This is a genomic window from Nocardia sp. IBHARD005 (genome assembly GCF_052814245.1).
Genome location: NZ_CP199935.1, coordinates 5,377,301 through 5,434,392, shown reverse-complemented (window position 1 = coordinate 5,434,392; position 57,092 = coordinate 5,377,301). Strand labels below are relative to the sequence as shown.

The window sequence follows — 57,092 nt, the reverse complement described above, 5'->3', positions numbered from 1 at the left end:
CGATCGCACTGCTGGTCGGCTCGACCATCTTCCAGCTGAGTACCGGGCTGCTCAACACCGTCCAGTACTACCCGTGGAAGTTCTTCTTCCCTACCGTGCACTACGCCATGGCCTACGTCGCCCTCGGCGCGCTGACCGTCCACCTGGCAGTCAAGATCCCGGTGGTCCGCTCCGCTCTGAGCCGCCGCGTCGATGACGGCCAGCACACCCAACCCACGGATACCGCCGTACACCACGACATTTCGCGCCGAGCGGTACTCGCTGCCGCCGGCCTGTCGGCCACGGTGGCGGTGGTCGCCGTCGCGGGGCAGACAGTGCCGTTTCTGCGCCGGATATCGGTCCTGGCTCCGCGCAGCGGGCACGGGCCCCAGGGGCTACCGGTCAACCGCTCCGCCGCGGCGGCCGGAGTTGCCTCCCGCGCCACCGATGTCGACTATCGATTGACAGTCGTCCTCGGGGAGCGGCGGCGCGGCTTCACCCGAGCCGAACTGCTCGCCCTGCCGCAGACCAACGCTCGACTGCCGATCGCCTGCGTCGAAGGCTGGAGCGCCACCGCCGACTGGACCGGCGTCCGGCTGCGCGATCTGCTCGCCGCAGTCGGTGAATACCGGGGCGGCGAGGTCCGGTTCATCTCACTCGAGCAGGGCGGTCTCTACAGCAGTTCGATTCTGCCGCAACCTCACGTGATCGATGCCGACACACTGGTCGCGCTGGCGGTCAACGGCGAAACCCTCGACCTGGACCACGGCTATCCCTGTCGCCTGATCGCACCGAGCCGGCCCGGCGTGCTGCAAACGAAATGGCTGTCCACGATCGAGGTGCTGGGATGAGCGCCGTCCGGGTGTTGCTCGCGCTGCTCGGCATAGGGTTGACGGGCTATGGGATCGCTCTGCTGTCGGAGCTGAGCAGAACCGATCTGGTCTCGGTCGGGGTGTGGTTCGCCGCCGGAATCGTTCTGCACGACGCACTTTTCGCACCGCTGTGCGTGGTTGTCGGGGTCGGGGCTCGCCGGATCCTGCCAGGTACCTGGTGGGCGGCGGCGGCCTGCGGCGCGGTCGCCACGGTCGCTGTCGTGGTGCTCGCGGTGCCGGTAGTCGGTCGCGGCGATGCCCTCCCGGACAACCCCACCGTGCTCGACCGTGACTACCCGGCGGGTGTGCTCGCCGCGGTGGTGACCGTGTGGGTATTCGTCGTCCTCGGCGCCGTCACCCGCCGCGGCGTCAGGGCGGCACGCCTCGTGCATCGTCGAGCCGGGTTCGATCGGTGATAGGTGGGCGTCTTCTTGCTCGGCGACTGGCTTGGGTGCCGGGGTTGTTCGGGGTTGCCGGATCGCCACGCCAGCCAGGTGGTCAGGGAGCCGTGGGAGATGCCCAGGTAGGTGGCGATCCCGGCTATGGTCGCGCGACCGCGTCGCGGCGGAACACTCGGTGATGCGCGGCCGACGTGCCAGCTCTAGGAAGCCCCAAGAGCTGCTGCCGAATTCGCGTCGACGCAGATCATAGGCGCCGGCCGAGCCTGCCGGAGCCCTGAGTGGTCACCGGCCCGAGTCCGGGCGAACAGCGCTCGATGATATCAACGGATCGAGACCCACACTCCGGCATCGTTTTCGGGCTCTGTGGTCGACTACGGGGTTCCCATCCATACCTGGGGTTCGCTACGAATCCAGCGTGGATTGATACGGCTGTGACTGCATCGACGCTCGTAGTGCAAGCCACGTCGTTCGCGGTGGTCCAGCAGCAACGATCTGGCCGAGTCGTGATCCTGGGGAAGCGGCACCACACCTGGCCGCCCATCGGCGCCGCTGTGTGCAGCATGTTTGAGGAGATCTCGTTGATGTCCCAGCTCTGGCACCAGATGAACAATCCCTTGCTGTATGCCATTCCGGTGTTTCTGGTGTTCGTCATCATCGAAGCGGTGGTGCTGCGGGTCCACGATTACGGCGAGGTGACCGGGTACGAGGCCACCGATGTGCGTGTCAGCATCAGCATGGGTGCTGTGTCGCTGGTGTCGTTGTTCCTGCTCGAGCTCGTCTCGCTGGTGGCCTTCGTTTTCCTGTGGACTTACCTGGCGCCCTGGCATATTCGGGCCGATACGTGGTGGAGTTGGTTGCTGCTGATCGTGGCAGTAGATTTCGCCTGGTATTGCAACCACCGGTTTTCCCACCGGGTGCGCATCGGTTGGGCCGGTCACCAAGCTCACCATTCCAGCGAGCACTTCAACCTCAGTACCGCCCTGCGGCAGAAATGGAACCCGTGGTCGGAGGGCCTGTTCTGGATCCCGCTGCCGCTGTTGGGCTTCGAGCCGTGGATGATCTATCCGGCGTTCTCGATCAACCTGATCTACCAGTTCTTCACACATACCGAGGTCGTCGGCAGGTTGCCCCGGCCAGTGGAATTCGTGTTCAACACCCCGTCTCATCATCGCGTCCATCACGCCAGCGACCAGCAGTACCTCGACACGAACTACGGCGGCATACTGATCTTGTGGGACCGCATCTTCGGCACCTTCCAAACCGAGCTGCACCGACCCACTTACGGGCTCACCAAGCCGGTGAACACCCACAACCTGCTCGAACTCGAGTATCACGAGTACGGAAACATCATGGATGACGTCCGCAGCGCACGAGGTCTGCGCAACAAGCTGGGTTATATCTTCGGCCCACCCGGCTGGCGGCCCGAAGAGTTCCGTGAGAGAAGACAACGGGTATGCCGGACCACGGAATAGGTAGCCCTCAGCCGCAGCGTTTCGTCGAGCGCGTCACGAATGTGGTCGATCGATAGTTCGATTTGCGGGGAAATCGGAACGGCCCGGGCCGTGCGGGGGTCGAGTCCATCGCCGATGAGACAGTACCGGACGGACGTCCAGTTCGCCGCGCGCAATGTCTCCGCGGCGGGCCTGTGCCGGCGCCATGATGAGGTCCCCTGTTCGTGGACCAAGGTCGGCGAATCGCTTCGCCATTCGCCGGTAGCGGTTGTCCATCGCGGCGGACGCCACCATCGATCGCATCTCCAGTAGACGTGCGCGTAATCGGCGACAGTCAGAACATGCCGCCGAGTTGGTCTCGATCTGGCACTGCGAGAGTTCCAGTTGGAACGGAAGGCCGAGCCCTCCGCAGCCGTCGCAACCTGCGCATCAGCGGCTGCCCGGTCGTTGGGTCGATCAGGAGGAACTCCTCCGCTTCGCCCATCGACGGAATTGTGGTGTGAACTCTTTGCCTATGGCTCTAGTACCAATGCTTCCGGCCACCGACCACGCGCCCTGTTGAACCGAGCAGCAAGAGGATCAATCCGATAACAAGGACGACGATTCCGATCGTCCAGAGGATCGAGATCCCGGTCAGGAAGCCGATTAACAACAAAATCAACCCGAGCACGATCATGGCCGCACCTCATTTCATTGAACTAGAGCGAGAACGCTGCCGGGTAACTCCATTAAACACGCACACCCCACCATTCGGAAGATGACGCCCTACGACGCGGCGCGATGGCGACCGGCCTGGCCTCGAGCTGGCGTTGGGCGGCGAATAAACTCCGAGGCCGTCCCGCGCATGGACGGCAAGGAACCCGCTCTGGTGGCAGTGAACGTCGGGGTCCCGAGGCCGTGGAATCAATGCTTGCGGGATTATTGCGAGACCGAGGAAGGGTGATGGGGCGGGTCGCCTTTCGCGCCTGGACCAAATGGTCATAGTCCCAGTTTGTCAGCGGTATTGGCGCGCCATGCCGGTGGACCGAAGGTGGGTTTGCTGAACGTGTGCTGTCTGTATCCTTTGCGCGTCCTGGTCGAAAGAGGCGAGCGGGTATTTGTTCGCCTTATGAGTGTCGGAGGTTTGTGCGCACATGGTTCTGCATCGCTCGGTTTCGCGTCCAACGGTACTTACGCCCGGCGCTGCGACATCGCATTTCCGTCCGGTGCTGCTCGATGCATCGAGCCCGGAAGGACTGCGTGACCTGGAAGCGCTGGCAGTGTCGAGTTCTGTGAGTGCAGTGCACGACACGATCGAGGATCAGCTCGACGAACTGATTCGCTGCGAGGACCCTGCTGTCGCGCATTCACCGGGCTTGCTGGCAGCGTCGCGTCGTCGGATCTGTGGCGAGACTCCGTTATGGCGGTGGGGAACGTGGGTGTTCTATCCGTGGAACGGCCGGTTGGTGCATGTGCTGGCGCGCGAGGGTTTCCAGCGGGTGCGGACAGATCGGAATCGCAACAAGATCGACCGGGCGCAGCAGCGAGACCTGCGCGATCGGCGGATCGGTGTGATCGGGCTGTCGGTAGGCAACAGCGCGGCTGTAACGCTGGCGATGGAAGGGGTCGGCGGCTCGTTCCGATTGGCCGACTTCGACACCGTCGGGCTGTCGAATCTGAACCGGCTGCGGGCAGGGGTGGGTGATCTCGGGGTTTCCAAGGCTGTGCTGGCGGCGCGTCAGATGTTCGAGATCGATCCCTATCTCGACGTCGAGGTGTTCATGGACGGGTTGACCGAGGAGTCGATCGGGCCGTTCTTCGATGGAGTGGGCGGCACCCGGCCGCTGGATCTGGTGGTGGAGGAATGCGACACGGTATGGGCGAAAGTCGCTGCCCGTGAGTGCGCGCGGCGCCGAGGGATCCCGGTACTGATGGACGCCAACGATCGCGGCTTGCTGGATGTGGAGCGTTTCGATCGCGAACCCCATCGCCCGCTGTTCCACGGCCGCACCGGCGAGTCGACCTCGTCCGATGTCGCGCGGATGAACCGGGGCGAGCTGTTGTCGTTTCTGCTGGCAGTGGTCGATGAACCGCGGCTGAGTCCGGCGATGCGCGACGCTGTCGGTGAGGTCGGCCGGAGCCTGTCCAGCTGGCCTCAACTCGCCTCCGGGGTGATGCTCGGCGGCGCCTTGGTGGCGGACACGGCTCGCCGGATCCTGCTCGGCGAGCTGATCGGGTCGGGGCGAACCTATATCGACCTCGACGAGCTCATACCCGCGATAGATCCCCGGATTGCTCCGGCATTCGTGCGGGCGATGGAGGAAGTCCGTTGACTATCGACCTGCGCAACGTGGAACTGGTCGGTACGCGGCTGCGGTTACGTGATCTCCGTGCCGGTGATCTGGGCGTGTATCAGCGGATCTTCACCGACCCGCACTTGACCCGGTACATGGGCACCGACAGCATGGGTGTCCGGGCGGCCGCGGTGTCGTTCGACGCCGCCCTGCGCTCCCGCGGCGAGAGTCCCCGGCGCAAGTACACGCTGGCGATCACGGCACCGGGTGCGGACACCATGGTCGGCACCATCGGCCTGCTGGTAGAGGATTTCGGCAGCAACGCGATGATCGGCGGTCTGGTCGTGGTTCCGGAAGGGGCGCTGCGTGCGGGTGGTATCGAGGCGGGGCGGCTGATGGCGGCCTTCGCCTTCGGGCCGCTCGGGATTCACCGGGTTTGGGCGGGGCACCGGCACGATCATCCGGTGATGGACACGGTGATGTCGGGAGCGGGCTTGACGCCGGAGGCGCGGCTGCGGCAGCTGTACCGAACCGAGGGTCGGTGGCGCGACGTGTGCACCTATGCGGCGCTGCGGCCGGAATGGGCTGCGAGGGCGACACCTGCCGAACGTCGAATCCTGGCGTTACGGCCCACCGCGGCAAGGGAACACGCCACCGCAGGTCGGTGAAGTCGGTGCGCAACCCTGCCGAATCGGGCTCCGGGCGCGCCACGGCGCGATAGCATCGCCGACTACAGGCCCATGCAACCACCGTGGCCCGAATTGCACCATCCGAAACGCGTAGCGGCCGGCGACGGGAGCGACGCCACCGCGGCGAGAATCCGAAGCAGAGATCACAATGGCAGTGCTGATCGACTCCGACTACTTCACGCCGGCGGACCGGCGGGAGGCCGTCACCGCAATTCTGCAGGAAGCCGATATCGGGGCGAACCTGCAGATGTGGGATTCGCCTGCCGAAGTGGTCAGCCGGCACCAGGCCTGGATGCTGGGTCCGATCGCGCTCACCCGCTCGGAGGTATCCGGTCACCAGGTCTGCCGAACCAGTCGGCATGAGCGGTCAACCCCCAGCGACACTCTGACGGTGACCGTGCAGAACGGACAGGTCCGCAGGCACGAACAGTTCGGTGCGCAAACGCTGATCGAACCCGGCGCCTGCGAAGTGATCGACCTGGCCACCGCGTTCGCCTCCGGCTGGCACGGTCTCGGCGGAACGCTGTGCCTGCAGCTGTCCAGGGAGCGCCTCGGCATTTCCGCGGAAACGGTCGTCGCGGCTCACGGGCGACTGGCGGCATCGCCGCTGTACCCGATGGTCACGGCGCAGATCCAGCATCTCGTCGCGATCGCCGACCAGCTCGAAACTGATCCGGCCGCAGCCTCTGTGGGCGAGGCGTGCCTGGAAATGGTTCGGGCGCTATTGATCTCGGCGGCCGGGCGCGGGCCGGGTGACGGCGCCGCCATCCCGGAGCAACTGCTGATCGAGCAGATCCTCGGGTATGTGCGGACGCACCTGTCCGATTCGACCTTGAAGACCCCCGATATCGCTGCCGCCAACAACATCTCCGTTCGGCACCTGTACAAGGTATGCGCGCAGTCGGGTATCAGCCTCGAGCAGTGGATCATCGAACAACGCCTGGTCCGGGCCCGCGACATGCTGATCGACAGAGGCTACGAGCACCGGTCCATCGCGTCTGTGGCCGGTGCCGTGGGTTTCCGCGACGCCGCCCACTTCGCCCGGCGATTCCGCGAAGCATTCGGCACGACGCCACGTGACTGGCGCCGCAGTGGCACCGATGCGGACAACCCACCGAAGTAGCCGGGAGGTCCGCGCCCCGGCGGCGCGGAAGTTTGTGCGTGCACAGTCAGTTGCCGTGCAGTCACAGCCTCCTTCGAAGGTCGATTCACCGATATCTTTCGAATGTGGCTGTGCGAGACCGCATCAGGAGTACGAGTGTTCGCCGACGAGCACCCGCGCCGATGCAGTCCGTGCCGAGGGCATCGACAGAGAGGGGAGACCATGTCCACGAGGATCGGCAAAGCGATTCGGGCGGCGAGGATGGCCTCCGGATTCACCCAGGCGGAGTTGGCCGACTGGATCGGAATTGCGGACGGAAACCAGATCAGCCGTTGGGAACGCGATGTGGTGACACCCAGTGCCGACAGTGTCGGCGAGTTGTCGCGAGTCCTGGGGGTGCGTCTCGACAACTCGGTCGGCGATGCTGTGTCGTGTTGATCCGACGCAACGGCGAGTGTTCGCCGAGCCCTGACCTGGCTTGAACACGCTACCGAGTGTCCGCTAGTGCGCCGCCCTTCAGGGCGGTGGTGAAAGCGGACGCGGGAGGGCCGCCAAGGCCCCGAGCGTGCTCTAAACGGGACGGTTCTGCTGCTCGATGTGCTGCCGAACGATCGACAACGGTGCCCCACCTACCGATCCGGCGAAGTACGACGCCGACCACAAGCGGTTAGCGCGCCAATAGTGGCGCACCAGGTCCGGGAACTCCTGGCGCAGCCGACGCGAGGAGACACCCTTGAGCGAGTTGACCAGCCTGGACAGGGCAACTTTGGGCGGGAAGTTCACCAATAGGTGTACATGGTTGGCTTCGCCGTTGAACTCGACGAGCTCGCACTCGAAGTCCTCACAGACTGCCCGCATGATCTCTTCCATCCGGGTCAGGTGCGCGTCAGCGAAGACCCGGTGCCGATACTTGGTGACGAAGACCAAGTGTGCGTGAAGGAGGAAAGTGCAGTGTCTGCCTGTGCGGATTTCGCTGTAGTCACCCATAGGCCAAGATGGTAGGCTGCGAATTGTGCAGCTGCGGTACAACTTCCGCGTCTACCCGACACCGGGCCAACAGATCGCGTTGGCGCGGGCGTTCGGGTGCGCGCGGGTGGTGTACAACGACGGTTTGGCCGCACGGAAAGCCGCGTTCGAGCAGGGATTGCCGCGTATCTCGGATGCGGAGTTGTCGAAACGGTTGACCGTGGCGAAGAAGACTCCCGACCGCGCCTGGCTGGGGGAAGTCTCGGTGGTGGTATTGCAGCAGGCGTTGGCCGACCTGAATGCCGCCTACCGCAACTTCTTCGCTTCGGCTACCGGCAAACGCAAGGGCGCGCGGGTCGCGCTGCCGAGGTTTCGGTCCCGTAAGGACAATCGGCAGGCGGTCCGGTTCACGAAGAACGCGCGCTTCGGGGTCACCGCCGCTGGCAGGTTACGGTTACCGAAGGTCGGGGACGTGGCGGTGCGTTGGTCGCGGGAGTTGCCGTCGGCGCCGTCGAGTGTGACGGTTATCAAGGACGTGGCGGGACGATACTTCGCGTCGTTCGTCGTGGAGACCACCACCGAGGCGTTGCCCGGTGTCGATGCCGAAGTGGGTATCGACCTCGGTCTGGCGAGTTTCGCGGTGATGTCGGACGGTAAGACGATCGCCTCGCCACGATTTTTGCGTCGAGCCGAACGCCGATTGCGGAAGGCGCAGAAATCATTGTCCCGCAAGGAGAAAGGCTCAGTCAACCGGGCCAAGGCTCGAGTGAGGGTGGCTCGCGTGCATGCGCGGGTGGCTGATACGCGCAGGGATTGGGCACACAAGAACTCGACGGCGATCATCCGCGACAACCAAGCGGTGTATGTCGAGGATCTGTGTGTGAAAGGTTTGGCGCGGACCCGGTTGGCGAAATCGGTGCACGATGCGGGGTGGGGCATGTTCGCCCGGATGTTGGAGGAGAAAGCAGCCCGATACGGTCGCACTTTCGCGAAGGTGGATCGTTGGTTCCCGTCGACTCGTTTGTGTTCGGTGTGCGGGTTGGTCGGTGGTAAGAAGCCGTTGCATGTGCGGGAGTGGACCTGCGCGTGTGGTGTCACGCATGACCGCGATCTGAACGCGGCCAAGAACATTCTCGCGGCCGGGCAGGCCGAGAGGTTAAACGCCTGCGGAGGGCTGGTAAGCCCTGCCGCTTAGCGGCAGGCATGTCCCGGTGAAACAGGAACCCGCTGAGAGCGGCCGTAGGTCGCTGGTAGGAATCCTTGACCTTCAGGTCGAGGAGGATGTCAAGAAACGGCCTGGGAGCTCAGGTAGCCCAGGAGGATCTGGACGTCGTCGCCGTAGTCGATGTGGGCGTTCGAGGAGTAGAAGTTGGCTATGTCCACGCCTTGGCGGGCCAGTTGGACGAGCTCATCGACCGTGGCGGGATCGGCGATGCTGAGCACGGTGCGGGTGGTTGCAGGGAGGTCGGCTCGGATGCCGGCGGCGACGGGGCCGAGCACGGCGCCGGTGAGGTCGGCGCCGGTGGCGGCGAAGGTCGCCAGGTCGGCGGCGGCGGCAATGGGATCGTTGCGATCGAGGGATTCGACCGCACGCCAAAGGATTTCCTGAATTCGGCCGACCCTGTCGGCGATGCTCAGAAGATCGATGTCCATGAGGGCGTCGGCGATGACGCTCACGGCTGCGGTCCGGCCAGAGGGGTCGGCGGCGGCGGCAGCGCGGATGACCTGGGCGACCAGAACCCGGTCTACACCCGCGGCGGCCTGGACCAACGGGTCCAGGGCAACATTCAGGGCACGCGCGGCCCCGTGCGCACCGCGAATGTCACCCGCCGCGATGAAGTCCGGGAGGCGGGTGAGGTTGTCGAGAATGGTAGGCAGGTTCGCCGCGGTGGCGGTCCAGCCTGCGCCCATGGTGACGGCTTGAGCGATCAGGCTGCTGGGATCGACCGTGGCGGGGATGACGTGCGCGATCGGTTCGGGATCACCGCTCAGGACCCGGCCCAACACGGCGAGAAAGGGGGAGGCGGCGGCATCGAGGGAGCAGTACAGGTCCCCGTCGGCACACAGGGTGCGAACCCGCTCGGTCAGCGCACCGAAATCCCGGCTTCGCGTTCCGGCGATGCCGTGGCCGGGCTGCGTATTTCCCAGGGAGAGTGTGGTATTCGGATCGCGATGCGGATCGGACAGTAGTCCGACACCGACCACTCGATCGGCGTCGATGGGACCATCGCCGTTGCCGATCTCGGTGGCGAGATCGCCGATGCCGTCCGCCCCCTGGCTGTAGCCGGCGAGGACGACCCGCGTCGAACTACACAGGCCACGCATCATGTGGTGCAAGCGGGATTCCAGGGTGCTCAAGGACTCCGCGTAGCTCAGACCCAGGTCGAAAGCGCTTGCGGCATAGGGGACATAGAGCACCGTGATGTCACGGCCGAATTGCCGTTGCAGTCCATCGCCGACGGGCCGGAGCATCCCGACGGGCACCCCGGGATCGGCTCCCAGCGTGGTCTCCCAGGTCCCCGGCGCGAAAATCGCCGTGTACGGGGTGCAGGGCTGCGCGCCGGGCGTTTCCGCCCGCGCGACGCCGACCGCCGCAGTCCCGACCGCGACGACGGCGGCGACCAACATCGTCGCGATGGATCTCGACAACCTGTTCATCGTCCAATTCCTCTGTTGCCGAAGGGGATTCGTGACGGTGCGGCAGGTGCTGAATCGTGCCGAACCGTCGGAGCCAATTCTCGCCACTCGCAGTCGGTTCCGCCCACACTTTCAGACACAGTTTTATTTCAGATTTGGTGCCGGGGACGCGGGGCCGCGCGGTGTCGCGGTCGAGCCCGGCTTCATCCCGAATGTGCCTGGTCGGCCGCCGTCCCTGCGTGACCGGCCCTAGGCTGGGGCGCATGAGTCTTCCCTCTCCCGCCGGCGACCGCACCGCGATCGTCACCGGCGCGTCCTCCGGCATCGGCGCCGCCCTGGCCCGTGAGCTGGCCGGGCGCGGCCAGCAGGTCACGCTGGTCGCGCGCAACGCCGACAAGCTGGCCGAACTGGCCGCCGAGATCACCGCGACCGGTGTACGCGCCGATATCCTCGCCGCCGACCTCGGCGACCGCGAGGCCCGCGCCGCGCTGCTCGGTCGTGTCGAAGCGCTCGGTCTCGCGCCCTCGATCCTGGTGAACTGTGCCGGAATCTCCACGCTCGGCCCCGTGCACAAGGCCACCCCGGATGCCGAGATCGCCATGGTCGAACTCGATGTCGTCGCGGTCGTCGATCTGTGCACCCGGTTCCTGCCCGCGATGGTGGCCCGTGGCACGGGAGCGGTGCTCAATGTCGCCTCCACCGGTGCGTTTCAGCCGCTACCCGGCCAGGCCGGGTACGGCGCGAGCAAGGCGTTCGTGCTGTCCTACACCCAGAGCCTGTCCGGCGAACTGCGCGGCACCGGCGTCACCGCGACCGTGCTGTGCCCCGGACCGGTCGACACCGGTTTCGGCGAGCGCGCCGGCTTCACTTCCGAGGAGGCGCACGGCGCACTGCCGGCCGTAATGTGGGAATCGCCGGAGGTGGTGGCCCGCGTCGGGATCAGCGGCCTGGCCAAGGGCACCATGGTCGCTATCCCGGGCCTGGCCAACCGCGCGGCCGCCGCGCTGGTGCCCTTCCTGCCGAAACGTCTTCTGGTGCCTATCCTTTCGCGCCAGCACCCCGGGCTGCGCTGAGCCACTCGCCGGTCGACAGCATGCCGCCCGAACGCGCGGCGGGTATGCGTACGCGCTCGTCTCCCCGGTGTCATAGGTCCTCCGATCGAATGAGGGCTATCTCACACGCGGTCGACACCGTCACGGCTGAGGCGCTGAGATCGCCTGGTCAGCAACGGTCGACTGGACCGATGCGGACCGCGTTCACCGGTTCGAAACCAGCTGGGAAGACAGAAGACAGTGGAACGGCAGGTCGGAGCCCTAACAGCGATGGCCTGCCGTGCGTGCAGTCTCGACCAGGGATGCGGGGTCTGATGGACTGCGCAGGTCCGGTTCGGATGCTGCACCGGACCTTGTTCAGCGCGAGCTGACGCAGACCACGTAGCGGCGCTCGTCGTAGACGACACCGCGGTCGCCCGCCGTGCAGACGTTGACGTCCGTGGTGTCGTGTCGGATCTCGAGCACGCGGAGCCGGCCGGGAACGTCGGCAGTGCATTCCACGTGCCTGACCGCACCGCCGGACAGATCGATGCAGCCGCCGACTGTCCAATCGATGTCCAAGCAGACGGTCTCGTCCACGCCGCCCGGAAGTGCCCGAGGTTGTGCGCGGTCGACGTCGCCCGGGCAGCGGCCGCTCGCCGACGCCAATTCCGTCACCTTGTAGTGAGAATTGGTGCTACCACACGCGGCCTGTCGAATATCGGCCGAGCTCACGCCCAAATCCACGCAATCGCCGACGCTGAGATTCACCCGGGGAATCCGGGTTACGGACTTACTCAGTGTGGACGCGACCCCGCCGGATAGCTCGACAATGGTTCCCAGCGGCTGGGTTGCCGAAACCTCGCTCGGCGAATTTTTTGCGGCAGAATCATTTTCAGGGAGGCCGGGTACCCGCGCGCCGAACCCCGTGACGACGGTAAGTGCGACGTAGAAGCTCCCGGCCAGGGCAAACACCGCCACAACCGATACGCCGGCCACGGCTAAGTTCCTCCGACGCGCCATTTGTGTTGTCCCTACTCATCCGCTGGACGTCCCGACCGGCGCCCCACTTGCCTGACAGTTCTTACACGGCCGCACACGAGCGTGTCGAATTGTGAATCTGCATCTTTTTACAGCGAATACTTGGTCTAGCGCCCAATTCGGAACGGATGACAATACCGGTGAAGAATGATGCTAGGGTCTGCCCGATCTCACTGGCGGACACCAAGTTTCGTGCCCTGTATCGGCACGTTGGTCGGCCGCGCAGTCTTCGTCATGCGTAAAGGAAATCCCTGATGAAACTCGGTCACTTCCCTGCCACCGCGCTCCTGGTCGGCACCGCCGTCTGGATCACCGCGGGGGCTGCCGCCGCGCAGCCGGTCGCACCCGCCCCCCAGCCCACCGCGTCCGGGGTCGACCAGTCGGTGCACTACGAGGCCGTTCTCACCGAATTCTCCCGAGTACTGACCACCACCGTCACCGGCGGCACATTCACCACCACCGACGACAACACCGCGGTCACCCTCACCTCCGACGCGGGCGCGGTCGTCACCCGCATCCCGCTCACCTACCAGATCTCCGGCGCGACAATGCGAGTGGCGCAGACGATCTCCGACAACGGTCACCACCTCGTCCTCACCCCGCAGGCGAGCGCCACCGAGATCGGCGAGATCCAGACCATCAGCCCCATGTCCCAGCTGACGAACGAGATCAACCGCAACGTCGTCGGCGTGGTCGCCGGCGGCATCCTGGGCGGCCTCATCGGCACCGTCCTCGGCTTCGGCTTTCTCAGCATCGTCACCGGCCCCGTAGGACTGGTCCTCGGCGCGATCGCCGGCGGCTACGCGATGGGCGGACAGCCCTTCCTCGACGCCGTCACCGCCGTCGTCAGCGGTCAGCCCTGACCCAATTCCCTTGGTCCTCGGCGACCCTCGTTCGCGAGTTCGGGATTTCCGCCAGTTGGCTGTTCGGGAAGTCCGCGGCGAGTTGTGCAGGGCGCGGTCCGCGAGATGCTCTGTACCGGGCACTCGGGAGATCCGGCACAGGTAGTTGAACTGTGGTGGCGGAAAGTTCTCGTAGGCATCGCACGGTGTCAGGATCAGCCGGCCGAACCGGTGGGGCCGGCGAGTGATAACCAGCTGCGAGAGCATTCCGCCGCCGTCATCGCCGATCAAGGTCGAGTCATGCAGGTCGAGCTGGTCGATGACGTCGGCGATGGTGTCGGCAATGCCGGTGGGTGTCAGGTCCGCGTCCGGTGCCATCGGCATGTGGTGTCCGCGCCTGCTCGCGGCGGGTACTCGCGTGGTCGTCCTCGATGGAGTACCGACCAGAAACGCCTGAGCGGTGTCGAGGGCGCGTAGGCACGGCCTCGATCGGCGGGTGCACGAGAATGGTCAGATGCTCATCCGAATCGTGGGGACGCAACTGCCCGGGTTGTCCTGCCGTCCGGCGGGGATCGAGACGGCGTACTCGAACGTCCACGTAGGCGTCCAGCGGAAGAATCGTCCGCAGGAGCTGCTCGATCCGCAGCGTGGCGACGCGGACGCTGTCCGGTGGACTGTGGAGTGCACCGTCGACGGCACCGATATCCGCGGGCCCTACATTCAGGGCAGGCCGGGGGAGCGGTTCCTCTATCTCAGCTGGGGCGCCGTCGACGACGCCGCAACCTTCACCATGTTCCGGCGGGCCAAACTGATGCTCGCCGACGTGCCCGCCGAGGTTGTGGCCGCCGCGACGGAATCGGGAGTGCTCGAGGCCCGGCTCGGCCTCACCGATGCGACCGGGAACCCGTTGTGCGCGAGGGTGGCACCAGCCCTGATCCGCTGGACTGCCGCGACCTGACCGCGTCGTCGGCCCCGACCTGGCAGACCGGGGACAAGGTCGGTCCTCGGTGGCAGGATGCGGGAGAGGGTGATTTCTTCGGCTGTGACCGAGCTCAGCGCACCGAGCGCGATGCCCGCGCTGAGCCCGGTGAGCGCCCAGGTCATGCCCCCGGGTAGGGCAGGGCTGCGGTTGGCGGGCGTCGCGGTGAGCGGCGGGTCAGGTGCGACGCCGATCTCACCAGCAGGGAGTGGTCCTCGGTGAATTTGTGGACCTCACTAGCATCAATACGGCGCAAATATCGATGAACCCAGAGGACGTGTGTTGACTACCGAACAACTTGATCGCTGGAACGCTCAGGAAGCTGCTGCTGAGGCGATGATTCCGATCATCGGGACGCTGTATCGCAGCAAGGGTGTGACGATTCTGCTGCACAGTCGGTCGCTGGTGAACAAGTCGGTGATCAGCATTCTGCGGACGCATCGATTCGCGCGGCAGATCGGCGGCGAAGAGCTGTCGGTGGACGAGACGTTGCCGTTTCTGCAGGTGATCAGCCGGTTGGATCTGGGACCCTGCAAGATCGATCTGGGTCAGCTCGTGATGGCCTATCACGCGGATGCGCGTGGGCTGTCGATCGAGGAGTTCACCACGGCGGTGCTGGCGCCGGTGAGTGACGACAACAAGGCCGTGTCGCAGGGGCCGCGCGATGTGGTGCTCTACGGGTTCGGGCGGATCGGGCGCCTGGTCACCCGGCTGCTGATCGAGAAGGCCGGGTCGGGCAACGGGCTGAGCCTGCGTGCGGTGGTGGTGCGCAAGGGTGGCGACGACGACCTGGCCAAGCGGGCGTCGCTGCTGCGCCGGGATTCGGTGCACGGGCACTTCAACGGCACGATCAAGGTCGATACCGGCAACGACACGATCACCGCGAACGGCAACGTCATCAAGTTCATCTACAGCGATGACCCGACGACGATCGACTACACCGCCTACGGCATCGACAACGCGATCCTCATCGACAACACCGGTCGCTGGCGTGACCGCGACGGCCTGGAGCAGCACTTGCGCCCCGGCATCGCGAAGGTGCTGCTCACCGCGCCGGGCAAGGGGGACGTGCCCAACATCGTGCACGGCGTCAACCACCGCGATCTGGACCTGTCGCAGCAGATCTTCTCCTGCGCCTCGTGCACGACCAACGCGATCGTGCCGCCGCTCAAGGCCATGGACGACGAATTCGGGATCGTCCGCGGACACGTCGAGACGGTGCACTCGTTCACCAACGACCAGAACCTGCTCGACAACTACCACAAGGCCGATCGTCGCGGCCGCTCCGCGCCGTTCAACCTGGTGCTCACCGAGACCGGTGCCGCCTCCGCCGTCGCGAAGGCGATGCCGGACTTCAAGGCCAAGATCACCGGCAACTCGATCCGCGTTCCCACCCCGGACGTCTCGGTCGCGATCTTGAACCTGCAGCTGAAGCAGGACACGACCAAGGAAGACGTGCTGGCCTACCTGCGTCAGGTCTCCCTGGCGGGACCACTGAGCCGCAACCTCGACTACACGGCCGCCACCGACGCGGTCTCGAGCGACTTCATCGGCTCGCGCGCGGCCTCGATCATCGACGCCAACGCCACCATCGTCGAGGGTGACACCGCGATCCTCTACGTCTGGTACGACAACGAGTTCGGTTACTCGTGCCAGGTGGTGCGGACCGTGCAGTACATCTCGGGCATCGAATACCCGACCTACCCGCAGTTGGGCGCGCAGTCCGACGCGCGCGAGCTGACCGACGCGCGGTAGCGAGACGCTGGTGAGGCGGGCCCAGGTCGCTGACCTGGGCCCGCCTACCTCGTCGACCCAGTTGCCGACCGGGTGATCGAACATCACCGCTTGTCGGCTCGCGCGTTGTTGTGCATACTGGCGACATGACATCCAGTCGAAAGGGCGTCCTGCGCCCGGGCCGTTGAGCCCCACGCCGGTCATCGAACCGGCTTCTCTCCTGCGTGAACGCGGGGAATTCACCGAAAACCCGCAGCTCTCCCGTACGTCCTCTGACGATGCACGCCTTGACCTTTGGCTGCGTGTGCGCGAACTCGCTGTGCCGCCGCGCATGATCGAGGTTGCCACCGCACGGCGGCTCGCCGGCGACTGGTCGGGGGCTTGTGCCGCGGCACACGTCGATCTCGAGGTGGATCTGGGGGCGTTGGCGCGCACGCACGGGCGAGGACTTGCCACCCGAGTACGGGCCGACCTGCGGCACCTGGCGCCTGATCTGTTGCGCTGGCATCTACCCAGAATCGCGCCGGACGGTCTGTTGCGACCCGGGCTGACCATGGTGCTGGCCCGCTACGACACCGGGGGCATCGCTGGTCTCGACAACGCGGCCGGTGACGTAATGCAGTGTGGCGGTGTGGATTCGGTGTACCTGGTGGTCCGCACGCCACCGGCATGGGCGGGCGCCGGACAGCGGATCAGCCTCGCGCTGTGGGACCTGGCGAGCCCCGCGACCAGCGCGCGCATGCACCCACACCCCCGACCCAACAGTCGCTACCGGCTCGACCTGCACCGGCACCTGTGGGATTCACGTCGAGTGGGCGAACTGCGAATCCGCTCCGGCGCAGGACAATTCGTCGTCCCGAAGCCGACACGGGACGACGAATCCGGCGCCGGGAATTCCGTGCCACGGCCCCTGGGTGACGGACCGGACTTCAGGCTGCCCGATTCGGTCGAACACGCCGGTCGACCCGACTTCGGACTGACCGGATCGGTACCGCAGGGTGTCGAACGCACCGGTCGGCCCGACTTCGGACTGACCGGATCGGTACCGCAGGGTTGTGCTCTCGATCGGTGGGCGGACGAAGCGGGGATTCTGCTGCGGGCCGAGGGGCGTCGGTCCGGGTTGGTGCTGGTGCGGTGTGGTGCGCGCAAACGTGTCGTGTTGGACGTGTGCGCGGAAGACCCACCCGCAGTGCGAGTTTCGCGCGAACGCCCGCGCGGCGGAATCTCCGCCCTTCCGGTCCTGCCCGATGCGGCGACCTGGGTGCTCCCAGACCTGGAGTTGCTGCGCGCCGGTGTGATCACCGCCGATCGCCTGCACCCGCTGGTCGCTTCGGCGCTCGGCTGTGACGGCGCGCCGACCGAGGCATCCGGGATCACCGCCGGTCATCGGATCGTGGAGTGCCGGGGCGAACGCCACCGGATCGGCTTGGTGAACGGGGTGCTCGTCGCCCTTGATCACGACCCCACCGAAATCCGGCACGAGGAACTCCTGGCAGCCCTGACCGGAACCCCGATCCCCTGCCTGCAAGCCATCGACCGCTCACTGCGCCAACCGGATTGGCTCGCCGGCGTCTGCGACCGCCTGGACCACGGCGATATCGACGGCGCCCTCACCATCGTCGAAGCCGAGCTCGGCGCCGACGCGGTGCTGCGCGACGGACCGCTTCGCGACGCACTCGAAGCCGCTGTACGACAACGGATTACCTATGGTCTGTTCCGGGCGGGCCTACCCGCACCCGGTCGCGGTCACACCCCTCCCGACCGGTACGACCGCAAGGGTCGTCGCGCACGTCCGAGACACCCGGCCTTGCACTGAGTTGCCGTCCGGGCCATCAGGGTCACGCCTTGTCGCGCTGACAGGCGGAGTCGTGTGGGTCCGCGATGACCAGCTGATCCGTGGGTCACCGGGGCCTCGCCTCGACGGCCGGACTCCCGATTCGGCTCGCGCGGCCTTTCGCGTGGCAGACCTTCGCGCTTGTCGGCCGCCCCTGGGGCCCAGCTCGCTCCACTTGCTCTCATCCATCGAATTCTTCTGAACCCAAAGGTGATTCACACATGACTGTTCCCACGCTCTGCCCGCCGCTCCCGATTCGCGCCACCGACTCCCAGCTCGACGTCGCGGGCGAACTCCTCGCCCTGCTGGGTGAGGTGAAGACGGAGCCGCGACCGAACACACAACTGGAAGCGCTGACCTTGGCCGTGGCCGCCGACCTGCCGGTGTTGCTGTGGGGTGAGCCGGGCATCGGCAAGACCGCTGCCCTGACCCAGCTCGCCGAGTCCCTCGGCCTGCCGCTGACCACGGTGATCGCGAGTGTGCATGAGCCGTCGGACTTTTCGGGCCTGCCGATCATCGGCGAGGACCCCGCGACCCATGGCGTGCCGATGGCACCGCCGGACTGGGCGGTTCGGCTCGTGCGAGCCGGTCGCGGCGTGCTGTTCCTCGACGAACTGTCCACCGCACCGCCCGCCGTGCAGGCCGCGCTGCTGCGCGTGGTTCTCGAAAGGCGGGTCGGCGCACTGGAACTGCCGCCGGGCGTGCGTATCGTCGCGGCCGCCAACCCGCGCTCCTCGGCCGCCGACGGCTGGGAGTTGAGCCCGCCGCTGGCGAACCGCTTCGTGCACCTGCAGTGGACCCACGAGCACGATGTCGTCGTCCGAGGCCTCGGCGGAACATGGCCGCGCGCGACCTTGCCTCGGCTCGCACCCGAAAGTTTCTCGGAGGCAGTCACATTCGCACGTCGTGCGGTATGCACCTTGCTCGCGGCGCGGCCCAAGCTCGTGCATCAGATGCCAACCACCGAAACCCGGCGGGGTGGTGCTTGGGCGTCACCGCGGAGCTGGGAGATGACCGTGCGACTGATCGCCTTCGCCACCGCGGCCGACGCGAGTCGTGATGTGCTGTCGCAGTTGATCCGTGGCACGGTCGGTGACGGCCCCGGTTTCGAACTGCTGACCAGCATCGATCGGATGGATCTGCCCGACCCGGAGGCGCTGCTGGCCGATCCCGTCGCGGCCGAACTGCCGACGCGGGGCGACCTGCGCCAGGCCGTTCTCGATGGTGTGGTGGCCGCGGTCCGCAAACGACCGGAGCGCGCTCGGTGGGACGCGGCGTGGTCGCTGCTGGTCAAAGCAGTGGAAACCGGAGCGCCCGACTTGGTGGTTGTTCCCGCGACCACCCTGGCCACTCTGCGCCGCGACAACTGGGAGGTGCCCGCGGCAATCGAAAAGCTCGCCGGGGTGGTGTCGGTGTCGCAGAGTGCCGATCGCGCCGCCGCCCGCGTTGCCGTCAAGGCGGGCCGATGACAGCGGAGACCACCGGGCTGGATTTCGGCAAGCTGTATGCCGCACGGCTGCACGCGGTTTCGGCCCGTCCCTATCTGGCGACCGCTCTGTACGCGCTGCACATTGTCGAGTCTCGAGGGGTGCCGACGATGAGCGTGGACAAATACTGGCGGTGCTACGTGTCGCCACGGTTCGTCGACTGCACACCGGTGGAAGAGCTGGCTTCGATACTGGTGCACGAGGTTTCGCACTTGCTGCGAGACCATCACGCCCGCAGCGACCGCTACGCGCACGCCCACGACCTGACCGGTCCTGGGGAGCGGCTGCGCATGAATATCGCCGCCGATGCCGAGATCAACGACGACACGTTCGGTGACGGGTTGGTCTGGCCCGAGGGCGCGGTGTTGCCCAGCACCTTGGGGCTGAGCGCGGGGCAGCTCATGGAGGATTACCTGGGTCAGTTCCGCCTCGGGCACCTCACCGAAGCCATGGCGTGGCTCGACTGCGGTAGTGGCGCGGACGGATCGGAGCGCGAGTGGGAGCTGGGACCTGACGGCGCGGACGGTCTCAGCGAACAGCAACGCGACGGCGTCCGATTCCTCGTGGCACAGGGCATCGTCGGCCGTCCAGGAGACGCGCCCCAGGGTTGGCGACGCTGGGCGAAGGAGGCCCTGCACCCCTCACAACCATGGCGGGACCTGCTCGGCGCGGCCCTGCGCGCGGCCGCCTCGGCCCCCGGCGTCGGCGAGGACTACACCTACCGGCGCCCCGCCCGCCGCTCGAGCGCACTGCCCGGCATCGTGCTGCCGAGCCTGCGTCGCACCCCACCCAAGGTCAGCGTGGTCATCGATACCTCGGGTTCGGTCAGCGACGACGAACTGGGCAGCGCCCTGCTCGAAGTCGCCGCCATCATCCGCGCCGTCGGTGGCCGCCGCGACCTGGTCACCGTGTTCTCCTGCGACGTGGCGGCCAGAATCGCCCACCCGCTGTGCCAGGCCGAGGGCATGACATTGATCGGCGGTGGCGGCACCGACCTGCGAACCGGTTTCACCCAGGCCCTGCGCACCCGCCCGGACGTGCTCGTAGCCCTGACCGACGGCCAAACCCCCTGGCCCTCCCACCAACCGGCCTGCCGAACCGTAGTCGGCCTCTTCCGCCGAGAACGCGCATGGCGGCACGACGACCCGGACTATGTCCCGGACAGCCCACCCGTATGGGCGCGGGTAGTCGACATCGGCTGAGCACGAGATCACGTTGTCATCGGACGGACCGTCAGGCGCGCACCCAGGGGTTGAGGACTGGAACCCCCATCGGCTCGAAGTCCTTGATATTACGAGTCACCACGGTCATACCGTGCTCGCTCGCGGTAGCCGCGATCATCGCGTCGCGCTCGGGGCGTGGGTCCGGAAGGTGCAACCGTGCGGCGCGTCGGCCGACGGCGAGGTCGAGTGCCAGAATCCGGTTCGCGAAGACGTCCAACAGGTCGCCTTCGAGCCACGTGCGCAATCGATTGCCCTGCGCGGCGTCGCGTCGTTCGATGCGGCAGATACCGACTTCGACCTCCATGATCGTGATGACGCTCAGAAACAGGTCGGATGGTCGTCGTTGCGCCACCCATGAGCGCACATGTGGGTTTGCCGACTGCTGCGACTTGCGCAACTCGCTGATGACATTGGTGTCGAGGAGGAAAGTCACAGGTCCGCGACCCGCAGGTCCACCTGCAGCGGCGCCGGCTCGAACTCGATGTCGTCGTCCATGCTCAGCCGGGAAACGAGATCCTGACTGTCAGCCTTCAGTCGCCGGTACTCGTCGATGGACAAGAGCACGAAAGCGTCCTCACCGCGATCCGTGATCACGACCGGCCCCTCGGTCGCGGCCCGTTTCGCAGCGCTGACGTCCTGGTTGAACTCCCGAGCGCTCATCGAAGTCATCGCAACCCTCCCGGTGTAGGTATGTACCTACAATACCGCACCGGGGTGGTGATCGCGCTGCTGCTGGCCGAGAACATGCTGTGTGACTGAGGTCACAAATCGACGGCGATTTCGTCCCATTCTTCCCGGAACATTTTCTAATGCTTGGGAAGTTCTTTACTCTTGATCCGACTCTGTGTCTGGAGTCCGCTCTCTTTCGAGCAGTGCTGCAGATCCGCCGTTCGCTCGCAGCTCAGCATCAATTGCCAGTGCATGTTCGACCGATGAACCGGGAGCCCATCCGCCCCGGCGAAGGAGAATGATGACCGACAATGATCCGGGCACCACCACGGCGACGGCGCGCACGCCGTCGCATGCGTCACTGAAATCGGTTCTCCAGCAAGATCTTCCAGCGTCACTCGTGGTGTTTCTCGTCGCGTTGCCGCTGTCGCTCGGGGTCGCCCTTGCTTCCGGCGCGCCGGTCGTCGCCGGGCTTATCGCGGCCGCCGTCGGCGGGGTGGTCGCCGGGTTGCTCGGCGGCTCGAAGGTTCAGGTCAGTGGGCCGACCGCGAGTCTCGCCGTAGTGGTGGCGGGCGCGGTCCAGCAATTCGGTTGGGCCGCCATGTGTTTCATCACCGTCGGGGCCGGTGTGCTGCAGATCCTGTTCGGGCTCAGCCGCGTCGCGCGAGCCGTGCTCGGTATCGCGCCGGTCGTGGTGCACGCGATGCTCGCCGGCATCGGCGTGGTCATCGCCCTGCAGCAGGTGCACGTGCTCCTCGGCGGAACGACGATCAGTTCGCCGTGGGCAGGCATCGCCGCGCTCCCGCGTCAGGTGATGTCGGTGCAGAAGGGTGACTTGTTCGTCGGGTTGCTGGTGATCGCCGTGCTGATCGGATGGCAGTATCTGCCGCGCCGGCTACGGGTGGTGCCCGGCCCGCTGGTCGCGGTGGTGGTGGCGACGGTGGTCTCGTTGGTGCTGCCGCTGACAGTGGAACGGGTGCGCCTCGACGGCTCGCTGCTCGACGGGATCGGGCTGCCCGCGTTGCCGCACGGCGGGTGGCTGCCGCTGGTGCTCACCATGCTCACCGTCGCGCTCATCGCCAGTGTGGAGACGCTGCTCTCGGCCGTCGCGGTCGACAAATTGCGCCCCGACCAGCGCACCGACTTCGACCGCGAACTCCGCGGTCAGGGCGTGGCGAACATGGTCTCGGGCGTGCTGGGCGGTCTGCCGATCGCGGCGGTCATCGTGCGCAGCATCACCAACGCCAACGCGGGCGCCCACAGCAGGGCGGCCACTGTGCTGCACGGTGGCTGGATCCTGGTGTTCGCGGTCGCGCTGGTCGGCCTGGTCCGTCAGATCCCGACGGCGGCGCTGGCGGGGCTGCTGGTGCTGATCGGGGTGCAGTTGGTGAAGCTGGCGCATATCAAACGTGCCCGCCGCACCGGCGACATCTACGTCTACCTGGTTACCGTGATCGCGGTCGTCGCACTGAATCTGTTGCAGGGCATGGTGATCGGGCTGCTCGCCTCGTTCGCCTTGCTGCTGTGGCGGGTCGTGCGGTTCACCATCGCCGCGGCGCCGCGCACCGACGGGACCTGGCTGGTGCGCATCGCGGGCACCTGTACGTTCCTGGCCGCGCCCCGGCTCACGACCGAACTGGCGAAGGTACCTGCGGGTGTGGACGTGACGGTCGAAATGAGTGTGGACTTTCTCGACCACGCGGCGTGCGAGTTGCTCTCGGAATGGGCCGACGCCCGTGAATCCAGCGGCGGCACAGTCGACTTCGTGGAACTCGGCACCGCAAGGATGGCCCGCACCCACGACGGGCCGCCCGAACACGGGCACGCGCGCAAGGCGGTCGACGAGGCGATTCGGCCATGGCGGCGCAGCGGCGGCGTCGACCCGATCGCCGCCGGCATAGCGGCCTATCATCGCAAGCACGCGCACCTGATGCGGCCGCACCTGGCCGGGTTGCGGCACCGGCCCGATGCCGACACCTTCTTCCTGACGTGCGCCGACGCCCGCATCGTGCCCAATGTCATCACCAACAGCGGCCCCGGCGACCTGTTCACCGTCCGCAATGTCGGTAATCTGGTGCCGGTCGGTGGCAGCGACGTCTCGGTCGAGGCCGCGCTGATCTACGCGCTGGACAAGCTCGACGTGCGCTCGGTGGTGGTGTGCGGGCACAGCGCCTGCGGTGCGATGGAGGCGCTGTACCGGCAGGTTCAGGCCGGGCCGGGTCTGGACGACTGGCTCGCGCACGCCCAGCCGACCCTGGCCGCGTTCCACGGTGGCCATCCGGTCGCGGTGGCGGCCGAGCTCGCGGGCTTCGGCCCGGTCGACCAGCTCGGCATGGTCAATGTCGCCCGGCAGGTGCAGACCCTCATCGACTATCCGGCGATCCGCAGCGGGATGGCCGAGCGCGGAGTCGCGGTGACCGGGTTGTTCTTCGACCTCGCGACCGCGCGGGTGATCGAGATCCACGCCGACGGGATCTCGGGGTTCGACGAGGCCCGCAGGATCGCGGCCGAGCCCGTGTAAAGGGGGGTAGGTGTGGGTCACGCCACAGACTGCCTGCCGTTATGGCGAGACCCACTGTTTCTGCGGCACACTGGCTTTGCCAATTCTTTACCAATAGGTTGGTTCTATCAGTTCCCGGTTCGCCGATGGACCGGAATCTTCGCTCCAACCCCTTTGCTTCACCACCGCCCTCGTGATGATCGGCCCCGGCCCAGCGCCGGGAGTCGGCGAAGGAGAGTCATGTCTGTCGAGAACGACCATGCCCCACCCCGTGTGGACGACCCGTCGAACGAGTCATCCCGCCCCGCCTGGCAACAGACGCTGTTGCGTCACGATCTACCCGCTTCCATCGTTGTTTTCCTTGTCGCGCTGCCGCTCTCGCTCGGCATCGCGGTCGCCTCCGGTGCGCCGATCGCCGCCGGCCTCGCCGCCGCCGTGATCGGTGGTGTGGTCGCGGGCCTGCTCGGCGGCTCGGTCCTGCAGGTCAGCGGCCCCGCCGCGGGTCTGACCGTGGTCGTGGCCGAATCCATCGCGCAATTCGGTTGGCGCGTCACCTGTTTCATCGTGGTCGCCGCGGGTGTGCTGCAGATCTTGTTCGGACTCAGCCGGATCGCGCGCGCCGCGCTCGCGGTCGCCCCCGTGGTGGTCCACGCCATGCTCGCCGGTATCGGCATCACCATCGCCCTGCAGCAGGTCCATGTGCTGCTCGGCGGTTCCTCGCACAGCACCGCGCTGCGCAATGTGATCGAACTGCCCGGTCAGCTGCTGTCGCTGCACGGAGGTGACGCGCTCGTCGGCGCCGTGGTGATCGCGGTGATGCTCGGCTGGAAGTACGTCCCACCGAAGCTGCGCGCGGTGCCCGGTCCGCTGGTGGCGGTGCTCGTGGGCACCCTGCTCTCGCTCGGCCTGCCCGAGGTCGAGCGCATCGCGCTGAGCGGGTCGGTCTTCGACGCGCTCGGCCTGCCGGAACTGCCGTCGGGCAACTGGTCGGCGATCGCCATGATGGTGCTCACCATCGCGTTGATCGCCAGCGTGGAGAGCCTGCTCTCGGCCGTCGCGGTCGACAAGATGCACACCGGTCCACGCACCGGATTCGATCGGGAACTGATCGGCCAGGGCACGGCGAATGTCGTCTCGGGCCTGGCCGGTGGCCTGCCGATCACCGGCGTGATCGTGCGCAGCGCCACCAATGTGCAGGCAGGCGCGCGCACCAGGGCTTCCACTGTGCTGCACGGACTCTGGATTCTGCTGTTCTCGGTGGCGCTGGTCGGCCTGGTGGAACAGATTCCCAAGGCCGCGCTGGCGGGCCTGCTCATCGTCATCGGCATGCAGCTGGTGAAACTGGCCCACATCCGGTTGGCCCGGCGCACCGGTGATCTGCTGGTCTATGTGGTGACCGTGCTCGGCGTGGTGTTCACCAACCTGCTCGAAGGCGTCGTGATCGGGCTCGCGCTGGCGTTCGGGCTGCTGCTGTGGCGGGTCGTGCGCGTACAGGTGACGGCGGCGCCGCTGCCCGATGGACGCTGGCAGGTCCACATCGACGGCTCGTGCACCTTCCTCGCGCTGCCGAAACTGTCGGGTGAACTGGCGAAGGTGCCCGCGGGCGTCGATGTGACGGTCGAGATGACCGTCGACTTCCTCGACCACGCCGCGTTCGAGGCGATCGAGGATTGGCAGCGTCAGCAGGAAAGCGGTGGTGGCCGTGTCGATTTCGTCGAAATTGGCAGTGCGCGGATGGCCGATACCCCGGCCGCGCCACCGATCCGCGGATTCGGTCGCGCCGCCATCGACGACATGCTCCGGCCGTGGCGGCACCAGAAGTCCGGCGGCGACGCGGTGACCGCGGGTGTCGCGGCCTTCCATCGCGGTCACGCCCATGTGGTGCGTCCGCATCTGGACGGGCTGCACCACAGTCAGGACCCGGACTCGTTCTTCCTGACCTGCTCGGATTCGCGGATCGTGCCCAACGTGATCACCAACAGCGGCCCCGGCGATCTGTTCACCGTGCGCAATGTGGGCAATCTCGTGCCGGTCAGCGGTGACGATTCCGTCGAAGCGGCACTGAGTTTCGCGTTGGACAGCCTCGCGGTGCGTTCGGTGGTGGTGTGCGGGCACTCCTCGTGCGGCGCGATGAAGGCGGTCTACTCCGCCGCCGACACCGCGGGGGGCCTGAGCTCGTGGTTGCGTCACGCCGAGCCGACCTTGCACCGGTTCCTCGCGGGCCATCCCGTGGCCGCCGCGGCCAAGGCGGCCGGATACGACGAGGTGGATCAGCTGAGCATGGTCAATGTCGCGGTGCAGCTCGAGACGCTGGGACGCAATCCCGCGGTGCGACGCGCAGTCGCCGCGCGTGGGTTGGCGGTGTCGGGGCTGTTCTTCGATATCGCGACATCGCGGGTGCTCGAGGTGACTCTCGACGGGGTCAGCGCGATCGACGATCACGCCGCACTCGCCGTCACCAGTTGATGCGCACCCTCCGCCGAGAACGCGGTCGTGCGCGCGGGCGGAGGTAAGGGTGTCGCCGGTGCGCGAAGGCGCGCGACGCGACTCGGCGGCGGTCGGACTCGTAGGCTGGAATTCATGACCAGCGATCCGACCGCCGCCGAGCGCGTCACCGACGGCCCCGACTCCCCGGACGACGAGTCCGTCACAGGGCGGGGCCGGTGGGACACCTTCAAGGACCGCTGGCGCGCCTTCCGGGAACACGTCGCGCAGCGCCCTACCCTCAACGTCGGCTACCGCATCGCCGTCGGCGTGGTCGGTGGGTTGGTGCTGATCATCGGGATCATCACGATCCCGTACCCCGGACCCGGCTGGGCGCTGGTGTTCGCGGGATTCGGCATCCTGGCCACCGAGTTCGTCTGGGCCCATCACACCCTGAACTGGGTGCGCGGCAAATACCGGATCGTCATGGACTGGTACACCTCGCGCGGCTGGTTCATCAAGGTGCTCGGTGCGGTGGGCACCTTCGCCCTCGTCCTGGTGACGTTGTGGCTGCTCGGTACATATTCGATGGTCGCAGGGTGGATCGGAGTCGATTGGCCATGGTTACGCAGTCCCCTGATGTCGTGAGCACGGTTCCGGGCCACCTACTCACCGACCCCGATTGGGTCGCGGCCCGGATCGACGCGATGAGCCATACCTGGGGCACCGATGTGCCCCGGGTCGCGGGCACCCTGTGGTGGTGCATGGTCGCCTCGACGCTGGTCGAGCAGATCGCCGTCGCCTACGCGGCGGGCACGCCCGCTCCGGTCGCCGCGCTCGGCGAATTCGACTGTGCGATCCGCCCGGACGGTGGTGTCGAGCACGCGGAATTTCGCCGGGTGCCGGTCGATGCCACCGGGCGCTCGGTGCGCTCGGACGTGGGTGGCGAGACCGGTGCGGCGGCGGCCGAGGAGGTCGCGACCGCCTTACGTGACACCTTGACCGCGGTGATTTCCCAGGTCGCGGCTGTTTCCGGGGCGGGTGCTCCCTCGCTGTGGGCTGTTGTGGCCGATGCCATCGGTAACCGGGCGCTCGACGCGGGCACCAAGGAAGCCGCGACCCGGCTGGCGGCGGACGTGGGCTCGCGCCTGCCCGCGCCACGGTTCGTCACCGTCGAGGGCCGCACCTTCGTGCGGCGCGCCTCGTGCTGCCTGGTCTACGAGGTGCCCGGCAGGCAGATGTGCACGAGCTGCCCGAAACGTGCGCCCGCCGATCGAGCGCAGCAGCTGGCGGCCGCAGCGCGCACTCGGTCCTGAATCGGGCCGGATCGGCTACATGTCCGGCACCTTCGGTGCCTCTCCTCGCCGTCGTCGGCGAACACGCGGTCCTAGGTCCATCGACACGCCCCCTCAGCGGTCCCGATAGCATGGGCGGCGCAGGATCCCCTGCGTGACCGACGCTGTGCGACCTGCCGGATGACCCGGCACCGACGTCAAGGAGAACATTCCCGTGACCACCTCTGCACCCATCAGTCCCGTCGCTCTCGTTCGGGTGCCGGCCGGGACGACCGCGGGCGCAGCGGTGCGGGAAGCGGGCTTGCCCACGAAGGGCCCGGACACGGTCGTCGTCGTGCGTGATGTCGAGGGCGCACTCAAGGATCTGTCCTGGATTCCGGCCGAAGACGCCGACGTCGAGCCCGTTCCCGCGAACAGCGAGGACGGGCGCAGCGTGATCCGGCACTCGGCCGCGCACGTGCTCGCCCAGGCGGTGCAGCAGGAGTTCCCCGACGCGAAACTCGGGATCGGCCCGCCGATCAAGGACGGCTTCTACTACGACTTCCAGGTCGGCAAGCCGTTCACCCCCGAGGATCTGGCCAAGCTGGAATCGCGGATGAAGAAGATCATCAAAGGCGCGCAACGCTTTTCGCGTCGCGTCGTCGAGGTCGACGATGCCCGCGTCGAACTGGCAGGCGAGCCGTTCAAGCTCGAGCTGATCAGCGACAAGTCCGGTATCGACGATCCCGAGATCATGGAGGTCGGCGGCAACGAGCTGACCATCTACGACAACCTCGATCCGCGCACCGGCGAGAAACTGTGGGGCGACCTGTGCCGCGGCCCGCACATTCCCACCACCAAGTTCATCCCCGCGTTCAAGCTGACCCGCTCCTCGGCCGCCTACTGGCGTGGTGACCAGGACCGTGAGGACCTGCAGCGTGTGTACGGCACCGCGTGGGAATCCACCGAGGCGATGGACGCCCACCTGGAGCTGCTGGCCGAGGCCGAGCGCCGCGACCACCGCAAGCTCGGCCTCGAGCTCGACCTGTTCTCCTTCCCCGACGCGCTCGGTTCGGGTCTGCCGGTGTTCCACCCCAAGGGCGGCATCATCCGCAAGGAGATGGAAGAGTACTCGCGTCAGCGCCACATCGACGCGGGCTACGAGTTCGTCAACACTCCCCACCTCACCAAGGGGCATCTGTACGAGATCTCGGGCCATCTCGACTGGTACAAGGACGGCATGTTCCCGGCCATGCACCTCGACGCCGAACTCAACGAGGACGGCACGGTCCGCAAGCCCGGCCAGGACTACTACGTCAAGCCGATGAACTGCCCGATGCACAACCTGATCTTCGGCGCGCGCGGCCGTTCCTACCGGGAACTGCCGCTGCGGATGTTCGAGTTCGGCTCGGTGTACCGGTACGAGAAGTCCGGCGTGATCCACGGCCTCACCCGGGTGCGCGGCATGACCCAGGACGACGCGCACATCTACTGCACCAAAGAGCAGATGCACGCCGAGCTCACCAGCACGTTGCAGTTCGTCCTCGGCCTGCTGAAGGACTACGGCCTCGACGACTTCTACCTCGAGCTGTCCACCAAGGATCCGAAGAAGTACGTGGGCTCGGACGAACTCTGGGCCGAGGCCACCGAAACCCTCGAGAAGGTCGCCGAGGCGTCCGGCCTGGACCTGGTGCCCGACCCCGGCGGCGCCGCGTTCTACGGCCCGAAGATCTCCGTGCAGGTCAAGGACGCGCTGGGCCGCACCTGGCAGATGTCGACCGTGCAGCTCGACTTCAACCTGCCCGAGCGTTTCGACCTCGAATACACCGCCTCCGACGGGACCAAGCAGCGTCCGGTGATGATCCACCGCGCCCTGTTCGGCTCGATCGAACGCTTCTTCGGTGTGCTCACCGAGCACTACGCCGGTGCGTTCCCCGCCTGGCTCGCGCCGGTGCAGGTCGTCGGCATCCCGGTGGCGGAAAACTTTGTCCCGCACCTGGATTCGGTGATCGAGCAGTTGCGCGACGCCGGCGTGCGGGCCCAGGTGGACCGCAGCGACGACCGGATGCAGAAGAAGATCTTCAACCAGACCGCGCAGAAAGTGCCGTTCATGCTGCTGGCGGGCGCACGCGATGTGGAAGCGGGCGCGGTGAGCTTCCGGTTCCGCGACGGCACCCAGGTCAACGGTGTGCCCGTCGCCGATGCGGTCGCCACGATCACCAACTGGGTCGCCCACCGCGAGAACGCCTCACCGACCGCCGAAGGGTTCGAGGTCGTCTCCGCGGCGGTTCCGGCATGAGCGGTCAGCGCCCGGAGGCGGTAGCTTGCGTAACCACGCAGGGCGCCCGCGCATGCCGAGAGGATGCAGCTTCATGAGCGAGAACCTCGCCCCCGACGCCGGCTCGATCGTCGACGCCGGGGCGGGCCAGCCCGACCGCCTCCAGCGGTTGTGGACGCCGTACCGGATGTCCTACATCACCGGTGAGATCAAGCCCAAGGACGCGACCGGGCATCCGTTCACCGATATCCCGAAGATGTCGGACGAAGACGGCCTGATCATCGCGCGCGGCGAGCATGTCTACGCCGTGCTCAACTTGTACCCGTACAACCCAGGGCACATGATGGTGGTGCCTTATCGCCGGGTCGCCGACCTGGAGGACCTCACGCCCGCCGAGAGCGCGGAACTGATGGCCTTCACCCAGCGGGCCATTCGCGTGATGAAGCAGGTCTCGCGGCCTGCCGGATTCAACGTGGGTCTCAATCTCGGTGGTGTGGCCGGTGGTTCGCTCGCCGACCACCTGCACCAGCACATCGTTCCGCGCTGGGGCGGGGATGCGAACTTCATCACCGTGGTCGGCGGGGTGAAGGTCATGCCTCAGTTGTTGCGCGAAACGCGGCAGCTGCTGGCGGAGGCGTGGGAGGAATAAAGACCGTGCTCAGCTTCTTCGGCCGCCAGACGTTTGCGAAAGCGACTGCGCCGCTGGGCAAAGCGCTCGTCGGGACGGGGCTCACCCCGGACGCGATGACACTGATCGGCACCACGGCGACGATCGCCGCCGCGGTGACCCTGTTCCCCTCCGGACACCTGTTCTGGGGAACGATGGTGATCTGGCTGTTCGTCATGTTCGACATGCTCGACGGGGCGATGGCGCGCGCCCGCGGCGGCGGCACGAAGTACGGTGCGGTCCTCGACGCCACCTGTGACCGGGTCGCCGACGGCGCGATCTTCGGCGGGCTCGCCTGGTGGGCGGTCTACCACGAGCACAGCAAGCAACTGTTCGCGCTGACCTTGATCGTGCTGGTCACCTCGCAGGTGATCTCCTATGCCAAGGCGCGTGCCGAGGCCAGTGGCCTGTCCGCCGACGGTGGACTCATCGAACGCCCGGACCGCCTGGTCATCGTGCTGGTCGGCGCCGGGCTCACCGGCATCGGCGGGCACTGGGATATCGACTGGCTGACCTTGGCCGTGTACGTGGCGATGTGGGTGCTGGCGGTGCTGAGCATCGTGACGGTGTTGCAGCGGGTGCTGGCAGTGCGCAATTCGCCGGGTGCCCGGGTGGTCATTCCGCCCGCACCGCAGGAAGAGGGATCAGCGTCGTGAGCTTGACGGACAAGGCGAGCGACTGGGGGTATGCGGCGGGCTGGCGCCTGGTGCGATCGGCACCGGAAGGGTTGGTGCGCAAGGTCTTCGACCTCGGTGCCGATCGTGTGGTGCAAGGCGGCGGCCCGGAACAGTTGCGCCGCAATCTCTCTCGCGTACTCGGTATGCCACCCGAGCAGGTCCCCGATGAGGTGATGCAGGCGAGCATGCGGTCCTATGCCCGCTACTGGCGTGAGGCGTTCCGGCTGCCGTCGATGGACCACACCAAGATCGACTATTACGTCGGTGGCCTGGAGAATGTCGACGCCGCGTTGGCGGCAGGTCGCGGGCTGATCCTGGTGCTCCCGCATTCGGGCAACTGGGATATGGCCGGTGTCTGGCTGGTGCAGCACTACGACAACTTCACCACCGTCGCCGAACGACTGAAGCCCGAATCGCTGTTCGAGCGGTTCGTCGAATACCGCGAAAGCCTCGGTTTCGAGGTGTTCCCGCTGACCGGTGGCGAGCAGCCGCCGTTCGAAGCGCTCGCCGAGCGGCTGCGCCAGAACCGGATCGTGTGCCTGATGGGTGAACGCGACCTCACCGGCAAGGGGGTGCCCGTCGACTTCTTCGGCGAACGCACCTGGATGCCTGGCGGCGCCGCGAAACTGGCCATCGAGACCGGTGCCGCGTTGGTTCCCGTGCACGGCTGGTTCACCGCCGACGACAACGGCACCGAAGGCTGGGGCCTCAAAGCCGAACCCGCACTGGATGTTTCCGGTGGTGTCGCCGCCGCGACGCAGGCGCTCGCCGACCGGTTCGCCGCCAATATCGCCGAGCATCCGGCCGATTGGCACATGCTGCAACCGCTCTGGGCAGGCGATCTGTCGCCCGAACGACTGTCGCGGATCACCGCGCAGCAGGCGGGAGGGCAGCCGTGAAGATCGGCATGATCTGCCCGTATTCGTTCGACGTCCCCGGCGGCGTGCAGGCCCATGTGGTCGAGCTCGCCCGGGTGTTCATCGAACGCGGGCACAAGGTGAGCGTGCTCGCCCCCGCCTCCGACGACACACCGCTGCCCGAGTTCGTCGTCTCGGCGGGCCGCGCGGTCGCGATTCCCTACAACGGGTCAGTGGCGCGATTGTCGTTCGGCCCCATGGCCTACACCAGGATCCGCCGCTGGATCGACAGCAACGACTTCGACGTGCTGCACATCCACGAACCCAACGCCCCGAGCCTGTCGATGCTGGCGCTCAAGATCGCCGAGGGGCCGATCGTGGCGACCTTCCACACCTCGACCACGAAGTCGTTGGTGCTCAGTACTTTTCAGGGTGTGCTCCGCCCGTATCACGAGAAGATCAGCGGGCGGATCGCCGTATCCGAGCTGGCCAGGCGCTGGCAGGTCGAGGCACTCGGCTCCGACGCGGTCGAGATCCCCAACGGTGTCGATGTCTCCGCGTTCGCGCGCGGTGAGCCACTGGACGGCTATCCGCGCGCGGGCCGCACGGTGCTGTTCCTCGGTCGCTACGACGAACCACGCAAGGGCATGGACGTGCTGCTCGGCGCGCTGCCCGCGCTCATCGAACACCATCCCGAGGTGGAGATCCTCATCGTCGGGCGCGGTGACGAGGAGCGGCTGCGCCGCGAGGCAGGCGAGCACGCGGGGCATCTGCGGTTCCTCGGACAGGTCTGCGATGCCGAGAAGGCCGCCGCGCTGCGCAGCGCCGATGTGTATGTCGCGCCGAATCTGGGCGGCGAGAGTTTCGGCATCATCCTGATCGAGGCGATGGCCGCGGGCACCCCGGTGGTCGCCAGCGAGCTCGACGCGTTCCGGCGCGTGCTGCGCGACGGGACAGCGGGGCTGCTCACCCCGATCGGTGACTCCGGCGCGCTGGCCACTGCCATCGACACCCTGCTCACCGACGACCAGACGCGCGAACGCCTGGTCAGCACCGCCACCCAGGTGGTCGCGGGCTACGACTGGCCGGTCGTGGCCGAACAGATCCTGCGGGTGTACGAGACCGTCACCGTCGGTGACAACCGGGTGCGGGCCGCCGGATGATCACTTTCTCCGCGACCACCGTCCTGGTTCTCGGGCTGGTCGCCCTGCTCGTCCTCGCACTGGGCGTGTGGGCCTACTCCACCGCCAACCGGCTCGACCGGCTGCACGTGCGCTCCGATCAGTCCTGGCAGGCACTCGATGCCGCGCTCGCCCGTCGCGCCGTGGTCGCGCGCGCGGTGGCCATGGCCGTAGCCGACCACCACCGGCAGCAACAGCCCGACCTCGGCGTACACCGTTTCGGGGAGGCCGGTCCGGTGAGCGCCGATGCACGCCGGGCCGAACGGGCCACGCAGCTCGCCGCGCTGGCCGATCGCGCCGAACGCGCCGACCGCGGTGACCGGGAAACGATCGAGAACCAGCTCTCCGCCGCGCTGTCGGTGGTCGACATCGACCACCTGCGACCCCAGCTGGTGGCCGAACTCGCCGATGCCGAGGCACGCGTGCTGATCGCGCGCCGCTTCCACAACGACGCCGTGCGCGACACCCTGGCCCTGCGCACCCGCAGGCCCGTGCGCATCCTGCACCTGGGCGGCACCGCACCGCTGCCGCACTATTTCGAGATCACCGAACGCGCGACACCCGCCGCCGCCACCGGCCTGGTTGTGCACATCACCCGCACCTCCGCGCGGGTGATCCTGCTCGACGAGCAGAACCGGGTGCTGCTGCTGCGCGGCCACGACCCGATGATTCCCGAGGTCGCCTTCTGGTTCACCGTCGGTGGCGGGGTCGAACCGGGGGAGAACCTGCGCGACGCCGCGGTCCGCGAGATCTACGAGGAAACCGGTCAGCGCGTTGATCCCGCGTCGCTACGCGGTCCGCTGTGGCGTCGCGTCGCGGTGTTCCCGTTCAACGGCGAACTCATCCGCTCCGAAGAACTGTTCTTCACGCTGCGCTCGCCGGGTTTCGAATGGCGCCCCGCCGACCTCACCGCCCTGGAACGCCGCACGATCACCGACCACCGCTGGTGCACCGCCGACGACATCCGCGCACTCGACGACGCGGGCGAGGTCGTCTACCCCTATCACCTCGACGAACTGCTCACCGAGGCCGTCACCGCGGTTGAGGACGATACACAGCACGTCGTGCGCTCGATCCGCTGAGACTCGGCCGGGACGGCACGGGCTCGTCGTCCGTTCGGTCCATCGGGTGTAGGCCGCGCGCGAACAAGGGTGTGCACTCGGGCACCGCGATCGATGTCATCGAGGCCACCGGAGAAGGCCAGCCGTGGGCCGAGTCTGCATCGCTGCTGGTCGTGGCAAGGCCAGTGGTGCTCAACTGGCTATGAAGGCCGATTTCGGGCAGCTCTAGAATCGACGGTGAACCGAACCCGAGCGACTTGATTGGCGCCCATGACACAGGAGACAGCCGTGACTACGCCTGAGACCACCAACACCGTCGGCACCGCCCGCGTGAAGCGCGGCATGGCCGAGATGCTCAAGGGCGGCGTGATCATGGATGTGGTCAACGCCGAGCAGGCCAAGATCGCCGAAGACGCGGGCGCCGTGGCCGTGATGGCGCTCGAGCGGGTGCCCGCCGACATTCGCGCCCAGGGCGGCGTGTCCCGGATGAGCGACCCGGACATGATCGACGGCATCATCGCCGCGGTCTCCATCCCCGTGATGGCCAAGGCCCGCATCGGCCACTTCGTCGAGGCGCAGATCCTGCAGAGCCTCGGCGTGGACTACATCGACGAGTCCGAGGTTCTCACCCCCGCCGACTACGCCAACCACATCGACAAGTGGAACTTCACCATCCCCTTCGTCTGTGGCGCCACCAACCTGGGTGAGGCGCTGCGTCGCATCACCGAGGGCGCGGCCATGATCCGCTCCAAGGGCGAGGCCGGCACCGGCGACGTGTCCAACGCGACCACCCACATGCGCACCATCCGCGGCGAGATCCGCCGCCTGACCTCGCTGTCGGAAGACGAGCTCTTCGTGGCCGCGAAGGAACTGCAGGCCCCGTACGAGCTGGTCCGTGAGGTCGCCCAGACCGGCAAGCTGCCGGTCGTCATGTTCACCGCAGGTGGCATCGCCACCCCGGCCGACGCCGCCATGATGATGCAGCTCGGCGCCGAAGGCGTGTTCGTCGGCTCGGGCATCTTCAAGTCCGGCAACCCCGAGCAGCGCGCCGCCGCCATCGTGAAGGCCACCACCTTCTACGACGACCCGGACGTGCTGGCCAAGGTCTCGCGTGGCCTGGGCGAGGCGATGGTCGGCATCAACGTCGAAGACATCCCGCAGCCGCACCGTCTCGCCGAGCGCGGCTGGTGATCGTGGGCCCGATTTCGTTCGGGCACTGAAACATTCGCTTCGGCGGGCGTCGTGATCACGACGCCCGCCGAAGCGTTTTCGGGCGACGGCTCAGTGTTGCCTGACTACTCCGATCCCATGATGCGGCCTACGGCTGGCCCGCCGCGCCTTCGGTGTCGGTGGTGAGGGCGTCGGCGAAGTTCTCGGCGTAGCCGAGGATGAGCTGGCGCTGGGTGGGCAGGAGGACGGCTAGTTCGTGCCAGACGATGGCGGTCGGGGAGCCGTAGAGGTGGGTGAGGTCGGTGACCAGGGCTGCTGCTTGTTCGGGGGTGGGGGGTGTGGGGCGGGCGAAGGCGAGCAGGGAGGCGCCGATGGCGATGTGGCGGTAGCCGTGGGTGGCCATGCGGCGGATGACGGTGTGGTTGTCGTAGGTGCTCCAGTCGTCGGCGAAGTACCCGTTGGGGATGCCGGCGATGGCGAGGTCGTCGCGGTCCACCGGGACGCGCTGGATGAGGACGACGTCGTCGACCACGCGATCGGGGGAGCGGTTGGCGGCGACGAGTGCGGTGAGTTCGTCCTCGGAGGCATTGCGGGTGTCGCGCAATGCCTCCCAGGGCACGCGGGCGGACGGGTTGTCGAGCAGCGCGGCGATCCGGGAGACCGTGGTGTTCTCGGCGTGGTGGGTGGCAGCGGGGTCGTCCGCAGCGTGGCTGTCGTCTTCCACGAGCCCGAGGGTGGCGTGCATGCTCGTGTACGCGCACTGGCCGAGATCGTCGAGGGTGCAGAGGATCCGGGCGTCGGGATGATCCATGCGGACGAGCTCTAACGCGTCGAGCAGCTGGGCGAAGGTGGTGACGTCGTCGAGGCGGGCAACGGTGTTGGAGTCCAGCCGGTTACGTCGAACGGGTGGTTCGCCCGGCTCGAAAGTCGTCATCTGCACGGTGACATCCTGGCACGGCCCTCGGCGCGTCGTCGCGATCCCGCGGGCGGTGTTCGATGTGGGCCTCGGATGGCCCGCGCCCCACGGGGTCGCGCGCACGCCCGTGCGGTGGATGCCCGGGAATTGCTGCCAACTGGGCATACCGTACAGTCGGTCCGTGACCGCGCTCGACTTGTCCTTGCTGGTCGTCGCGGGATTCTTCACCGGCTTGATCGGTTTCGTCACCGGGATGGCCTCGATCGTCTCCTATCCGGCGCTGCTGGCCGCCGGTCTGCCGCCCGTCGCGGCCAACGTCACCAACACGGTCGCCATGGTCGCCGTCGGTGTCGGGGCGACCGCGAATTCCGGACGTGAGCTCATCGGGCGCGGGGCCACTCTGGTGCGCTGGGCGGTGCTGTCGGCCGTGGGCGGACTGCTCGGTGCGCTCGCCCTGCTGGTCGCGCCGGACGACGCGTTCGAGGTGGTTGTCCCGTTCCTGGTGGCCATGGCGTCGATCGCGCTGCTGGTGCAACCACTGGTCCGCCGCCATGTCGGCGAGCTCAGCGCCCCCTGGATCGTGCCGCTCGGCATCCTGCTCACGTCGGTGTACGGCGGGTATTTCGGCGCGGGCGCGGGCGTGATCTACCTGTCGATGATGATGCTGTGCACCTCCGAATCCATTTGGAGCGCATCGATTCTCAAGAGCTTCCTGCTCGGTATCGCGAACCTGGTGGCCGCGATCGGGTTCGCGGCCTTCGGGCCGGTGCACTGGGGTGCGGCGCTGGCGCTGGGCGCGGGTGCGCTGGCGGGTGGCTGGTGCGGTCCGCCGGTGGTGAAAGTGATCCCGCCGAGCGTGTTGCGGGTGACCGTCGGGATCGGCGGACTCGGTCTCGCCGTGTACCTGGCCGGATAGGCGTACCTCCGCATTCGCTCCGGCCATGCGCGATTGAGGACCGCTGCGCGTCTGCGCCGGATAGGCGTACCTCCGCATTCGCTGCGGCCATGCGCGATTGAGGACCGCTGCGCGTCTGCGCCGGATAGGCGTACCTCCGCATTCGCTGCGGCCATGCGCGGCTGAGGACCGCTGCGCGTCTGCGCCGGATAGGCGAACCGCCCCATGCGCGGTTGAGGACAGCTGGTTCTCCTGCCGGGGTGCGGCAGGGTCCGTAGCCTGGAAACGGTGCACCACTCAGATAGTGAAATCGCAATCCACGCAACAGAAGTCGCTTCGGAAGTGATTCGGTCAGCGTTCCACGCTCCGCTCACTCACTACGCCAAACAGGGCGACGATTTCGCCACGCAGGCCGATATCGCGGCCGAGAAAGCCATCCTCGATGTCCTCGCGGCCACGTGTCCCGGCGACCGGTTCGTCGCCGAGGAATCGGGCGTCACCGGTTCCGCCCGCAGCGATCGGACCTGGTTCGTCGATCCACTCTGTGGCACCAGGAATTTCGCGGTCGACACCGCGTTCGTTGCGGTCAACGTCGCCCTGCGCGATGGCGATGCCGTGCAGGTGGCGGCGACCGCCGACCCGTTCGCCCGCGAAGTGTTCTGGACAGCGGGGGAGGGTGCGTTCCGGCGCGCAGGCGGCCGCGACGAGCCGTTGCGCCCGCAGGCCGGAAGTCACCTGGTCGATGTCGATCTCGATCACCCGTTCCCGTGGTCGAGCCCGGCGCGACTGTTCGACGCAGAAGGTTTCGCAGGCGAGTTCCATGGGCGGGTGTTGTCGACGTCGCTCGCCCTCGTCTGGGTCGCGGCCGGGCGGCGCGCCGCCTACATCACCGGCGGCGATATCCGCGACAGTGTGCATTTCAGCAGCGCGATCGCGGTGTGCCAGGCGGCGGGCTGCGTGGTCACCGGCCTCGCCGGGCAACCGCTGCACACCGAACCGCACGGGCTGATCGCGGCAGCGGACGCGCCGACGCATGCCCGACTAGTCGAGGCGGTGGCGGGTCTGCGTTCCGGGTAGTGCTGGGGTGCATCACAATCCGGTGCATCTCACAGACCCACGTTGTCTGTGTCTCAGAGTTTCCTCAACATCACTGGGTAGCGTCCGGGCCGTGGCATCGAGGCCTGCGCTGTGTGGCGCCGGTCTGGGCCGTCGCCCAGAGGGCGAGATTCCGACCCGACGTAAGGACGAGTGGATGAAGTTTCGTAGGACCGGACGAGTCGCGATCGCAGGACTGGCTGTGGTCGCTGCCCTCGGCCTGAGTGCGTGCAGTGACGACAAGGGCGACAAGCCCGCGCCCAAGACCACCACCAGCGCCGGCGCCCAGGGTTCGGCGGCCGCGAACCTGCCCGCCGTGCCGACGGTCGAGCAGCTCAACACCCAGCTCACCACGGCGCTGGATCCGTCGGTCCCCAACGACCAGAAGCTGGACTTCGTGCAGGGCATCGAGGCTGATCCCGAGCTGCCGAACCGCCTGGCGCAAGCCGTTCAGGACAACAATGTCCAGGTCCAGGTGACCGAGGTGACCTCCTTCGGTGACAGCGTCAACGCGAAGGCCAACTTCACCGTCAATGGCCAGACCAATGTCGTCGACGTGCCGTTCGTGGCCGAAGAGGGCAAGTGGAAGGTCCAGAAGTCGTGGGCCTGCGGCATGCTGACCAACCTCGGTCAGACCTCGGTCGCCTGCGCCTGATCGTCCTCGCTCGAGCCCCGTTCGGAATGTCCGGACGGGGCTTTCGCGTCTGCGCCTCGGCCGTCTCGGTTTTCGCGATGTCAGCCGCGCAGCGCCGCCCGATCGGGATGATCCCAGCGGACGGTCCAGGTCGCTTCCTCGGGATGCTCGGCCGCGTGATCGCGCACAGCGGGCAACGTCCATCGCTGCTCGGCGGGCGTGCGGCGCAGCGCCGCGTGCGCACTCAGCTCCAAGCGGATCGCGAGATCGAAATCCAGACCGCGACCCAGCAGCATCGGCCCCGCGAGCACCAGCACCAGATCGGCCTGCGCCACGCGAATCGCCGCCCGCGCGGACCTGTCTCGCTCCTCATCCCACAGCGCGGGCAACCAGCGCCCTTCGGTCCGCATCGCGTCCACGATCTCGCGCCGCACCGCCTCGTAGTCGAACCATGCTGTGCGATAAGACCATTCGTCATCGCGCCCGTATTCCATGCGCAGCGACGCGGGTCGCACGTAGTCGTGCATCGACACCACCGCCGCCGATCGGCCCCGATCCGAGAGCGTCTCCACGATCCGGCGGCCGAGCTCGACTGGCTCGGCGGCATCGGCACCGTCGACCGCGAGCACCCGCCGCCCCGGCAGTTCGACGAGCTCGTCGGCGACGAGTCGGGCGAGGGCGGTGGGCGAGGTGGGTGTGAACGTCGGCACCGGACCATCTCAGCAAATTTCGGGCCGCCGTGCGGAGCCGGACATACCGCCCGGTCGGCGAGGCGATAATCTCGAGCACATGGCGACAATCGAAGAGGCGCTCGCGATCGAGCGGCTGGAGCGCGACATCTTCCGTGGTGCTTCCACGGAGTCTCAGCTACCGCGCACCTTCGGCGGTCAGGTGGCCGGGCAGGCGCTGGTCTCGGCGGTTCGCACCGTCGACCCCAGTTTCCAGGTGCATTCCCTGCACGGCTACTTCCTGCGACCGGGCAATCCGGAGGAACCCACCGTCTACCTGGTCGAGCGCATCCGCGACGGCCGGTCCTTCGGTACGAGGCGGGTCACCGGCGTGCAGGACGGGCAGGCGATCTTCATGATGTCGGCCTCGTTCCATCACGGTGACGAAGGGCCGGAGCACCAGGACGTGATGCCCCCGGCCGAGGGCCCCGACGAACTGCCCGACGCCAGCGTGACCCTGACCCCGGAGCGGTTGTGGGCCATGCGCGAATGGGAGCACTGGGACATCCGCACGGTCCCGCAGGAACAGGTCGTCGCGCGTGACGGCGCCGTCTCCCCGCAGCAGGTGTGGTTCCGGTACCGGCACGAGCTGCCCGACGACCCGATGTTCCACGTCTGCACGCTGGCCTACATGAGCGACATGACGCTGCTCGGCTCGTCGAAGGTGACCCACCCCGACGAACCGACCCAGAACGCCTCCCTTGACCACGCCATGTGGTTCCTGCGCCCGTTCCGCGCCGACGAATGGCTGCTCTATGACCAGTCCTCACCGTCGGCGGGTTTCGGTCGCGCGCTGACCGGCGGCAAGATCTGGGACCGCGAGGGCAATCTGGTCGCCGCGGTCGTCCAGGAAGGTCTGATCCGCACGCCGCGCCACCAGTAGCACAGGTGGTGATCCGTGCGGGTGGCCGCCGCGCCGGATCGCCACGACCAGGGAACCTGCACGCGCAGGTGGCACGCCACGGTGTCGCTCATCCGGCGCTGCACGCGTCACGGAACCTTGACGGCACGGCGTGAGCGTGCCCACATCGCCGGGGCTCGTAAGCTCAACGGCTGTGAACGCAACCTCGACCGCCTCCCGGCCGACCATCGGTGTCCTCGCGCTGCAGGGTGACGTGCGCGAACACGTTGCCGCGCTGGCGCACTGCGGCGCCGAGCCGGTGCTGGTGCGGCGCGAGTCGGAGTTGGCGGCCGTCGACGGGCTCGTGCTGCCCGGTGGTGAATCGACCGCGATTTCCAAGCTGCTGCAAGCGTTCGACTTGCTCGAACCGTTGCGGGCGCGGCTGCGCGACGGGCTGCCCGCGTTCGGTTCCTGCGCGGGCATGATCCTGCTCGCCTCGGAGGTCCTCGACACCAGGGCCGACGCCCAGCACCTGTCCGGCATCGATATGACGGTGCGGCGCAACGCGTTCGGTCGTCAGGTCGACTCCTTCGAGACCGACCTGGACTTCACCGGCCTCGACACGCCCGTGCGCGCGGTGTTCATCCGCGCGCCGTGGGTGGAGCGGGTCGGGGACGGTGTCGAGGTGCTGGCGCGGGTGCCGCACGGTCCCGCGCAGGGGCGCATCGTCGCCGCCAGGCAGGGCAATGTGGTGGCTACCTCGTTCCATCCCGAGGTGACCGGCGATCTGCGGGTGCACGAACTGTTCGTCGACCTGGTACGCATCGCGCGGTGAATGCCCGCGTCGGCGGGCCTCGCGCGCGGTGAGTAGGCTGGATCGAGCTTGTCCGCCCGGGCAGACGCGCAACCGACTTGAAGGAAGTAGGGCATGAGCGGCCACTCCAAATGGGCCACCACCAAGCACAAGAAGGCGGGAATCGACGCCAAGCGCGGCAAACTCTTCGCCAAGCTGATCAAGAACATCGAGGTGGCGGCCCGCACTGGTGGTAGTGACCCTGCGGGCAATCCGACGCTGTTCGACGCCATCCAGAAGGCGAAGAAGACATCGGTCCCCAATGACAACATCGAGCGCGCCCGCAAGCGCGGCGGTGGTGAAGAGGCCGGCGGCGCCGACTGGCAGACGATCATGTACGAGGGCTACGGGCCCAACGGTGTCGCCGTGCTGATCGAGTGCCTCACCGACAACCGCAACCGCGCCGCGGGCGAGGTCCGCCTGGCGATGACCCGCAACGGCGGCAACATGGCCGATCCGGGTTCGGTGTCGTACCTGTTCGCCCGCAAGGGCGTGGTGACCCTCGAGAAGAACGGCCTGTCCGAGGACGACGTCCTCGAGACGGTCCTCGACGCGGGTGCCGAGGATGTCAACGACCACGGCGACGTCTTCGAGATCATCTCCGAGCCCGGCGATCTGGTCGCGGTGCGTTCGGCTCTGCAGGCCGCCGACATCGACTACGACTCCGCCGAGTCCGGTTTCCAGGCGTCGGTGTCGGTCGCGGTCGACGCCGAGGGTGCTCGCAAGGTGTTCAAGCTGGTCGACGCGCTCGAAGACAGCGACGATGTGCAGAACGTGTACACCAATGTCGACATCTCCGACGAGGTCGCCGCGGAACTCGACGCCGAGTAGGTTTCCTGGTCACGTGAACCGCCCCGGCCGTGAATTCGGCTGGGGCGGTTCACGTTTCAGCTAGGAGGCGCGCTTTTTGTAGTAGCTCGACATCGACGGGTAGTAGTCGGTGAAATCCGGGCGTTCGGTGTGCGTGCACGCGGCAACGAACATGTCCGCGTAGTACTCCCAGCCCGGACCGATCTGGGGGATCTCCGCTAGTTGGTGTTCGGACGTCAGATGGTGGACCAGCCGCAGCTCGGTGGCCGCGCCGGTGTCGAGCAAGGTCACCTCCAGGCGCCACACGCCGATCTGGTCGGTCGAGGAGATGCCGAGGTGGATCGGTGGGGTGCAGTCGTCGATGTGCATCGGCGTCCACGGCTCACCCTCCTCGAACCGCATCTGCACCCGGATGGTGTTGCCGGTGCCCGCGTCGCCCTCCCAGGTGCCGTACCACCCCGACGTCAGATGCGGATCGGTCAACCGCGCCCACACCTCCTCGATCGGCAACCCCAACGACCGGGTGATCACCAGATCCCGCCCGTCGGGCGTCGGGACGATGTCACCTGTGGGTATGGCCATGTGTGGTTCTCCTCGCCTCGGACGGACCGACCATGCCTGCTCACCTCGACCGTACTCGTGGTCGAACTCGGTGCCCCGGCACAATGAGGACATGACGCGAATCGAGGCGGTCCGGGGCGACATCACCGAACAGCAGGTGGACGCGGTGGTCAACGCCGCGAACTCCTCGCTGCTCGGCGGTGGCGGCGTGGACGGGGCGATCCACCGCAAAGGTGGCCCGCAGATCCTGTCCGAATGCCGCGACCTGCGTGCCTCGCACTACGGCAAGGGTCTGCGAACCGGGCAGGCGGTGGCGACGACAGCGGGTCGGCTCCCCGCTCGCTGGGTGATCCACACGGTCGGCCCCGTGTGGTCGGCCACCGAGGACCGATCCGAGCTGCTCGCCTCGTGTTATCGCGAATCCCTGCGCGTGGCAGACGAATTGGGGGCGACGACGGTCGCCTTCCCGGCGATCTCCACCGGCATCTTCGGCTGGCCGATAGACGATGGCGCGCGGATCGCGGTCGAGACCGTCCGCGCGGCCGAGACGAAGGTGACGCCGGTGCGGTTCGTGCTGTTCGACGATCGTGCGCTCGAGGCCTTCACCGCTGCACTCGAATAGCGCTCGCTCGGTGATGTGGTCTGTCGCGAGTGCGAGTGCGAGTGCGAGCCGCGGCCGGGCGGTGATGATCGGTCGGGCGAGAGTGTGGCAGAATCCGGTGACAAACTCGCGGCAATCGCGGAAACCGTTGTGCCGTTTCGGGTTCGGATCCCCATCTGGTGTCCGGACTCGATCCGCGACTGCATGCCACCAGCTCGGAGAACTAGCAGTTCGCCGACCACGCGCGGTTCGCGTGCCGTACCGACTAGCGCCACAGCCGAAGCAGCGCTCTCACACCACTGTCTTTGCCCGGCAGCGCTGCCTGAGAACATCCCAGAACCCGATCGCCCACACTGCCAAAGCGGTAACCACTAACAAAACCGCAGCTCACGACGCTACGCAGCGCACGTTTACTGGATCGGATCCTGCGTGACTTGTCGGAGTGCCATGCGAATTCGATGGAGGTGCAACAAATTTGCGCGTGACACTCAAGGTGCCGATCAGGGGCAGGATGTCGCGCGATTCGATCACGACCGGCAGTGACTGGATTTCGGTCACAACGGTCGGCCTAATAGTGTTTGTGGTGACGACACCTGGGATCGAGAGCTGGCACCTTACTCGGCGACCGGAGGATCCGGTATGCTCGCGGCAATCGAATGTCCGCTGAGGGGGTCCTTTGTCGCAATCGTGGGACGGTAAGTTCGACGTCGTTCCCGCCGAAGTCACCGGTGCTGGTCGATACGTCCAGCTGACGGCGCATGAACTCGTGAACGGACTCCGCGCCATAGACGCTGACGTCAGCAGGTTGCTGGAGAATTGGACCGGCAACTCGGCGACCGCGTATCGCGTCGGGTGGGACGAAACGAGCAAGGGCGCTCAAACTGTTCTGGAGGCTTTGGCAACATTGGCTGAACTGCTGGGTGTGGTCGCCGACACACACGTCGAGCTGGATACGCGACGCGCCTCGGACACCAGCTCGCTGGATCTGCCGTAAGACATTGGGGGGAAGTAATTCATGACCGACTCTTACCGTGTTGAACTCGACGAACTCGACGACATTTCCACGCAGCTCAGCGGCTTCGTCGGGTTCCTCACCGAGAGCATTGCCGGTATCCAGCAACGCACGACCAAGATCCAGTCCAATTGGACCGGCCCGTCTGCGATCGCCGCCAACGATGCGTTCACGAAATGGGTGAGCGGCGCTCAGGATGTCACCGAAGGCATCGAGACGATGCGTGCATCAGCGCTTGCGGCGCGGGACCGATACAACGCCGCCGTCGCGGCGAACCTGCAGATGCTCGGCCGCTCGACGGGTAGCCAGTGACAGTTCTGGATGTGTCCGCGCAGACCTATTACGACGCGGCCGACATCTGCGCGAAGGCGTCCTCCGGCCATTTCGAGGCGTTCAAAACCGCGATGAGATCTTTCGGCGACACCACCAACATGGCTGGAAGCGTCGGCGACGGCAAGAGCTGGGCAGAATCCTACGACCACCAGTGCAAAGACATCTACACCATGTCGATCGACATGGTACTCGCACTCGACGGGTACGCCCAGGTCCTCAGGCAGGCCGGGTACAACCACGCCCTCGCCGATCATGATCCGAATAGCGGCAAGCCAGAACCGGCCGCTCCCAACCTTAATCCGTCGTTTACCCTGTCCCCGCAGGAACTTCCATCCCTCCTGGTACCCCCCTCGGCGGGAGGGCCGGGTCGCGGGCTTGTGGACGACGGACTCGAACTGGCCGTGAAAGTCGGGATACCGATACCAGACGGGGACACAGCCAAACTGTCGCGCGCAGGCGACGTTTGGCACAACCTGGCCAACAACGCCTTCGTCACAGCAGCACCGGTTGAAATCGAACGCGCCGCCGCTCTGTTCGAGCATGTAACCTCCCCTGACGCAAGCTTCATCGATGAAGACCTGCGCCAACTCAAAACAGCCGTAAGCGATCTCGGCGGGGCGTACGGAGAACTCGCGCAATCCTGCCGTGACCAGAAAACAGCCCACGATGATCTCCGGGAAGACCTCAGGCAACTGTGCGAACAACTCGCCACAGAGATCGCCGTCGAAGTCGCGGTCAACCTAGCCCTGTCTGTGGTCGCTTCCGCTGTCAGCTTCGGAGTGGGCGGCGCAGCGGTGGCTGCCAAGACCGCCGTCGCCGTCGCCAGGATCATCGACAAATTCGTGGACCTGATCAAGATAGCTGTCAAAGCGGCAAAGCTCCGGACAGAGGTCATCATTGAGCGTGTTGGTGCACGAACAAGGGACACTATCCAGCGCATCAAAGATCTGACAACACAACTCGTCAAAAAGTTCGAAGACTGGAGAACGGGAAGGAAGACTACTGATCCGAACGTTAGAGACGACGCGTTCTGGAACGACATCAAGGCAACGCAGGACAACTATCCCGGAAGTGAATTGCCTCGTTCCTATGAAATGCAGGTCGGGGAAAACCGGATGTGGGTTCATGGTAATGCGACCGAGCATATGGCGGAGTATTTGCAGCACATGGCAGGACGCGGCGCTACCAAGGAGCAACTGGATCTGGCAACGCAGGCACAGATGAAAAGTCTGCAGGCCGCAGCCGCCGAGGCCAGCCGGGATGGCGTCCCCTACAATGAGCTCGTACGTGTTGGTGGCTGGGAATTGAAATTTTCTCCGCCGCGCGAGGCTGGTCAGCTCCCTGTTGTCATCCATGCGCTGCCGCTCGGTTGATTGGAGATCAATGGTAAAAGTGGTTGGGCATCGGGGTTGTTCCGATTCCTCTGTCGAGGTCGATCCCTGGGTTCCGATGAAAGTCTCGTGGTCACCTCGGCCTTCAACCGATTTGCTCTACCTTCGGGTTTCAGGGCGCAAAGGTGGAGAGGTCGAGTTCAAGGTGGATTTGGATACGGGGATGTTGGTGTCGGCGATTGTTCTCACCGCCCCGCCTGTATCGCATGTGTCTGTCGAGAGTTCGTCGGGATATCGTAAAATTGCCGACGGTGCAGCTCCTGTGCTCGATCGGAGTATCTGGGGACCGACCGATGGCGACGCAGCTCGATTACGGCATGGATCCATAGTGCAATTGCACGACGACCTGGGATTTTTTGTCGACGGACAAGAAATCAGACTTCGGTTCACCGGTAGTAGGTCGTCGTCGATTATCGAATGTGGGCGTGTCTGGGTTGGGGTCTCCGACAGCGGGGAGCTGTCAGAGATTGGTGCAGTTTCAGGTTGAGTGAAGCCGTGGACCGCGATCTTCATTCGGTGGCTGCTTGATGGGTGGCGATAGTGTGAACTACTTCGGCGGGTGTGGAGACGGCCGACATTGCTGCGTGGCGTTGCGGTGACGTCTGGTTTCGATAGCTCTGGGGTGAGTTTTCGGCCTGTTCCTTCCCGGCTCGTCGCGATAGGGCTTGGCGGTCAGGTGATGGCTTTCACTCGAGTGAATGCGGTGGCGAATTTGTTGCGTAGGTGCGAAGCGCCGAGGGAACATGCTGTGCCCAAGTCTGTTCGGCGTCGCTCGAGCTGAACGTTCGCTATCTGCGGGAGTTGCGCGCGAACGACACCGTCGAGATCGATTGCCCGTGGGAGTGGGGCACGGCAAGACCCATCGGGTGGAGCACACGTTCACCAGGGACGACGGTGAGGTCGCCGCGACGATGTCGTGGTGAGCGGCCTGCTCGACCTACGGACGCGCAAGTTGGTCGCGGATCCGGCGCGGGTCTGGGCTGAACACGCACGCGATCCCGCGCTACTCGGGCTGGCGCCGCGACCGGCGTGAGTGTCGTGTCGTTGGTCGGCCGGAACTCGGCGATGCTCTAGACTTTCGAACAACTGTTCGTGTCTTCGAAGGGGTGGCCGGTGCGGGTGATGGGCGTCGATCCGGGGCTTACCCGGTGCGGGCTCAGCATGGTCGACAGTGGGCCTGGCCGGAAGGTGGTCGCCCTCGATGTGAGGGTGGTGCGGACGCCGCCGGATGCCGAGCTGGCATTGCGGTTGATGGCAGTCGCCGATGCCGCCGAGGAGTGGATGGATACCCATCGGCCCGAAGCTGTCGCGATCGAGCGGGTGTTCGCGCAGCACAATGTGCGGACCGCGATGGGAACAGCACAGGCGGGTGGAGTGATCGCGCTGGCCGCCGCGCGGCGCGGGATCCGGGTGGCGTTCCATACGCCCAGTGAGGTGAAAGCCGCTGTCACCGGCAACGGTACGGCGGACAAAGCACAGGTCACCGCCATGGTGACGCGGATTCTCGGGTTGCAGGTCGCGCCGAAACCCGCCGATGCCGCCGACGCGCTCGCGCTGGCCATCTGTCATTGTTGGCGGGCGCCGCTGATGGACCGGATGGCGGCCGCGCAGGCGCAGGCGGAGCAGGTCCGCCGCCGCTACGAACAACGGCTCGCCGAACAACGGAAGGTGGTGCGCGGGTGATCGCGTCGGTACGCGGTGAGGTACTCGAGATCGCGCTCGATCACGTGGTGATCGAGGCCGCGGGCGTCGGCTACCGACTCAATGCCACCCCGGCCACCCTCGCCGGGCTCACCCGCGGCGAACAGACCCGCCTCTACACGGCGATGATCGTGCGCGAGGACTCGATGACCCTGTTCGGGTTCGCCGACACCGAAGCGCGCGAACTGTTCGGGCTGCTGCAGACCGTCTCCGGCGTCGGCCCGCGCCTTGCGATGGCGGTGCTCGCCGTGCTCGAACCCGAGGCGCTGCGAAAAGCGCTGGCCGAGAGCAATGTCGCCGCCCTGACCCGGGTCCCCGGCATCGGCAAACGCGGCGCCGAGCGGATGGTCGTCGAACTGCGCGACAAGGTGAATCAGGTTGCTGTGCCCACCGGTCCGCCTGGCGCGGAAACGCCGAGTACCCCTGTGCGCGAACAGGTTTCCGAAGCGCTCATCGGCCTCGGGTTCCCCGCGAAGCAGGCCGAACAGGCCGTCGACACCGTCCTGGCCGACCAGCCGACCGCCACCACCTCGGTGGCCTTGCGCGCGGCGCTCGGCCTGCTCGGCAAGAACAGGTAGACCGTGTACGACGACGACATCGACGAGACCGACGAATCCGACCTCACCGCCCGGTATCTCAGCACCGACGGCGAAGCCGAAACCGGTCTGCGTCCCACCTCGCTCGACGAGTTCATCGGCCAGCCCCGGGTGCGCGAACAGCTCGCACTCGTCCTGCGCGGCGCCAGCCTGCGCGGCGCCACCCCCGACCACGTCCTGCTGTCGGGACCGCCCGGCCTCGGTAAGACCAGCATGGCGATGATCATCGCGGGCGAACTCGGCACCGCCCTGCGCATCACCTCGGGTCCGGCACTGGAACGCGCGGGCGACCTCGCCGCCATGCTGTCCAACCTGGTCGAGGGCGATGTCCTGTTCATCGACGAGATCCACCGGATGGCCCGCCCGGCCGAGGAAATGCTGTACCTGGCGATGGAGGATTTCCGCGTCGACGTGGTGGTCGGCAAAGGCCCCGGCGCGACCTCGATCCCCCTCGACATCGCCCCGTTCACCCTGGTCGGCGCCACCACCCGCTCGGGCGCGCTCACCGGCCCGCTGCGCGACCGCTTCGGTTTCACCGGCCACATGGATTTCTACGACCCCGCCGAACTGCTGCAGATCCTCACCCGCTCGGCCCGCATCCTCGGCGTGCAGATCGACCACGACGCCGCCGCCGAAGTCGCCGGACGCTCCCGAGGTACTCCGCGTATCGCCAACCGGCTACTGCGCCGCGTCCGCGACTACGCCGAGGTCAGGGCGGACGGCATCATCACCCACCCGATCGCGATGGCGGCGCTCGAGGTCTACGACGTCGACGCCCTTGGCCTTGACCGGCTCGACCGTGCCGTCCTCGGCGCGCTCGTGCGTGGATTCGGTGGGGGACCGGTGGGCGTATCGACCCTGGCCGTCGCCGTCGGCGAGGAGGCGGCCACCGTGGAGGAAGTCTGCGAACCGTTCCTGGTGCGTGCCGGACTCGTCGCCCGCACACCCCGCGGTCGGGTCGCGACGGCGGGCGCCTGGGAGCATCTGGGCCTGGTACCACCGCCCGATCTGGTGATCGGCGCCATCGAAGTGCGTGGGCGCGAACCGCAGCCGAGCGTCGATCGCTTCGACTGAGATACCTCGGCTCCAGGCGGGCACGGTACCGCGGCGTCGTCTACTGTCGATTCGGTGGCAGTCCTAGAGGTGGTGCAACGATTCCCCGAGCCGTTGCGTTCCCTGCTCTTGAAGCATCGGGAACTCCTGAAATTCGCCGTGGTCGGTGCGGTCACCTGGTTCATCGATACCGGGGTCGTGTACGCGGTAAAACTGACCGTGCTCGGCGACAAGCCGCTCACCGCGCGCCTGCTCGGTGCGCTGATCGCGACGATCGCCTCCTACATCCTCAACCGCGAGTGGTCGTTCAACGCCCGTGGCGGCAGGCAGCGCAGTCACGAAGCGGCCCTGTTCTTCGCGGTCAGTGCCTTGGGCATCGTGGTCACGATGATCCCGCAGGCACTGTCGCTCTACGCGCTCGATCTGCGTGTGCCGCACGTGGATCCGACCGTGCAGATGGTCGCCAACTTCATCTCGGGACAGATCCTCGGCGTCCTGCTGGCCATGGCGTTCCGCTTCTGGGCCTTCCGCCGCTACGTCTTCCCCGACGACCTGCGCGAAGCCGAACTCCACAGCATCCAGGGATAGGGAGATGGGCGGCACCACCGCGGCGTAGCCGCCCATCGAGGCTTCCAGGCCGAGAACCCGCGGCACCAGCCGCCACAATCACAGTCGGCGTTCGGGGTGTTCCAGGGCGGTGATCACCAGGTCGATGAAGGCATCTACTTCTTCGCGGGCGTAGCCGCGGGTGCCGAGGCGGGTGTCGGTGAAGCGGACGCCGCGCACGTCGGAGGTGGTGAGGCTGCCGGGGCCGTTGTGGGCCAGGGTCGCCGCGACCAGGTCGAGAAAGGCGTCGACCTCTTCCTCGTGATAGCCGCGCCTGCCGATGGCGGACTGGGTGAAACGCATGCGGTGCACGTCGTCGGGGGTGAGCATCTCGGCGACATCGTCGCCCGCCCGTGCCGCCGGAACGGGAGCGCCGCCCTTCTGGCGATGTTCGAGCTCGGTGCGCACCCGGTCGAGGAAGTCGTCGACCTGGTCGGCCTGATACCCGCGACCGCCGAAACGCGGTGCGCCGAAGTGCACGTGGCGGATGTCGTCGGCGGTGAGCGCGCCCTGCCCGTCGAGGGTGGCCGACACCCGTTCCAGAAAGGCGTCCACCTCGTCTGCGTGGTAGCCGCGATGCCCCAGCGTCGGCATGGCGAAGTGGGTGCGGCTCACATCGTCGGGCGTCACAGCGGTCATTGTTTCAGGATTGCCCTTCTATCCCACGGCTTTTCGCTATCGGGCAGCGGCGCGCACGCCATCGATGAACAGCCGCCGCACGGCGTGACTGTACACCGACATCGATGCCGGATCAGGCGTTCGCATGCCCGCGACGAGCCCGGCGACGATCATGCCCAGTGCCGCCTTGGCGGTACTGGCGGTGTCGATATCGGCGCGAAGGTAACCGACACGGATGCCGTGCTCGAGGTAGCGCGTCATGAGGATCTCGGTGGCGTCGATCAGGCCGTACACCCGTTCGGTGAGTTCGTCGTCGATGCCGGTGGCGTGGAACAGCAGCAGGTGCGCCGTGCGTGGATCGTCGAGCAGGACGCGGTTGAGGGAATCGCCGATCCGGGCGATCAGCGCGGCGTATTCGGTGATGGTTGCCGCGCTCTCGGGCTCGATGTCATCGTCGAGCGCGCCGAAGATGCGCCCGCTCACCTCGTCGATGACATGGTCGATGATGTCGCGCTTGTTCGCGAAATAACGGTAGAAGGTGCCGTGCCCGATGCCGAGGCGCGTGGCGATATCGGCGATCCCGGTGGCGTGGTAGCCCTTCTCTGCGAAGCAGTCGAACGCGGTATCGACTATCTCCCTGCGCAATTCGGCTTTGCGCTGGTGGATTCGCGAGGGTGGCTTCGTCACATTGACGATGTTACTGTCGATGTCACCGGAATGACGCGTCATTCTGGTGATTCGGCATTCTCCTAGCTCGAGGTGGAGGTTCGACGTGGTACCTCAGTTCGACGCGGTCGTGGTCGGAGCGGGTTTCGGTGGCATCGGTGCAGGCATCGAACTCGACCGGCTCGGGTTGCGCGATTTCGTCATCCTGGAACGGGAGGACGACCTGGGCGGCACCTGGCATGTGAACAGGTATCCGGGTCTGGCGGTCGACATCGCGTCGGTGACCTACTCCTATTCCTTCGAGCCGAACCCGCGCTGGACCCGGCTGTTCGCACCCGGCGCCGAGTTGAAGAAATACGCCGAGCACGTGGCAGGCAAATACGATCTGCGCAGGCGGATGCGGTTCGGTACCGTCGTCGACGGTGCGCGCTGGGACGCGGAGAACCAGCAGTGGGTGGTCTCGATCGCCGGCGGTGAGACGCTCACCGCGCGCTATCTGCTCGCGGCGACGGGGTTCCTGTCCCAGCCCTACACTCCGCCGTTCCCCGGCATCGAGTCCTTCGCCGGCAAGATCATCCACACCACCGACTGGGACGCCGATTACGATCTGACCGGCCGCAAGGCCGCCATCATCGGCACCGGCGCCACCGCGGTGCAGTTGGTGCCCGAGGTCGCGAAGAAGGTCGACGCGCTGACCGTGTTCCAGCGGACCCCGATCTGGGTGGTGCCCAAGGTCGACGCCCCGATTCCGGGGGTCGTGCGGGAACTGTTCGACAGAGTCCCGCTCACGCAGAAGGCGGCACGGCTGGTCAATACCGGCATGCTCGAGGCGCTGATGGTCGTCGGCGTGCTGCATTACAAGCAGGCCAAACCGTTGAACCGGGCGGCCGCCGCGCTGGCCAAGGCGCACCTGTTCGCGCAGGTGCGTGATCCGGAGACCAGGCACAAGCTCACCCCGCACTACGACTTCGGCTGCAAGCGCCCGACGTTTTCCAATCAGTACTTCAAGACGTTCAACCAACCGCACGTACGGCTGGAAACGAATTCGATCGACCATGTGGAACCCGACGGCATCGTCACCGCCGACGGCCGCAAGACCGAGATCGACACCCTGCTGCTCGCCACCGGCTTCAATCTCTGGGACGTGAACTTCCCGGCCATCGAGATCGTCGGCCGCGAGGGCGTGAACCTCGGAAAGTTCTGGCGCGACAACCGTTTTCAGGCCTACGAGGGCATCACCGTGCCCAAGTTCCCGAACTTCCTCAGCCTCAACAGCCCCTACTCCTACAGCGGGCTGTCGTACTTCACCACCATCGAAGCCCAGATGAAGCACATGGGCCGGTTGTTCACCGAACTGTTCCGCCGCGGCGAGCAGACCTTCGAGGTCACCGAGGAGGCCAACGCGGAGTTCCTCGACCGGATGACCGGCAAGCTGGGTTCCTCGGTGTTCTACGGCGGCGACTGCGCCACCGCGCGCAGCTACTACTTCAACCAGCACGGTGAAGCGGCGTTGCTGCGACCGACCAGCACCGCCGCCGCGCACCGCGAGGCTGTCACCTTCCCGCTCGACGATTACCTCTACGGCCCCGTCGCCTGAGTGCCCTCGGCCCCGGTTCGCGCACCGCGGACCGGGGTCGTTTCACGCGCGCGTCGGTGTCCGGTGTGTCGCCGCGGCGCGGAACTGGCAGACTGTCAGGCGTACTTGCACGTCCACCACTGACTAGGGACTGACTTCGACGATGGACTTCCTGTTTCCGCTGCTGATCCTGGCCCTGCTCGTGCCGATGTTCTTCGGTATCCGCAAACAGAAGCGGGAGGCCGAGAAGGTCTCGACGATGCAGGAGGCCTTGAAGGTCGGTGACGCTGTCGTCACCACCTCGGGTCTGTACGGCACCGTCGTCGACCTCGACGAGAACACCGTCGACCTGGAGATCGCCGAGGATGTGGTCACCACGTGGCTGCGTCAGGCGATCCGTGAGGTGCGTGCCGACGAGCCGACGGCCGAACAGACCCCCGAGGTCACCGAAGCCCCCGCCGAGGAAGCCGTGGAACAGACCGAGACCCGGCTGACCAAGGACTGACCAGTCTCTTTTCCCGCCCGGGCGCGCACTGCGTTTCCGGGCCGGGCACCGTTGTGCCCACCGATCCAGCCTCGACTTCCGCCTAGGAGATGACCTGCTGTGCCACCTTCCCAAGGATCGGCGCATCCGTTCCGGCTGCTCGGCGTCTACGCCGCGCTGCTGGCCGTGATCTACGCGCTGGTGTTTTTCACCGGTGACCATTCCCCGTCGGCCAAGCTCGGCATCGACCTGCAGGGTGGTACCCGCGTCACGTTGACCGCGCGTACCCCCGACGGCAACAAGCCGAGCCAGGAGAGCCTGAAGAAGGCGCAGGAGATCATCGAGAACCGTGTCAACGGTCTCGGCGTCTCCGGCTCCGAGGTGGTCATCGACGGTGACAACCTGGTCATCACGGTGCCCGGCGAGGACAGCCAGCAGGCACGCGCGCTGGCCACCACCGCCAAGCTCTACATCCGCCCGGTGCTGTTGGCGACCGAGCCGCAGGCAGGCGGGGCGGCTCCGCCCGCGACCGGCACCGCACCACCAGGTGGCACCGCACCCCCGGCGGCGACGGACACTCCGGCGCCCGCGCCCGGTGAGTCGACCGCGCCCACCGGCGAGGCACCGACCACCCCCGCACCGCAGTCGCGGGTGTTCCCCGCACAGGCACCGCCGACGCCGACGCCACCGCCCGGTGGTCTCACCCACCAGCAGCAGCAGGCCAAGGAGATCGCCGACGCCAAGGCGCTGCGCCAGGGCACCGATCAGCAGGTTCAGCAGGTCGCCCTGGCGGCCATGGACTGCACCAAGCCCGACCCGCTGGCCGGTAACGACGACCCGACCCTGCCGCTGGTCACCTGCTCGCAGGACGGCACCGAGGTGTTCCTGCTCGGCCCGAGCCGCATCGACGGCCAGGAGATCGCCGACGCGACCTCCGCCCTGAACTCGGCGCAGGCCCGGCACGAGGTGAACCTCGAGTTCAAGTCCGCCGGCGCCGACGCCTGGCAGGCGCTGACCGGTGAGTACGTCAACAAGCGGGTCGCCTTCGTGCTCGACTCGAAGGTCGTCAGCGCCCCGGTGGTGCAGCAGGGCCCGCAGTTGGGTGGTCGCACCTCGATCTCGGGTAGCTTCACCGCCGACAGCGCGTCCGAGCTGGCCAACACCCTGAAGTACGGTTCGCTACCGCTGTCGTTCCAGACCTCGGAAGCGGAGACGGTCTCGGCGACGCTCGGCCTGTCCTCGCTGAAGGCGGGTCTGCTCGCCGGTGCCATCGGCCTGATCGCGGTGCTGCTCTACTGCCTGCTCGTGTACCGGATGCTCGGCCTGCTGGCCGGGTTCTCGCTGATCGCGGCCGGTGTCGCCGTCTACGGCATCATCGTGCTGCTCGGCCGGTGGATCGGCTTCACCCTCGACCTCGCCGGTATCGCCGGTCTGATCATCGGTATCGGTCTGACGGCGGACTCGTTCGTGGTGTTCTTCGAACGCATCAAGGACGAGATGCGCGAAGGCCGCAGCTTCCGCTCGGCCGTGCCGCGCGGTTGGGCACGAGCCCAGCGAACCAACCTGTCCGGTAAGACGGTCAGCTTGATCGCGTCGGTCGTGCTGTATCTGCTCGCCGCCGGTCAGGTGAAGGGCTTCGCCTTCACCCTCGGTGTCACCACCGTGCTCGACGTGATCGTGCTCTATCTGGTCACCGCACCGCTGCTGATGCTCGCTGCCCGCTCGCCGTTCTGGGCAAAGCCGTCGGTGAACGGTCTCGGCTCGGTTCAGCAGATCGCCAGGGAACGCGGCCAGGCCAGGTCGAAGGAGATGTCACGATGAGCAACGACAACCCCACCGAGGAATCGGTGAACCTGGACAAGTACGAGCCCGCACAGGGCCCGAAGCACGGGTTCTTCGAACGGCTCTACACCGGCACCGGCGGCTTCCCGATTGTCAGCAGGCGCAGGTTCTTCTACACGATGTCGGCGGTGCTGCTGCTGATCTCGCTGCTCAGCATCGCGGTGCGTGGCTTCACCCTCGGTATCGATTTCGAGGGCGGCTCGCGCATCCAGATCCCCGCGGCCGACAACGTCAGCACCCAACAGGTGGAAGACGTCTATGCCCAGACACTCGGCCACGGGCCGGTATCGGTGCAGAAGGTCGGCTCCGGGGCCTCGGCCACCATCCAGGTGCGCTCGGAAACCCTCGACCTGACCCAGACCGAGCAGGTCCAGTCGGCGCTGTTCGATCGGTTCCAGCCCAAGGATTCCGCGGGTGAGGTGAGCCGCAACGCCATCAGCATCGCCGAGATCAGCGAGACCTGGGGCGGGCAGATCACCCAGAAGGCGCTGATCGCGCTGGCGGTGTTCGTGCTGTTGACGATGATCTACATCGCCATCCGCTTCGAACGAGACATGTCGATCGCGGCGATCGTGTCGCTGTTCTTCAACCTGTTCGTGACGGCGGGTATCTACTCGCTGGTCGGGTTCGAGGTGACACCGGCCGCGGTGATCGGTCTGCTCACGATTCTGGGCTACGTGCTCTACGACAACGTGGTGGTCTTCGACAAGGTCGAGGAGAACACCCGGGGTGTGCTGCACCTGAACAAACGCACCTATGCCGAACAGGCCAACCTGGCTGCCAACCAGACGCTGATGCGCTCGATCAGCACCACCGTCATCGGCATCCTGCCGATCATCGGCATGCTGGTGATCGCGGTCTGGCTGCTCGGTGTCGGCACGCTCAAGGACCTCGCGCTGGTGCAGCTGGTCGGCATGATCGTCGGCGCCTACTCCTCGATCTTCCTCGCCGTGCCGGTGCTGGTCTCGATCAAGGAACGCTGGGGTCCGGTGGCCGCGCACACCAAGAAGGTCCTGGACAAGCGTGCCGGGGTCGGCGCGGGCGTCCGGGTTCCGGTGGGTGCATCGGCGGCCCGTGGTCCGCGACCGACCGACAGCGGTGCGCCGCGGCCGGGTACGCGTCCGAGCGGGAAGCGTCAGAAGAGAAGGCACTGACGACCGACAAGCAGGGGGTCTCATCATGCGACGCAGCACGATTCGACTGATCACCGTGCTCGCCACGGCGGCCGTGACCACCTCCGTGGTGGCCGGCTGCTCGGCGAAGAACCAGGTGCCCTCCATCGGGTACGCGGTCGACGCCGCGGTCGCCAGCTACAACGGCGCGAGCACGCTCGGTGCCAGTAGCGGTGCCACCGCGGTGTTCGGCCGCGTACTGACCGGGTTCTTCTACACCGGACCCGATGGTCAGCAGGTGGCCGACACCGACTTCGGCACGGCCAAGGAAGTACCGGGCGAGACCCAGACGGTGCAGTACCGGCTCAACCCGGACGGGGTGTACTCCGACGGGGTGAAGACCTCCTGCGACGATCTGGTGCTGGCGTGGTCGGCCCGCTCGGGCCAGTTCACCCGCCCCGGCGATCGCGGGCCCGTCTCGTTGTTCGACGCGGCGAGCACCGCAGGTTACGACGAGATCGAACGGATCGACTGCCAGCCGGGATCCAAGGACGCCACCGTGGTGTTCCGGCCGGGCAAGCACTACCTGCCGTGGCGGACGCTGTTCACCGCGGCCGAGGTGATGCCCGCGCACGTGGTGGCGCAGGCGGTCGGGGTGCCGAATGTGGTGAACGCCCTGCAGACCGGCGACGGTGCGGTGATCGGCCGGATCGCCGATTTCTGGAACAGCGGCTGGACCGTCGAGGCGGGGGCGCTCGATCTCACGAAGTTCCCGTCGTCGGGGCCGTATCGGATCGAATCCTTCAGTGCCAAGGACGGTTTGGTGCTGGTCGCCAATGAGAAGTGGTGGGGTGATGCGCCCGAGACCA

57 protein-coding genes (2 of these 57 running past the window's edge) are annotated in these 57,092 nt (G+C 66.7%); 46 read left to right on the top strand and 11 right to left on the bottom strand.

What is annotated here, in order from left to right:
- From ACTWPB_RS25600 to ACTWPB_RS25590, 3 genes are all read left to right on the top strand, one after another.
- On the top strand, positions 1–830 hold the 3' portion of the coding sequence (locus tag ACTWPB_RS25600) for a molybdopterin-dependent oxidoreductase (RefSeq protein WP_446223071.1). Its footprint begins 319 nt before the window's first position; only the last 830 of its 1,149 coding nucleotides appear in the window; the start codon falls outside the window, past its left edge; its stop codon occupies positions 828–830.
- Positions 827–1,267: a hypothetical protein gene (locus tag ACTWPB_RS25595; protein ID WP_446223070.1), complete on the top strand. Its 441-nt coding sequence runs from the start codon at positions 827–829 to the stop codon at positions 1,265–1,267. Before ACTWPB_RS25600 ends, ACTWPB_RS25595 begins: the two co-directional genes overlap by 4 nt.
- A 566-nt stretch (positions 1,268–1,833) precedes the next feature.
- Positions 1,834–2,724 carry a sterol desaturase family protein gene (locus tag ACTWPB_RS25590; RefSeq protein WP_446226480.1) on the top strand — a complete coding sequence of 297 codons (891 nt, stop codon included), beginning with the start codon at positions 1,834–1,836 and terminating at the stop codon, positions 2,722–2,724.
- Positions 2,725–3,223: 499 nt separating this feature from the next.
- Here ACTWPB_RS25590 and ACTWPB_RS25585 read toward each other — a convergent pair whose 3' ends face one another.
- Positions 3,224–3,379, bottom strand: a complete 156-nt coding sequence (locus ACTWPB_RS25585) for a DUF6131 family protein (protein ID WP_446223069.1) — start codon at positions 3,377–3,379, stop codon at positions 3,224–3,226.
- Positions 3,380–3,974: 595 nt separating this feature from the next.
- Between ACTWPB_RS25585 and ACTWPB_RS25580 the strand changes: the two genes are divergently transcribed.
- The 4 genes from ACTWPB_RS25580 to ACTWPB_RS25565 all read left to right on the top strand — a co-directional run bounded on the left by ACTWPB_RS25580 (position 3,975) and on the right by ACTWPB_RS25565 (position 7,205).
- A complete protein-coding gene (locus tag ACTWPB_RS25580; RefSeq protein WP_446223068.1) occupies positions 3,975–5,015 on the top strand; it encodes a ThiF family adenylyltransferase in 1,041 nt (346 codons plus the stop codon).
- Positions 5,012–5,644: a GNAT family N-acetyltransferase gene (locus tag ACTWPB_RS25575; protein WP_446223067.1), complete on the top strand. Its 633-nt coding sequence runs from the start codon at positions 5,012–5,014 to the stop codon at positions 5,642–5,644. The genes ACTWPB_RS25580 and ACTWPB_RS25575 overlap by 4 nt, the downstream gene beginning before the upstream one ends.
- Before the next feature lie 169 nt (positions 5,645–5,813).
- A complete protein-coding gene (locus ACTWPB_RS25570) occupies positions 5,814–6,788 on the top strand; it encodes a helix-turn-helix domain-containing protein (protein ID WP_446223066.1) in 975 nt (324 codons plus the stop codon).
- A gap of 201 nt (positions 6,789–6,989) precedes the next feature.
- Positions 6,990–7,205, top strand: a complete 216-nt coding sequence (locus ACTWPB_RS25565) for a helix-turn-helix domain-containing protein (RefSeq protein ID WP_446223065.1) — start codon at positions 6,990–6,992, stop codon at positions 7,203–7,205.
- A gap of 132 nt (positions 7,206–7,337) precedes the next feature.
- Here ACTWPB_RS25565 and tnpA read toward each other — a convergent pair whose 3' ends face one another.
- Positions 7,338–7,754 carry an IS200/IS605 family transposase gene (gene tnpA / locus ACTWPB_RS25560; protein WP_446223064.1) on the bottom strand — a complete coding sequence of 139 codons (417 nt, stop codon included), beginning with the start codon at positions 7,752–7,754 and terminating at the stop codon, positions 7,338–7,340.
- 25 nt (positions 7,755–7,779) lie between these two features.
- Between tnpA and ACTWPB_RS25555 the strand changes: the two genes are divergently transcribed.
- Entirely contained in the window at positions 7,780–8,928 is a 1,149-nt protein-coding gene (locus tag ACTWPB_RS25555) for an RNA-guided endonuclease InsQ/TnpB family protein (protein WP_446223063.1), read from the top strand.
- 89 nt (positions 8,929–9,017) lie between these two features.
- Here ACTWPB_RS25555 and ACTWPB_RS25550 read toward each other — a convergent pair whose 3' ends face one another.
- A complete protein-coding gene (locus ACTWPB_RS25550; RefSeq protein ID WP_446223062.1) occupies positions 9,018–10,391 on the bottom strand; it encodes a cutinase family protein in 1,374 nt (457 codons plus the stop codon).
- Positions 10,392–10,633: 242 nt separating this feature from the next.
- On the opposite strand from ACTWPB_RS25550, the gene ACTWPB_RS25545 reads away from it, so the two are divergent.
- Positions 10,634–11,443 carry an SDR family NAD(P)-dependent oxidoreductase gene (locus ACTWPB_RS25545; protein WP_446223061.1) on the top strand — a complete coding sequence of 270 codons (810 nt, stop codon included), beginning with the start codon at positions 10,634–10,636 and terminating at the stop codon, positions 11,441–11,443.
- 336 nt (positions 11,444–11,779) lie between these two features.
- On the opposite strand, the gene ACTWPB_RS25540 is transcribed toward ACTWPB_RS25545, so the two are convergent.
- The gene (locus ACTWPB_RS25540; RefSeq protein WP_446223060.1) at positions 11,780–12,400 is read right to left on the bottom strand and encodes an LppU/SCO3897 family protein; all 621 of its coding nucleotides are present in this window, start codon (positions 12,398–12,400) and stop codon (positions 11,780–11,782) included.
- A gap of 296 nt (positions 12,401–12,696) precedes the next feature.
- Here ACTWPB_RS25540 and ACTWPB_RS25535 point away from each other — a divergent pair, with 296 nt between their 5' ends.
- From ACTWPB_RS25535 to ACTWPB_RS25505, 7 genes are all read left to right on the top strand, one after another.
- On the top strand, positions 12,697–13,305 hold the full coding sequence (locus ACTWPB_RS25535; protein WP_446223059.1) for a hypothetical protein: 609 nt from the start codon (positions 12,697–12,699) through the stop codon (positions 13,303–13,305).
- A 279-nt stretch (positions 13,306–13,584) separates the two neighbouring features.
- Positions 13,585–13,761, top strand: coding sequence for a hypothetical protein (locus ACTWPB_RS25530; protein WP_446223058.1), 177 nt, complete (start codon positions 13,585–13,587; stop codon positions 13,759–13,761).
- Between the two features lie 37 nt (positions 13,762–13,798).
- Positions 13,799–14,242 (top strand): DUF5990 family protein, encoded by a 444-nt coding sequence (locus ACTWPB_RS25525; protein ID WP_446223057.1) that lies wholly within the window; start codon positions 13,799–13,801, stop codon positions 14,240–14,242.
- A gap of 357 nt (positions 14,243–14,599) precedes the next feature.
- A complete protein-coding gene (locus ACTWPB_RS25520; protein ID WP_446226479.1) occupies positions 14,600–16,018 on the top strand; it encodes a glyceraldehyde-3-phosphate dehydrogenase in 1,419 nt (472 codons plus the stop codon).
- A gap of 310 nt (positions 16,019–16,328) precedes the next feature.
- Positions 16,329–17,813 carry a hypothetical protein gene (locus ACTWPB_RS25515; protein ID WP_446226478.1) on the top strand — a complete coding sequence of 495 codons (1,485 nt, stop codon included), beginning with the start codon at positions 16,329–16,331 and terminating at the stop codon, positions 17,811–17,813.
- 239 nt (positions 17,814–18,052) lie between these two features.
- A complete protein-coding gene (locus tag ACTWPB_RS25510; protein WP_446223056.1) occupies positions 18,053–19,300 on the top strand; it encodes an AAA family ATPase in 1,248 nt (415 codons plus the stop codon).
- On the top strand, positions 19,297–20,520 hold the full coding sequence (locus ACTWPB_RS25505) for a vWA domain-containing protein (RefSeq protein WP_446223055.1): 1,224 nt from the start codon (positions 19,297–19,299) through the stop codon (positions 20,518–20,520). Before ACTWPB_RS25510 ends, ACTWPB_RS25505 begins: the two co-directional genes overlap by 4 nt.
- A gap of 31 nt (positions 20,521–20,551) precedes the next feature.
- On the opposite strand, the gene ACTWPB_RS25500 is transcribed toward ACTWPB_RS25505, so the two are convergent.
- The gene (locus ACTWPB_RS25500; RefSeq protein WP_446223054.1) at positions 20,552–20,974 is read right to left on the bottom strand and encodes a PIN domain-containing protein; all 423 of its coding nucleotides are present in this window, start codon (positions 20,972–20,974) and stop codon (positions 20,552–20,554) included.
- Positions 20,971–21,210 (bottom strand): type II toxin-antitoxin system Phd/YefM family antitoxin, encoded by a 240-nt coding sequence (locus ACTWPB_RS25495; protein ID WP_446223053.1) that lies wholly within the window; start codon positions 21,208–21,210, stop codon positions 20,971–20,973. The genes ACTWPB_RS25500 and ACTWPB_RS25495 overlap by 4 nt, the downstream gene beginning before the upstream one ends.
- A 298-nt stretch (positions 21,211–21,508) precedes the next feature.
- Here ACTWPB_RS25495 and ACTWPB_RS25490 point away from each other — a divergent pair, with 298 nt between their 5' ends.
- The 11 genes from ACTWPB_RS25490 (at position 21,509) to pdxS (ending at position 35,320) form a co-directional block, all read left to right on the top strand.
- Positions 21,509–23,731 carry a SulP family inorganic anion transporter gene (locus ACTWPB_RS25490; RefSeq protein ID WP_446223052.1) on the top strand — a complete coding sequence of 741 codons (2,223 nt, stop codon included), beginning with the start codon at positions 21,509–21,511 and terminating at the stop codon, positions 23,729–23,731.
- A 219-nt stretch (positions 23,732–23,950) separates the two neighbouring features.
- On the top strand, positions 23,951–26,176 hold the full coding sequence (locus ACTWPB_RS25485) for a SulP family inorganic anion transporter (protein WP_446223051.1): 2,226 nt from the start codon (positions 23,951–23,953) through the stop codon (positions 26,174–26,176).
- A gap of 114 nt (positions 26,177–26,290) precedes the next feature.
- Positions 26,291–26,782, top strand: coding sequence for a TIGR02611 family protein (locus ACTWPB_RS25480; RefSeq protein ID WP_446223050.1), 492 nt, complete (start codon positions 26,291–26,293; stop codon positions 26,780–26,782).
- Positions 26,779–27,450 (top strand): (2Fe-2S)-binding protein, encoded by a 672-nt coding sequence (locus ACTWPB_RS25475; RefSeq protein ID WP_446223049.1) that lies wholly within the window; start codon positions 26,779–26,781, stop codon positions 27,448–27,450. Before ACTWPB_RS25480 ends, ACTWPB_RS25475 begins: the two co-directional genes overlap by 4 nt.
- A gap of 193 nt (positions 27,451–27,643) precedes the next feature.
- On the top strand, positions 27,644–29,707 hold the full coding sequence (gene thrS / locus ACTWPB_RS25470) for a threonine--tRNA ligase (RefSeq protein WP_446223048.1): 2,064 nt from the start codon (positions 27,644–27,646) through the stop codon (positions 29,705–29,707).
- 73 nt (positions 29,708–29,780) lie between these two features.
- A complete protein-coding gene (locus tag ACTWPB_RS25465) occupies positions 29,781–30,335 on the top strand; it encodes an HIT family protein (protein WP_378945177.1) in 555 nt (184 codons plus the stop codon).
- A gap of 5 nt (positions 30,336–30,340) precedes the next feature.
- On the top strand, positions 30,341–31,009 hold the full coding sequence (gene pgsA, locus ACTWPB_RS25460; RefSeq protein WP_446226477.1) for a phosphatidylinositol phosphate synthase: 669 nt from the start codon (positions 30,341–30,343) through the stop codon (positions 31,007–31,009).
- Entirely contained in the window at positions 31,006–31,929 is a 924-nt protein-coding gene (locus ACTWPB_RS25455) for a phosphatidylinositol mannoside acyltransferase (protein WP_446223047.1), read from the top strand. The genes pgsA and ACTWPB_RS25455 overlap by 4 nt, the downstream gene beginning before the upstream one ends.
- Positions 31,926–33,050 carry a glycosyltransferase family 4 protein gene (locus ACTWPB_RS25450; protein WP_446223046.1) on the top strand — a complete coding sequence of 375 codons (1,125 nt, stop codon included), beginning with the start codon at positions 31,926–31,928 and terminating at the stop codon, positions 33,048–33,050. The genes ACTWPB_RS25455 and ACTWPB_RS25450 overlap by 4 nt, the downstream gene beginning before the upstream one ends.
- Entirely contained in the window at positions 33,050–34,150 is a 1,101-nt protein-coding gene (locus ACTWPB_RS25445; protein WP_446226476.1) for an NUDIX hydrolase, read from the top strand. The genes ACTWPB_RS25450 and ACTWPB_RS25445 overlap by 1 nt, the downstream gene beginning before the upstream one ends.
- A 249-nt stretch (positions 34,151–34,399) precedes the next feature.
- Positions 34,400–35,320, top strand: a complete 921-nt coding sequence (gene pdxS / locus ACTWPB_RS25440) for a pyridoxal 5'-phosphate synthase lyase subunit PdxS (RefSeq protein WP_446223045.1) — start codon at positions 34,400–34,402, stop codon at positions 35,318–35,320.
- 127 nt (positions 35,321–35,447) lie between these two features.
- On the opposite strand, the gene ACTWPB_RS25435 is transcribed toward pdxS, so the two are convergent.
- Positions 35,448–36,233 (bottom strand): hypothetical protein, encoded by a 786-nt coding sequence (locus ACTWPB_RS25435; RefSeq protein WP_446223044.1) that lies wholly within the window; start codon positions 36,231–36,233, stop codon positions 35,448–35,450.
- Positions 36,234–36,396: 163 nt separating this feature from the next.
- On the opposite strand from ACTWPB_RS25435, the gene ACTWPB_RS25430 reads away from it, so the two are divergent.
- The 3 genes from ACTWPB_RS25430 (at position 36,397) to ACTWPB_RS25420 (ending at position 38,860) form a co-directional block, all read left to right on the top strand.
- Positions 36,397–37,131: a sulfite exporter TauE/SafE family protein gene (locus tag ACTWPB_RS25430; RefSeq protein WP_446223043.1), complete on the top strand. Its 735-nt coding sequence runs from the start codon at positions 36,397–36,399 to the stop codon at positions 37,129–37,131.
- Positions 37,132–37,398: 267 nt separating this feature from the next.
- Positions 37,399–38,187 (top strand): inositol monophosphatase family protein, encoded by a 789-nt coding sequence (locus ACTWPB_RS25425; RefSeq protein ID WP_446223042.1) that lies wholly within the window; start codon positions 37,399–37,401, stop codon positions 38,185–38,187.
- A 175-nt stretch (positions 38,188–38,362) separates the two neighbouring features.
- The gene (locus tag ACTWPB_RS25420) at positions 38,363–38,860 is read left to right on the top strand and encodes a hypothetical protein (protein WP_446223041.1); all 498 of its coding nucleotides are present in this window, start codon (positions 38,363–38,365) and stop codon (positions 38,858–38,860) included.
- Positions 38,861–38,940: 80 nt separating this feature from the next.
- Here ACTWPB_RS25420 and ACTWPB_RS25415 read toward each other — a convergent pair whose 3' ends face one another.
- A complete protein-coding gene (locus tag ACTWPB_RS25415; protein WP_446223040.1) occupies positions 38,941–39,549 on the bottom strand; it encodes a hypothetical protein in 609 nt (202 codons plus the stop codon).
- Positions 39,550–39,628: 79 nt separating this feature from the next.
- On the opposite strand from ACTWPB_RS25415, the gene ACTWPB_RS25410 reads away from it, so the two are divergent.
- The 3 genes from ACTWPB_RS25410 to ACTWPB_RS25400 all read left to right on the top strand — a co-directional run bounded on the left by ACTWPB_RS25410 (position 39,629) and on the right by ACTWPB_RS25400 (position 42,092).
- Complete coding sequence (locus tag ACTWPB_RS25410; RefSeq protein ID WP_446223039.1) at positions 39,629–40,450, top strand: acyl-CoA thioesterase; 822 nt, start codon at positions 39,629–39,631, stop codon at positions 40,448–40,450.
- Positions 40,451–40,622: 172 nt separating this feature from the next.
- Positions 40,623–41,243, top strand: coding sequence for a pyridoxal 5'-phosphate synthase glutaminase subunit PdxT (gene pdxT, locus ACTWPB_RS25405; protein WP_378914581.1), 621 nt, complete (start codon positions 40,623–40,625; stop codon positions 41,241–41,243).
- A gap of 93 nt (positions 41,244–41,336) precedes the next feature.
- A complete protein-coding gene (locus tag ACTWPB_RS25400; RefSeq protein ID WP_446223038.1) occupies positions 41,337–42,092 on the top strand; it encodes a YebC/PmpR family DNA-binding transcriptional regulator in 756 nt (251 codons plus the stop codon).
- 60 nt (positions 42,093–42,152) lie between these two features.
- On the opposite strand, the gene ACTWPB_RS25395 is transcribed toward ACTWPB_RS25400, so the two are convergent.
- Positions 42,153–42,653, bottom strand: a complete 501-nt coding sequence (locus ACTWPB_RS25395) for an SRPBCC domain-containing protein (RefSeq protein ID WP_446223037.1) — start codon at positions 42,651–42,653, stop codon at positions 42,153–42,155.
- A 91-nt stretch (positions 42,654–42,744) separates the two neighbouring features.
- Between ACTWPB_RS25395 and ACTWPB_RS25390 the strand changes: the two genes are divergently transcribed.
- From ACTWPB_RS25390 to ACTWPB_RS25355, 8 genes are all read left to right on the top strand, one after another.
- Entirely contained in the window at positions 42,745–43,254 is a 510-nt protein-coding gene (locus ACTWPB_RS25390; protein WP_446223036.1) for an O-acetyl-ADP-ribose deacetylase, read from the top strand.
- A gap of 655 nt (positions 43,255–43,909) precedes the next feature.
- Positions 43,910–44,227 carry a WXG100 family type VII secretion target gene (locus ACTWPB_RS25385; protein ID WP_446223035.1) on the top strand — a complete coding sequence of 106 codons (318 nt, stop codon included), beginning with the start codon at positions 43,910–43,912 and terminating at the stop codon, positions 44,225–44,227.
- Positions 44,228–44,248: 21 nt separating this feature from the next.
- Positions 44,249–44,557, top strand: a complete 309-nt coding sequence (locus ACTWPB_RS25380; protein ID WP_446223034.1) for a WXG100 family type VII secretion target — start codon at positions 44,249–44,251, stop codon at positions 44,555–44,557.
- 11 nt (positions 44,558–44,568) lie between these two features.
- Entirely contained in the window at positions 44,569–45,951 is a 1,383-nt protein-coding gene (locus ACTWPB_RS25375; RefSeq protein WP_446223033.1) for a hypothetical protein, read from the top strand.
- A gap of 1,131 nt (positions 45,952–47,082) precedes the next feature.
- Entirely contained in the window at positions 47,083–47,652 is a 570-nt protein-coding gene (gene ruvC, locus ACTWPB_RS25370) for a crossover junction endodeoxyribonuclease RuvC (protein ID WP_446226475.1), read from the top strand.
- On the top strand, positions 47,649–48,248 hold the full coding sequence (ruvA, locus tag ACTWPB_RS25365; RefSeq protein ID WP_378914576.1) for a Holliday junction branch migration protein RuvA: 600 nt from the start codon (positions 47,649–47,651) through the stop codon (positions 48,246–48,248). The genes ruvC and ruvA overlap by 4 nt, the downstream gene beginning before the upstream one ends.
- Positions 48,249–48,251: 3 nt before the next feature.
- Positions 48,252–49,340, top strand: a complete 1,089-nt coding sequence (ruvB, locus tag ACTWPB_RS25360; RefSeq protein ID WP_446223032.1) for a Holliday junction branch migration DNA helicase RuvB — start codon at positions 48,252–48,254, stop codon at positions 49,338–49,340.
- Positions 49,341–49,394: 54 nt separating this feature from the next.
- Positions 49,395–49,907: a GtrA family protein gene (locus ACTWPB_RS25355; protein ID WP_446223031.1), complete on the top strand. Its 513-nt coding sequence runs from the start codon at positions 49,395–49,397 to the stop codon at positions 49,905–49,907.
- 78 nt (positions 49,908–49,985) lie between these two features.
- Here the strand turns inward: ACTWPB_RS25355 and ACTWPB_RS25350 are convergent, their stop codons facing one another.
- Positions 49,986–50,564 carry a DivIVA domain-containing protein gene (locus ACTWPB_RS25350; protein ID WP_446223030.1) on the bottom strand — a complete coding sequence of 193 codons (579 nt, stop codon included), beginning with the start codon at positions 50,562–50,564 and terminating at the stop codon, positions 49,986–49,988.
- 36 nt (positions 50,565–50,600) lie between these two features.
- Positions 50,601–51,230 carry a TetR/AcrR family transcriptional regulator gene (locus tag ACTWPB_RS25345; RefSeq protein ID WP_446223029.1) on the bottom strand — a complete coding sequence of 210 codons (630 nt, stop codon included), beginning with the start codon at positions 51,228–51,230 and terminating at the stop codon, positions 50,601–50,603.
- A gap of 85 nt (positions 51,231–51,315) precedes the next feature.
- On the opposite strand from ACTWPB_RS25345, the gene ACTWPB_RS25340 reads away from it, so the two are divergent.
- The 5 genes from ACTWPB_RS25340 to ACTWPB_RS25320 all read left to right on the top strand — a co-directional run.
- Positions 51,316–52,806, top strand: a complete 1,491-nt coding sequence (locus ACTWPB_RS25340) for a flavin-containing monooxygenase (RefSeq protein WP_446223028.1) — start codon at positions 51,316–51,318, stop codon at positions 52,804–52,806.
- A gap of 142 nt (positions 52,807–52,948) precedes the next feature.
- Complete coding sequence (yajC, locus tag ACTWPB_RS25335) at positions 52,949–53,290, top strand: preprotein translocase subunit YajC (protein WP_446223027.1); 342 nt, start codon at positions 52,949–52,951, stop codon at positions 53,288–53,290.
- Positions 53,291–53,389: 99 nt separating this feature from the next.
- Complete coding sequence (gene secD, locus ACTWPB_RS25330; protein WP_446223026.1) at positions 53,390–55,090, top strand: protein translocase subunit SecD; 1,701 nt, start codon at positions 53,390–53,392, stop codon at positions 55,088–55,090.
- Entirely contained in the window at positions 55,087–56,265 is a 1,179-nt protein-coding gene (gene secF / locus ACTWPB_RS25325; RefSeq protein WP_446223025.1) for a protein translocase subunit SecF, read from the top strand. Before secD ends, secF begins: the two co-directional genes overlap by 4 nt.
- A gap of 25 nt (positions 56,266–56,290) precedes the next feature.
- A protein-coding gene (locus tag ACTWPB_RS25320; RefSeq protein WP_446223024.1) for an ABC transporter substrate-binding protein crosses the window boundary here: on the top strand, positions 56,291–57,092 show its 5' end (the start). 911 nt of this gene lie beyond the right edge of the window; the window shows 802 of its 1,713 coding nt (coding positions 1–802); its start codon is at positions 56,291–56,293; its stop codon lies off the right edge, out of view.

What these genes read in the sequence shown, in the direction of transcription:
- ACTWPB_RS25585 (WP_446223069.1), bottom strand. Translation starts at nt 3,379, where the DNA reads ATGATCGTGCTCGGGTTGATTTTGTTGTTAATCGGCTTCCTGACCGGG.
- ACTWPB_RS25420 (WP_446223041.1), top strand. Translation starts at nt 38,363, where the DNA reads ATGAAGTTTCGTAGGACCGGACGAGTCGCGATCGCAGGACTGGCTGTG.
- ACTWPB_RS25505 (WP_446223055.1), top strand. Translation starts at nt 19,297, where the DNA reads ATGACAGCGGAGACCACCGGGCTGGATTTCGGCAAGCTGTATGCCGCA.
- yajC (WP_446223027.1), top strand. Translation starts at nt 52,949, where the DNA reads ATGGACTTCCTGTTTCCGCTGCTGATCCTGGCCCTGCTCGTGCCGATG.
- ACTWPB_RS25395 (WP_446223037.1), bottom strand. Translation starts at nt 42,653, where the DNA reads ATGGCCATACCCACAGGTGACATCGTCCCGACGCCCGACGGGCGGGAT.
- ACTWPB_RS25510 (WP_446223056.1), top strand. Translation starts at nt 18,053, where the DNA reads ATGACTGTTCCCACGCTCTGCCCGCCGCTCCCGATTCGCGCCACCGAC.
- ACTWPB_RS25515 (WP_446226478.1), top strand. Translation starts at nt 16,329, where the DNA reads ATGATCGAGGTTGCCACCGCACGGCGGCTCGCCGGCGACTGGTCGGGG.
- ACTWPB_RS25485 (WP_446223051.1), top strand. Translation starts at nt 23,951, where the DNA reads ATGTCTGTCGAGAACGACCATGCCCCACCCCGTGTGGACGACCCGTCG.
- ACTWPB_RS25525 (WP_446223057.1), top strand. Translation starts at nt 13,799, where the DNA reads ATGCTCATCCGAATCGTGGGGACGCAACTGCCCGGGTTGTCCTGCCGT.
- ACTWPB_RS25380 (WP_446223034.1), top strand. Translation starts at nt 44,249, where the DNA reads ATGACCGACTCTTACCGTGTTGAACTCGACGAACTCGACGACATTTCC.
- ACTWPB_RS25435 (WP_446223044.1), bottom strand. Translation starts at nt 36,233, where the DNA reads ATGACGACTTTCGAGCCGGGCGAACCACCCGTTCGACGTAACCGGCTG.
- ACTWPB_RS25530 (WP_446223058.1), top strand. Translation starts at nt 13,585, where the DNA reads ATGCAGGTCGAGCTGGTCGATGACGTCGGCGATGGTGTCGGCAATGCC.
- ACTWPB_RS25545 (WP_446223061.1), top strand. Translation starts at nt 10,634, where the DNA reads ATGAGTCTTCCCTCTCCCGCCGGCGACCGCACCGCGATCGTCACCGGC.
- ACTWPB_RS25390 (WP_446223036.1), top strand. Translation starts at nt 42,745, where the DNA reads ATGACGCGAATCGAGGCGGTCCGGGGCGACATCACCGAACAGCAGGTG.
- tnpA (WP_446223064.1), bottom strand. Translation starts at nt 7,754, where the DNA reads ATGGGTGACTACAGCGAAATCCGCACAGGCAGACACTGCACTTTCCTC.
- ACTWPB_RS25465 (WP_378945177.1), top strand. Translation starts at nt 29,781, where the DNA reads ATGAGCGAGAACCTCGCCCCCGACGCCGGCTCGATCGTCGACGCCGGG.
- pdxS (WP_446223045.1), top strand. Translation starts at nt 34,400, where the DNA reads ATGACACAGGAGACAGCCGTGACTACGCCTGAGACCACCAACACCGTC.
- ACTWPB_RS25480 (WP_446223050.1), top strand. Translation starts at nt 26,291, where the DNA reads ATGACCAGCGATCCGACCGCCGCCGAGCGCGTCACCGACGGCCCCGAC.
- ACTWPB_RS25595 (WP_446223070.1), top strand. Translation starts at nt 827, where the DNA reads ATGAGCGCCGTCCGGGTGTTGCTCGCGCTGCTCGGCATAGGGTTGACG.
- ACTWPB_RS25590 (WP_446226480.1), top strand. Translation starts at nt 1,834, where the DNA reads ATGTCCCAGCTCTGGCACCAGATGAACAATCCCTTGCTGTATGCCATT.
- ACTWPB_RS25400 (WP_446223038.1), top strand. Translation starts at nt 41,337, where the DNA reads ATGAGCGGCCACTCCAAATGGGCCACCACCAAGCACAAGAAGGCGGGA.
- secF (WP_446223025.1), top strand. Translation starts at nt 55,087, where the DNA reads ATGAGCAACGACAACCCCACCGAGGAATCGGTGAACCTGGACAAGTAC.
- ACTWPB_RS25570 (WP_446223066.1), top strand. Translation starts at nt 5,814, where the DNA reads ATGGCAGTGCTGATCGACTCCGACTACTTCACGCCGGCGGACCGGCGG.
- ACTWPB_RS25550 (WP_446223062.1), bottom strand. Translation starts at nt 10,391, where the DNA reads ATGAACAGGTTGTCGAGATCCATCGCGACGATGTTGGTCGCCGCCGTC.
- ACTWPB_RS25350 (WP_446223030.1), bottom strand. Translation starts at nt 50,564, where the DNA reads ATGACCGCTGTGACGCCCGACGATGTGAGCCGCACCCACTTCGCCATG.
- ACTWPB_RS25490 (WP_446223052.1), top strand. Translation starts at nt 21,509, where the DNA reads ATGATGACCGACAATGATCCGGGCACCACCACGGCGACGGCGCGCACG.
- ACTWPB_RS25495 (WP_446223053.1), bottom strand. Translation starts at nt 21,210, where the DNA reads ATGACTTCGATGAGCGCTCGGGAGTTCAACCAGGACGTCAGCGCTGCG.
- ACTWPB_RS25410 (WP_446223039.1), top strand. Translation starts at nt 39,629, where the DNA reads ATGGCGACAATCGAAGAGGCGCTCGCGATCGAGCGGCTGGAGCGCGAC.
- ACTWPB_RS25565 (WP_446223065.1), top strand. Translation starts at nt 6,990, where the DNA reads ATGTCCACGAGGATCGGCAAAGCGATTCGGGCGGCGAGGATGGCCTCC.
- ACTWPB_RS25535 (WP_446223059.1), top strand. Translation starts at nt 12,697, where the DNA reads ATGAAACTCGGTCACTTCCCTGCCACCGCGCTCCTGGTCGGCACCGCC.
- ACTWPB_RS25520 (WP_446226479.1), top strand. Translation starts at nt 14,600, where the DNA reads ATGATTCCGATCATCGGGACGCTGTATCGCAGCAAGGGTGTGACGATT.